The 55081-nt window shown below is 61.6% G+C and carries 59 protein-coding genes and 3 pseudogenes; 37 read left to right on the forward strand and 25 right to left on the reverse strand.

The window, feature by feature from the left end:
• Positions 1 to 83: 83 nt before the first annotated feature.
• The 4 genes from SB751_RS19815 to SB751_RS19830 form a co-directional block, all read right to left on the reverse strand.
• On the reverse strand, positions 84 to 902 hold the full coding sequence (locus tag SB751_RS19815) for a hypothetical protein (protein ID WP_410748311.1): 819 nt from the start codon (positions 900 to 902) through the stop codon (positions 84 to 86).
• Positions 903 to 1347: 445 nt separating this feature from the next.
• Positions 1348 to 1545, reverse strand: a complete 198-nt coding sequence (locus SB751_RS19820; RefSeq protein ID WP_410748312.1) for a YqaE/Pmp3 family membrane protein — start codon at positions 1543 to 1545, stop codon at positions 1348 to 1350.
• Between the two features lie 214 nt (positions 1546 to 1759).
• Positions 1760 to 2935: a FlhC family transcriptional regulator gene (locus SB751_RS19825; RefSeq protein WP_410748313.1), complete on the reverse strand. Its 1176-nt coding sequence runs from the start codon at positions 2933 to 2935 to the stop codon at positions 1760 to 1762.
• A 14-nt stretch (positions 2936 to 2949) separates the two neighbouring features.
• A complete protein-coding gene (locus SB751_RS19830) occupies positions 2950 to 4170 on the reverse strand; it encodes a hypothetical protein (protein ID WP_410748314.1) in 1221 nt (406 codons plus the stop codon).
• A gap of 611 nt (positions 4171 to 4781) precedes the next feature.
• Here SB751_RS19830 and SB751_RS19835 point away from each other — a divergent pair.
• The 6 genes and pseudogenes from SB751_RS19835 to SB751_RS19860 all read left to right on the forward strand — a co-directional run bounded on the left by SB751_RS19835 (position 4782) and on the right by SB751_RS19860 (position 8330).
• The gene (locus SB751_RS19835; protein ID WP_410748315.1) at positions 4782 to 5087 is read left to right on the forward strand and encodes a hypothetical protein; all 306 of its coding nucleotides are present in this window, start codon (positions 4782 to 4784) and stop codon (positions 5085 to 5087) included.
• A gap of 101 nt (positions 5088 to 5188) precedes the next feature.
• A complete protein-coding gene (locus tag SB751_RS19840) occupies positions 5189 to 5617 on the forward strand; it encodes a hypothetical protein (protein WP_410748316.1) in 429 nt (142 codons plus the stop codon).
• Between the two features lie 6 nt (positions 5618 to 5623).
• Positions 5624 to 6406, forward strand: a complete 783-nt coding sequence (locus SB751_RS19845; RefSeq protein ID WP_410748317.1) for a hypothetical protein — start codon at positions 5624 to 5626, stop codon at positions 6404 to 6406.
• A gap of 11 nt (positions 6407 to 6417) precedes the next feature.
• Positions 6418 to 7008 carry a single-stranded DNA-binding protein gene (locus tag SB751_RS19850; RefSeq protein WP_410748318.1) on the forward strand — a complete coding sequence of 197 codons (591 nt, stop codon included), beginning with the start codon at positions 6418 to 6420 and terminating at the stop codon, positions 7006 to 7008.
• Between the two features lie 248 nt (positions 7009 to 7256).
• Positions 7257 to 7475, forward strand: a pseudogene (locus SB751_RS19855) (primase-helicase zinc-binding domain-containing protein); the annotation flags it as partial.
• A gap of 162 nt (positions 7476 to 7637) precedes the next feature.
• Positions 7638 to 8330 carry a DNA primase gene (locus SB751_RS19860; RefSeq protein WP_410748503.1) on the forward strand — a complete coding sequence of 231 codons (693 nt, stop codon included), beginning with the start codon at positions 7638 to 7640 and terminating at the stop codon, positions 8328 to 8330.
• A 560-nt stretch (positions 8331 to 8890) separates the two neighbouring features.
• On the opposite strand, the gene SB751_RS19865 is transcribed toward SB751_RS19860, so the two are convergent.
• Positions 8891 to 9292 carry a hypothetical protein gene (locus SB751_RS19865; RefSeq protein WP_410748319.1) on the reverse strand — a complete coding sequence of 134 codons (402 nt, stop codon included), beginning with the start codon at positions 9290 to 9292 and terminating at the stop codon, positions 8891 to 8893.
• Positions 9293 to 9305: 13 nt separating this feature from the next.
• Entirely contained in the window at positions 9306 to 10337 is a 1032-nt protein-coding gene (locus SB751_RS19870; RefSeq protein ID WP_410748320.1) for a PRTRC system protein D, read from the reverse strand.
• A 1060-nt stretch (positions 10338 to 11397) separates the two neighbouring features.
• Here SB751_RS19870 and SB751_RS19875 point away from each other — a divergent pair.
• The 4 genes from SB751_RS19875 to SB751_RS19890 all read left to right on the forward strand — a co-directional run bounded on the left by SB751_RS19875 (position 11398) and on the right by SB751_RS19890 (position 14327).
• Entirely contained in the window at positions 11398 to 12558 is a 1161-nt protein-coding gene (locus SB751_RS19875; RefSeq protein ID WP_410748504.1) for an integrase domain-containing protein, read from the forward strand.
• On the forward strand, positions 12539 to 13225 hold the full coding sequence (locus SB751_RS19880) for a hypothetical protein (RefSeq protein WP_410748321.1): 687 nt from the start codon (positions 12539 to 12541) through the stop codon (positions 13223 to 13225). The genes SB751_RS19875 and SB751_RS19880 overlap by 20 nt, the downstream gene beginning before the upstream one ends.
• Positions 13226 to 13355: 130 nt before the next feature.
• The gene (locus SB751_RS19885; protein WP_410748322.1) at positions 13356 to 13937 is read left to right on the forward strand and encodes a hypothetical protein; all 582 of its coding nucleotides are present in this window, start codon (positions 13356 to 13358) and stop codon (positions 13935 to 13937) included.
• An 81-nt stretch (positions 13938 to 14018) separates the two neighbouring features.
• A complete protein-coding gene (locus SB751_RS19890) occupies positions 14019 to 14327 on the forward strand; it encodes an HU family DNA-binding protein (protein WP_410748323.1) in 309 nt (102 codons plus the stop codon).
• Between the two features lie 387 nt (positions 14328 to 14714).
• On the opposite strand, the gene SB751_RS19895 is transcribed toward SB751_RS19890, so the two are convergent.
• The 10 genes from SB751_RS19895 to SB751_RS19940 all read right to left on the reverse strand — a co-directional run bounded on the left by SB751_RS19895 (position 14715) and on the right by SB751_RS19940 (position 22546).
• Entirely contained in the window at positions 14715 to 15611 is an 897-nt protein-coding gene (locus SB751_RS19895) for a DNA/RNA non-specific endonuclease (protein ID WP_410748505.1), read from the reverse strand.
• Between the two features lie 53 nt (positions 15612 to 15664).
• Positions 15665 to 16255 carry a hypothetical protein gene (locus SB751_RS19900; RefSeq protein ID WP_410748324.1) on the reverse strand — a complete coding sequence of 197 codons (591 nt, stop codon included), beginning with the start codon at positions 16253 to 16255 and terminating at the stop codon, positions 15665 to 15667.
• A 94-nt stretch (positions 16256 to 16349) separates the two neighbouring features.
• Positions 16350 to 16595: a hypothetical protein gene (locus SB751_RS19905; RefSeq protein WP_410748325.1), complete on the reverse strand. Its 246-nt coding sequence runs from the start codon at positions 16593 to 16595 to the stop codon at positions 16350 to 16352.
• Between the two features lie 2 nt (positions 16596 to 16597).
• Entirely contained in the window at positions 16598 to 17839 is a 1242-nt protein-coding gene (locus tag SB751_RS19910; RefSeq protein ID WP_410748326.1) for a DNA methyltransferase, read from the reverse strand.
• The gene (locus SB751_RS19915) at positions 17839 to 18960 is read right to left on the reverse strand and encodes a phage Gp37/Gp68 family protein (RefSeq protein WP_410748327.1); all 1122 of its coding nucleotides are present in this window, start codon (positions 18958 to 18960) and stop codon (positions 17839 to 17841) included. The genes SB751_RS19910 and SB751_RS19915 overlap by 1 nt, the downstream gene beginning before the upstream one ends.
• Complete coding sequence (locus SB751_RS19920) at positions 18957 to 19274, reverse strand: hypothetical protein (protein WP_410748328.1); 318 nt, start codon at positions 19272 to 19274, stop codon at positions 18957 to 18959. Before SB751_RS19920 ends, SB751_RS19915 begins: the two co-directional genes overlap by 4 nt.
• 62 nt (positions 19275 to 19336) lie before the next feature.
• Positions 19337 to 19705: a hypothetical protein gene (locus tag SB751_RS19925; RefSeq protein ID WP_410748329.1), complete on the reverse strand. Its 369-nt coding sequence runs from the start codon at positions 19703 to 19705 to the stop codon at positions 19337 to 19339.
• Positions 19702 to 20907 carry a DUF1173 family protein gene (locus tag SB751_RS19930; RefSeq protein ID WP_410748330.1) on the reverse strand — a complete coding sequence of 402 codons (1206 nt, stop codon included), beginning with the start codon at positions 20905 to 20907 and terminating at the stop codon, positions 19702 to 19704. Before SB751_RS19930 ends, SB751_RS19925 begins: the two co-directional genes overlap by 4 nt.
• 11 nt (positions 20908 to 20918) lie before the next feature.
• Positions 20919 to 22100: a 3'-5' exonuclease gene (locus SB751_RS19935; RefSeq protein ID WP_410748331.1), complete on the reverse strand. Its 1182-nt coding sequence runs from the start codon at positions 22098 to 22100 to the stop codon at positions 20919 to 20921.
• Positions 22097 to 22546, reverse strand: a complete 450-nt coding sequence (locus SB751_RS19940) for a hypothetical protein (RefSeq protein WP_410748332.1) — start codon at positions 22544 to 22546, stop codon at positions 22097 to 22099. Before SB751_RS19940 ends, SB751_RS19935 begins: the two co-directional genes overlap by 4 nt.
• Positions 22547 to 22707: 161 nt before the next feature.
• Between SB751_RS19940 and SB751_RS19945 the strand changes: the two genes are divergently transcribed.
• From SB751_RS19945 to SB751_RS19980, 8 genes are all read left to right on the forward strand, one after another.
• Positions 22708 to 23232 (forward strand): hypothetical protein, encoded by a 525-nt coding sequence (locus SB751_RS19945; protein ID WP_410748333.1) that lies wholly within the window; start codon positions 22708 to 22710, stop codon positions 23230 to 23232.
• A 168-nt stretch (positions 23233 to 23400) separates the two neighbouring features.
• Positions 23401 to 23604 carry a hypothetical protein gene (locus SB751_RS19950; RefSeq protein ID WP_410748334.1) on the forward strand — a complete coding sequence of 68 codons (204 nt, stop codon included), beginning with the start codon at positions 23401 to 23403 and terminating at the stop codon, positions 23602 to 23604.
• 92 nt (positions 23605 to 23696) lie between these two features.
• A complete protein-coding gene (locus tag SB751_RS19955; protein ID WP_410748335.1) occupies positions 23697 to 24182 on the forward strand; it encodes a hypothetical protein in 486 nt (161 codons plus the stop codon).
• A gap of 12 nt (positions 24183 to 24194) precedes the next feature.
• Complete coding sequence (locus SB751_RS19960; RefSeq protein WP_410748336.1) at positions 24195 to 24386, forward strand: hypothetical protein; 192 nt, start codon at positions 24195 to 24197, stop codon at positions 24384 to 24386.
• Between the two features lie 137 nt (positions 24387 to 24523).
• Positions 24524 to 25315, forward strand: a complete 792-nt coding sequence (locus SB751_RS19965) for a hypothetical protein (protein WP_410748337.1) — start codon at positions 24524 to 24526, stop codon at positions 25313 to 25315.
• 1 nt (position 25316) lies between these two features.
• Positions 25317 to 26075 (forward strand): hypothetical protein, encoded by a 759-nt coding sequence (locus tag SB751_RS19970; protein ID WP_410748338.1) that lies wholly within the window; start codon positions 25317 to 25319, stop codon positions 26073 to 26075.
• A 61-nt stretch (positions 26076 to 26136) separates the two neighbouring features.
• Entirely contained in the window at positions 26137 to 29235 is a 3099-nt protein-coding gene (locus tag SB751_RS19975) for an SNF2-related protein (protein ID WP_410748339.1), read from the forward strand.
• Positions 29232 to 29483, forward strand: a complete 252-nt coding sequence (locus tag SB751_RS19980; RefSeq protein WP_410748340.1) for a hypothetical protein — start codon at positions 29232 to 29234, stop codon at positions 29481 to 29483. The genes SB751_RS19975 and SB751_RS19980 overlap by 4 nt, the downstream gene beginning before the upstream one ends.
• A 140-nt stretch (positions 29484 to 29623) precedes the next feature.
• On the opposite strand, the pseudogene SB751_RS19985 reads toward SB751_RS19980, so the two are convergent.
• Positions 29624 to 29858 (reverse strand): annotated as a pseudogene (locus SB751_RS19985) (transposase); the annotation flags it as partial.
• A gap of 274 nt (positions 29859 to 30132) precedes the next feature.
• On the opposite strand from SB751_RS19985, the gene SB751_RS19990 reads away from it, so the two are divergent.
• The gene (locus tag SB751_RS19990; protein WP_410748341.1) at positions 30133 to 30699 is read left to right on the forward strand and encodes a TetR/AcrR family transcriptional regulator; all 567 of its coding nucleotides are present in this window, start codon (positions 30133 to 30135) and stop codon (positions 30697 to 30699) included.
• A 12-nt stretch (positions 30700 to 30711) separates the two neighbouring features.
• On the opposite strand, the gene SB751_RS19995 is transcribed toward SB751_RS19990, so the two are convergent.
• A complete protein-coding gene (locus tag SB751_RS19995; protein ID WP_410748342.1) occupies positions 30712 to 31719 on the reverse strand; it encodes a LysR family transcriptional regulator in 1008 nt (335 codons plus the stop codon).
• 229 nt (positions 31720 to 31948) lie between these two features.
• Between SB751_RS19995 and SB751_RS20000 the strand changes: the two genes are divergently transcribed.
• From SB751_RS20000 to SB751_RS20015, 4 genes are read left to right on the forward strand one after another with little or no spacing between them, the layout of a single operon-like run.
• Positions 31949 to 32755 (forward strand): alpha/beta hydrolase, encoded by an 807-nt coding sequence (locus SB751_RS20000; protein WP_410748343.1) that lies wholly within the window; start codon positions 31949 to 31951, stop codon positions 32753 to 32755.
• Positions 32756 to 32759: 4 nt separating this feature from the next.
• Positions 32760 to 33980 (forward strand): efflux RND transporter periplasmic adaptor subunit, encoded by a 1221-nt coding sequence (locus SB751_RS20005; RefSeq protein WP_410748344.1) that lies wholly within the window; start codon positions 32760 to 32762, stop codon positions 33978 to 33980.
• A 4-nt stretch (positions 33981 to 33984) separates the two neighbouring features.
• Complete coding sequence (locus tag SB751_RS20010) at positions 33985 to 37149, forward strand: efflux RND transporter permease subunit (protein ID WP_410748345.1); 3165 nt, start codon at positions 33985 to 33987, stop codon at positions 37147 to 37149.
• A gap of 4 nt (positions 37150 to 37153) precedes the next feature.
• On the forward strand, positions 37154 to 38536 hold the full coding sequence (locus tag SB751_RS20015) for an efflux transporter outer membrane subunit (protein ID WP_410748346.1): 1383 nt from the start codon (positions 37154 to 37156) through the stop codon (positions 38534 to 38536).
• Between the two features lie 5 nt (positions 38537 to 38541).
• Here the strand turns inward: SB751_RS20015 and SB751_RS20020 are convergent, their stop codons facing one another.
• Positions 38542 to 39144, reverse strand: a complete 603-nt coding sequence (locus SB751_RS20020) for a TetR/AcrR family transcriptional regulator (protein ID WP_410748347.1) — start codon at positions 39142 to 39144, stop codon at positions 38542 to 38544.
• A gap of 313 nt (positions 39145 to 39457) precedes the next feature.
• Here SB751_RS20020 and SB751_RS20025 point away from each other — a divergent pair, with 313 nt between their 5' ends.
• Complete coding sequence (locus SB751_RS20025) at positions 39458 to 39949, forward strand: hypothetical protein (RefSeq protein WP_410748348.1); 492 nt, start codon at positions 39458 to 39460, stop codon at positions 39947 to 39949.
• Between the two features lie 16 nt (positions 39950 to 39965).
• Here the strand turns inward: SB751_RS20025 and SB751_RS20030 are convergent, their stop codons facing one another.
• The gene (locus SB751_RS20030) at positions 39966 to 40610 is read right to left on the reverse strand and encodes a glutathione S-transferase (RefSeq protein WP_410748349.1); all 645 of its coding nucleotides are present in this window, start codon (positions 40608 to 40610) and stop codon (positions 39966 to 39968) included.
• Between the two features lie 116 nt (positions 40611 to 40726).
• On the opposite strand from SB751_RS20030, the gene SB751_RS20035 reads away from it, so the two are divergent.
• The gene (locus SB751_RS20035; RefSeq protein ID WP_410748350.1) at positions 40727 to 41293 is read left to right on the forward strand and encodes a TetR/AcrR family transcriptional regulator; all 567 of its coding nucleotides are present in this window, start codon (positions 40727 to 40729) and stop codon (positions 41291 to 41293) included.
• Positions 41294 to 41499: 206 nt separating this feature from the next.
• Here SB751_RS20035 and SB751_RS20040 read toward each other — a convergent pair whose 3' ends face one another.
• Entirely contained in the window at positions 41500 to 42375 is an 876-nt protein-coding gene (locus SB751_RS20040; protein ID WP_410748351.1) for a LysR family transcriptional regulator, read from the reverse strand.
• Positions 42376 to 42545: 170 nt separating this feature from the next.
• Between SB751_RS20040 and SB751_RS20045 the strand changes: the two genes are divergently transcribed.
• Together SB751_RS20045 and SB751_RS20050 are read left to right on the forward strand one after the other, a co-directional pair.
• Positions 42546 to 43736 carry an MFS transporter gene (locus tag SB751_RS20045; protein ID WP_410748352.1) on the forward strand — a complete coding sequence of 397 codons (1191 nt, stop codon included), beginning with the start codon at positions 42546 to 42548 and terminating at the stop codon, positions 43734 to 43736.
• On the forward strand, positions 43733 to 44731 hold the full coding sequence (locus tag SB751_RS20050) for a quinone oxidoreductase family protein (protein ID WP_410748353.1): 999 nt from the start codon (positions 43733 to 43735) through the stop codon (positions 44729 to 44731). The genes SB751_RS20045 and SB751_RS20050 overlap by 4 nt, the downstream gene beginning before the upstream one ends.
• A gap of 274 nt (positions 44732 to 45005) precedes the next feature.
• On the opposite strand, the gene SB751_RS20055 is transcribed toward SB751_RS20050, so the two are convergent.
• From SB751_RS20055 to SB751_RS20070, 4 genes are read right to left on the reverse strand one after another with little or no spacing between them, the layout of a single operon-like run.
• Entirely contained in the window at positions 45006 to 45623 is a 618-nt protein-coding gene (locus SB751_RS20055) for a glutathione S-transferase family protein (protein WP_410748354.1), read from the reverse strand.
• 2 nt (positions 45624 to 45625) lie between these two features.
• Complete coding sequence (locus tag SB751_RS20060) at positions 45626 to 46672, reverse strand: aldo/keto reductase (protein WP_410748355.1); 1047 nt, start codon at positions 46670 to 46672, stop codon at positions 45626 to 45628.
• 2 nt (positions 46673 to 46674) lie between these two features.
• On the reverse strand, positions 46675 to 47223 hold the full coding sequence (locus SB751_RS20065; RefSeq protein ID WP_410748356.1) for a nuclear transport factor 2 family protein: 549 nt from the start codon (positions 47221 to 47223) through the stop codon (positions 46675 to 46677).
• A 50-nt stretch (positions 47224 to 47273) separates the two neighbouring features.
• Positions 47274 to 47702, reverse strand: coding sequence for a MarR family winged helix-turn-helix transcriptional regulator (locus SB751_RS20070; RefSeq protein WP_410748357.1), 429 nt, complete (start codon positions 47700 to 47702; stop codon positions 47274 to 47276).
• A gap of 137 nt (positions 47703 to 47839) precedes the next feature.
• Here SB751_RS20070 and SB751_RS20075 point away from each other — a divergent pair.
• The 10 genes and pseudogenes from SB751_RS20075 to SB751_RS20120 form a co-directional block, all read left to right on the forward strand.
• Positions 47840 to 48328 (forward strand): annotated as a pseudogene (locus SB751_RS20075) (transposase); the annotation flags it as partial.
• A 78-nt stretch (positions 48329 to 48406) separates the two neighbouring features.
• Positions 48407 to 48637, forward strand: coding sequence for a M30 family zinc metallopeptidase (locus SB751_RS20080; protein ID WP_410748506.1), 231 nt, complete (start codon positions 48407 to 48409; stop codon positions 48635 to 48637).
• A gap of 49 nt (positions 48638 to 48686) precedes the next feature.
• Positions 48687 to 48995: a hypothetical protein gene (locus SB751_RS20085; RefSeq protein ID WP_410748358.1), complete on the forward strand. Its 309-nt coding sequence runs from the start codon at positions 48687 to 48689 to the stop codon at positions 48993 to 48995.
• A 189-nt stretch (positions 48996 to 49184) separates the two neighbouring features.
• The gene (locus SB751_RS20090) at positions 49185 to 50858 is read left to right on the forward strand and encodes a PRTRC system ParB family protein (RefSeq protein ID WP_410748359.1); all 1674 of its coding nucleotides are present in this window, start codon (positions 49185 to 49187) and stop codon (positions 50856 to 50858) included.
• 68 nt (positions 50859 to 50926) lie between these two features.
• On the forward strand, positions 50927 to 51379 hold the full coding sequence (locus SB751_RS20095) for a PRTRC system protein E (protein WP_410748360.1): 453 nt from the start codon (positions 50927 to 50929) through the stop codon (positions 51377 to 51379).
• A gap of 11 nt (positions 51380 to 51390) precedes the next feature.
• Positions 51391 to 51615, forward strand: a complete 225-nt coding sequence (locus tag SB751_RS20100; RefSeq protein ID WP_410748361.1) for a PRTRC system protein C — start codon at positions 51391 to 51393, stop codon at positions 51613 to 51615.
• A 90-nt stretch (positions 51616 to 51705) separates the two neighbouring features.
• A complete protein-coding gene (locus SB751_RS20105; protein ID WP_410748362.1) occupies positions 51706 to 52839 on the forward strand; it encodes a PRTRC system protein F in 1134 nt (377 codons plus the stop codon).
• Positions 52840 to 52849: 10 nt separating this feature from the next.
• Positions 52850 to 53569, forward strand: a complete 720-nt coding sequence (locus tag SB751_RS20110) for a PRTRC system protein B (RefSeq protein ID WP_410748363.1) — start codon at positions 52850 to 52852, stop codon at positions 53567 to 53569.
• 2 nt (positions 53570 to 53571) lie between these two features.
• Positions 53572 to 54213 carry a PRTRC system protein A gene (locus SB751_RS20115; protein WP_410748364.1) on the forward strand — a complete coding sequence of 214 codons (642 nt, stop codon included), beginning with the start codon at positions 53572 to 53574 and terminating at the stop codon, positions 54211 to 54213.
• The gene (locus tag SB751_RS20120; protein ID WP_410748365.1) at positions 54210 to 55013 is read left to right on the forward strand and encodes a PRTRC system ThiF family protein; all 804 of its coding nucleotides are present in this window, start codon (positions 54210 to 54212) and stop codon (positions 55011 to 55013) included. Before SB751_RS20115 ends, SB751_RS20120 begins: the two co-directional genes overlap by 4 nt.
• Positions 55014 to 55081: the final 68 nt, after the last annotated feature.

The following is a 55081-nucleotide window of genomic DNA, read 5'->3' on the forward strand; positions in this document are numbered from 1 at the left end:
ATGCTTTGCGAGAGCACCACCCGCTGCCGATCCTGCTCAAGGTTGCCGATCTGGCGCGCAGCACGTTCTACTACCAGGCTTACTTACTGGCATTTCAGCACGACGACGCCTGTGACATCGCCGCTCGAAGGTGTAGGCATTGCGTAGCCTACAGCGAGCAGGGGTTGGGACTGAGATGTACCGAACGTCTGCACATGGTGCAACACGCCGTTGGATTGCGTCAGACCATTCACGACCGTGCCCACAATGTTTGCCGTTGCATGGGCGTCGGAGCCAATCGAAACATCCAGGCTAACATTTTGCAGGAACGGACCATTCAGGTCGATCAGCGCCGTTGCCGAATTTACCTTGCCAGCCGCGAAATTGCCGGATATTGCGGTCGGGTTAGTAGCGGCTATCAGAGTGCAGGACAAGGTCTTGCCCATGCCGAGAACTTGTGCCAGTTTGAGAGGCTTGCCCACAGCATAGTGGTCACCCTGATTCCCGCTTACCGAGCCGATTGAAGATGAGCCATCGGTCCAGCGACCGATAGCAAAGTCACCGTTCCCAGCTACTTCTACAACCTTGCCCCCGGCCAAGGTGATTAGGCTATTGCCGTCAATGCCGAGCTGCGTGTACGCGCCCTCTGCCGTGGCCTTCTGAAACTGTGCGGGGAAGGCGGCGTGGGAAATCGACTGAAACGCAGGACGCGTCGAGGTCTCGGTATGCGGCACAAACACGACTGCGAGCGGATCACCAGCTACGGCGCTCGTCGAACCTGAAACAGTGATCGCCGGTGCCGGCGGATTGACTGGCTGTTGGGGAGCAGCCGGAGCGCTGTCGCCGCCGCCGCCACCGCAGGCGGTCAGTGCCAGCAGGGCAGCTGCAGAGATCATGGAGAGTGCGATTTTGGTCTTTTGCATTTTCGTTCTTCCTTTCGGATTCGAGCGTCCAGTTGGAGCGCTTACATTCAGCTTATCGAATGCAGCGCGAAGTCAAGTCTCGGGGGAGTAGTAGAGCGTCGTGCCGCATGTCCGGCAGAAATGCGCACGCGTGTACGTGTGTTGCCGAAGAGTTTGTGTACTCAGCTGATCCGATTCGCACTTGCAGCAAAGGATTCTTCCTCGTTGCACACACTCAGGATGGTTTGCGCGATACCGGTCAAATGTTTCGCGATCGTACTTTGTGAGCCTGCGCCACCGAGGCCAGCATGCCGCGAGAACGCTGCCTAGAATCAGTACTGGAATGACGCTCATGAGAGCTGTGCCTCCGCCCTGCAGAACGGTCCAGGCAACGCACAATAGAAGGAAGGCACCCGTGCATGCGCAGCAGGCAGCGATCCAGCGTCGTAGTGCTCGGCGCATCGATTTACTTACCTCGCGAGTTCAACGCTGCTTGGATTTTTCGATCGGTCTTGTACTGGCTCAGCGCGTAGGTCGACCAGATAGCTGCCGGAATCCATCCGATCACCGTGATCTGAAGGAGCAGGCAAATGACTCCGGCGAAGGGCCGGCCGATCGTAAAGAATTGGAGCCAGGGCAGCAGGATGGCGAGGAGCAGGCGCATGGTAATGTGTCAAACACGACAAAGTCGGAGAGCATACAAGAAGCCGGACCGCCAGTACAACGGCGGTCCCCTCGTTGTTCTATACCCCCAAAAAGTGGGGATTACGGCGACCGGTAGAGAGTGGTCGCCCAGCGAAAGCCGATATAGCAGGGGAGCCCGTGCAAGATGGCCAGCTCGAAGAATTTCTTGATGACGAAGAGCATTTGGGCCTCCATTACTGTTTCCGGCGACGACCGAGCTGGACATTCCCCAACGCGCCGCTGCAGCCGGGGCATGAAAAGTTATTACTAAGTTCGATCTTCGGTGCGGTGTTGGCGATCAGGTAAGGCGTGCGGCAGCTGCGGCAGGGCGCCAGATCCAACTGCGCGTCTGTCGACATGGACCGGCAGATGTGGCAAGCCCGGTCAGCGGAGATGCGGGAGTCCGGTCCGAAGAACTTTTCGAACAAGTCATAGGCCGCGATGAACGCCTCCGGCACGTTCGCGCCGAAGGCCAGTCCGATGCGATAGAGCGTGACCATCATCGTTGCCTGCATACGATGCAACGGCTGCTCGAAGTACCAGACCGTAGAGGTCGGTAGCTGCCCGGTCGGCGAGGACGCGCCGTGGATCGCCTGGAATAGCTGGCGGGTCTTCGTGGAGTTGATGCCAAGAAGGGATGTCACGGTCGATGCACGGCAGTACTGACGGATCATCATTTCGCTATAGACCTTCTTCTTGAGCGGGTCGAGGCGAAGATTCGACCAGCTCTGCTTGGCCTCGATGCGGTCCGCGCGCATGGGCACGGTGGCCAGGAAGTGGTGCCCGATCACATCCGGCGACACACGGGCGGTCTCGAAGTCGATCCAGAATCGCTTGCTGTCGAGACGCCACCGGAACATCGGAAAATCGACTTTCGAGATGGCCATGTCAAGGACGTGCTGCGGCAGCGACCGCAGATAGAGGGCCAGTTCCTTGCTGATCCCAAGAAGCGGCGCGGCCAGAATGCTGACGTGCAAGAGCTCCACCATCAACCAGATGTAGTGGCGATTGTTGTAGAACAGCCGAAGCTTGTCGTCGTTGCTCCACGCCGGCAGCTGCGCACGCAGCTTGTCGACGGCCACCGTGGTGGTGGTTCCCTCGGTCAGACACTTCCAATCGTGCACATCCATGAGAGTCGGGATGACCACTAGAAAGGGCGTGCCCATCAGGTCGCGCTGTGTGGCCACGGCCTTGCGCATCTTGTCGATGTGGGCCCGGTCGATATGGAGTACCGCGTCAAGCTCCGGATGCGCGCCGAGCGCTTCGGCTAGGTGATCGGTAAGGTGGTAGTTGGCCGATCGAATGCGATCACAGGTCATGCGGGTGAGTTGGAGACGCTCGAACTCAGCGGTCAGGGATTGTTGTTGCATGGTCGTATTTGGTATCAGCGAGATTGGAGGGCGGCGCGGATGTCGCCATGCAGGCGGGCGACGATGCTGTCAAGGATGGTGAGCGTGGACTTGAACTGGTCGATGCTGCCATCCAGTTGGACTGCCATCTGCGTCGTCGCAAACGTCGCTACAGTCTTCTCGAATTGCTCCACCAACGTTGCCAGTGCCTCGCCGGCCTTCGTGCGGCGGTCGAGGATAGCGGTCCGGTCTTCGATTTCCTGTTCGATGCTTGCGCGGCGATCTTCGATGCCGGCGAGTTCGGACCTGGCTGCATTCAGTTCACCGTTTTTTGCGGCGAGGGCTTCTTCCAACGTTGCGAATCCGGGAGGTACCACGTGCACTTCCACCGTCTCTGTGCGCGCATTGGCCCGGGCATTCGAGAGACGCTCCTGTAACTCGCGACTTTCGCGCTCAAGGTCCTGGATGCGCATCTGTTGCATGCTTTGCGCATGGTTGTGGCGCGTCAGCTCTTCCCGAACATGGCTCAGTGCGTCTCGGTCGGAGTCACGCTCTGCGGTCAGCTTGGACACTTCTTCGGTCAGGCGACGGATCTCGATGTCCTTGTCGGCATTGTCTTGGACCGTCGTGGCCAGCTCCGAGGTTGCCATGTCCAACCGGGCTGTTACGTCGATGACCTGCTCGTGCTTCTTGCGCAACTGCGCGACATAGTCCCGGATGTTCTGCCGGCGGTACGCAGGATCGTTCTCCTTGTACTCGATGACGGCATCGATCTCTTCGTTCGTGTAATCGCTGCTGCGCAGGATCATCAACTCGCCAATATTCAGCTTGGTAAGGGCGCCGTTATGGCTCAGAAAGCGCCGATAGAGACCCAGGTACAGCTTCGCCTGGTTCGGATGCAATCCGAGATGCTCCTCGGCCATCAGGTTGAATATTTCCCAACCCCTCATGCGAGCCCCGCGCGTGTCACCGAACTCGTTGATTGCCGCTTCCATGGACAGGTCGTTGACGTGCTGGAGATCGGCGCCCATGTCGAGCAACAACCGCTCGATCTTTTCGCGCGTGCGCTGGATGTTGCGGATGTTCTCGCAGAGGCGGCTGAACTGGTCGTCGCTGAGCCGGGTGCCGATGGTGGCGCGCAGGCGCGCTTCCATGTGGGACATCTCAGGCGAAAGCGGGAAGTCGACGATGTCGGCTTTGGGTGCCGCCGCTTTCGGCACCAATGCGTCGGATGGCTTCTTTTTCTTTTCGGGCATGTTTCGCTCTCTCAAACAAAGGACACGACAACCAGCGTATCGAGCGCAACGCGTTGTCAAGTCTCAGGCAGGAGATTACGAAACGCACGACGGTTGCAGCGGGCAGAAAGCTACGTTTTTTGGGGTAGCTTTTACCGGGCGCTGCGAAAAGCTGATTGCTTGTGTGCGTGTTATCGGGGCGAAGAAGTACGACATTTAGGTATTTACCCCTACGTTACGGGGTCCATTTTCAGAAACTGAAAGACAGAATTAAACAGCGCTTATATCACTCAAGATATTCCATACTGTGAAATGGCACGAGCATGCTCACGGCATTTACGCGGAAAGACGCATGTTTTTGGTGAGCTTTCCGCCCCCGCGAGCCTTAGTGCGACAGTTACTATCTGAGCATCCCCGCGTCTAGACGCATCGATTCTGCGAAGTGAGGCCCTCCCGTAGCGGCTTTGCTCTCGGCCCATTCCCTTTCTTCTGGCCAGCGTGTTTGCGCCATGCGTCGAGCATGCCGCAAGCGCGTTCTCGCGCGCCCTTCACGAGTTTCCTTGCTCTTTGAGCATCGAAAAATCGCCTGGCATCCGCCGGGAAATCCCTTGCAATGTTTCTGGAGAGAAACCGTGGAATCCCTTGCTAACCTCATTAAGCGTCCGTTCCAGCTCGTCATGCTCTGCATGGTGTTCTATCTCGCGAGCAAGTCCTTCGTTGTGGGCGTGTTCGTGACGATTGTCGGCGCTTCATTTCTGTATCAGAAGCTCGTCTCGTTCAATCGAAGCGTGCCTGCAGCTCCTAAGGTCTCGATGCCGGACTACCCGTCCAAATCGACGCCCATGGCGCCTCAACCGGAAGAGCAACCCGAGCAGCAGTACGAACGCTCAGCCGTTGTGACGCCAATTCGCCGGACGGGAACGGACAATCGTTCCTGATCCATCGCCGCCGCCCGACTTTCGGGCGGCTCCTTCCATCTGTCGCGGGTACCCGTTACCCGCCGACAGGTGGGTCTTCGGGTGCCCGTCCGGAGACCATCATGGAAACAAACACAGCAGGATGGCAGCTGGACTTCTTCGGTGAAGCGGCCGCCATCGTTGTGCCCCCGCCTAAAGTTGACCCTTTGCCCGACCCGTCCCTATGGAGCGAGGTCATCCGGGAAAAGATGGTCGATGCCCTCATCAGCCTGGCTTGTGACAGCCGCCGCGGCGACAACATGCCGGAATCGCTGATCGACTGCGCTGAGTTGCTGCGTGCCCGGATCCGGAACAAATCGCTCGAGCTGGAGGAGTACTCCATGACGCTCGGCTGGATTTTCGGATACTGGGACGGCGCGCTCCCCTATAGCTACGTGTGTGCGGTGTGTGGCGTGAGCCCTGAGGTACTGCAAGACGTCGTTCTAAACAATGCTCGCCTGAAGGCCGACCTCGACGAGGTACGGCGTCAGTGTTGCGGCTCTCTTCTCTGAAATCCCATGTCACTGTTCAACCTGTTCAAGCAGGCCGCCGCCGCATTGTCGGGCGAGCGTGCCGACATTCAGCGCAATCCTGAGGCACACGCTGACGCGATCCCTGTGGGCACTGGCGCTGACAACGAGTTCCACATGCAGATCGACGGCATCCCCAATTTGTTCCGGGACGAAGGTGACCGCGTGGTGCACTTCGTGGCCGAGTTCGATTACCGCATCCAACACACCGCCTTCGGCCACAAGCTGTTGCCCGAAGTCGTGCCGCGCTGGAGCATGGTGCGTACGTATGACCAGCCTGGAGTGACCCCCCAAGGGGTTGCCGAAGAGGTTGTGCGCAACGGAAGGCAAGAAGCCGCCGGTGACGAGCGCAAAAGCGCGAAGTCCGACAGAGCGGCGCAGGCAGCTGCGGAGGCGGGAAGCATAGCTTCTGAACCGCAAGCCAAGCCGCGCGCCGCTGAGGCGTCCTCGTCCAACTACACCGTGGGCAAGCTACTTGAGTGGGGGGAAATGGAGTTCCCCAATCGCAAGCCAGGCGGCAAGCCGACCTACACCTCCTTCGCCGTGAAGCTGGAAACCAGCGCGGGCGAGAAAATCTTGCAGGGCGAGGGCCTCAAGGACGTTCTGGCAAACACTCGGTGTGTGCTTGGCGAGCGTGTGGGTATCCGCCGCCTTCACAAAGAAAAGGTGCCTGCTTTCGACCAGAAGACCGGCCGTCCCATCATCGATCGAGAGACCCGTCAGCAGAAACTCTGGGACCGCTGGGTCTGGTCTATCAATCGCATTCACTAGAAGGAAACATCATGGCATCTGTCAACAAAGTCATCCTCGTGGGCAACCTCGGGGCAGACCCTGAAGTTCGTTATATGCCCAGCGGCGACGCTGTGGCCAACATTCGGATCGCAACGACCGATCGTTACAAGGACAAGCAGAGCGGCGATTTCAAGGAGGCCACCGAGTGGCATCGCATTGCGTTCTTCGGCAAGCTCGCCGAGATCGTCGGCCAGTACCTGAAAAAGGGCTCTTCGGTCTATATCGAGGGTCGCATCCGCACGCGCAAGTGGCAGGACCAGTCGGGGCAGGAGAAGTACAGCGCCGAAATCGTTGCCGACCAGATGCAGATGCTTGGCGGCCGTGGCGGCCGGTCTGGCGCAGATGAGAATGGCAGCGACGATGGTGGTTACGGCACCGGCACGCAACGCCCTAGCCGCGGACCATCGCAGCAACGTCAGGAGCGCCAAGTCGGGAACGGCGACGGTGCACGCGCCGCGCAGCAGTCGCCCACGAGTTATCCGGGTGGCGGTGCTCCCCGCGATGGCGGCTTCGATCAGTTCGATGAGGACATTCCATTCGCGCCTGCGCTGGCGTTGGATGGCATTCCCTTCCGTCGCTAAGGCGAGGTGAGGCGAAGTCGGCCGACAAGCTGCGATCGACGCTCACCCGAATTCTGATATCTCACTGCTGCCGGTTCTCCGGCAGCAGCCTTCCTTCCGACCTGCAGCGCGCAGCGCCACTCCCTTCCATTCCAGTACCAGCGCCATGCTGAAAAGACCTTCTGGCTTCGCGCCGGGATGTCTTTTGAGCAAGCGTTCCTGCGCCTGTCTCAGGCATCGACCAACCACTCCCCGCAAGGAGTCATCCCATGAAGAATCTAAGTGAGATTGTTAAGAGCTGGGGGCCCGACCAATGGGACGCGCTCGTCGCTCAATACTTGCCAGCCGGCGTCCTCACGGATGCCTTCTGGCGAGGTCGTCCCGGTCCATGCCCCATGTGTGGCGGCAATGACCGATTTACCTACACCCGCAACCACGGTCGCGGAGACTGGGTGTGCCGGAAGTGCAATGACGGCAGCCCGGCTGGCGGAGATGGCCTCGAGCTCATCCGCCGCTACACCGGCATGTCGTACTCCGAGCTGAAGTGCCGGCTCAACGGCAAATGCAGCGACCCACTACCACCTGTTGCGGCACGGCCTCGCCCACCCAGGCAGGAAAGGGCCACCGCCGGCGAGTTGATGAAGCGCGTCATGAAGCAAATCAACACGTCGGCTCCGGTTCAGCCCGGTGATTTGGTGATGCAATATCTGGCGGCGCGGGTGCCGGGCCTCAGGGCGCCCATCCCGCAGTCGTTGCGCATCGCGGATCAGCATTACTGGCACGAGGGCGATGTGGTCGGGAAGTTTCCGACGATGGTCGCAGTGTACCGGCTACCGGACGGCAGGGTGGCAACAGTCCATCGGACATCGTTGCAACGCGCGAAACCAGAGAAGGCGATGGTGGTATCCAAGGACGGGGAGATTCTGCCAAACAAGCGGAATTATCCTGGCGCTCTCCCGCTAGATGGGGGTGCGGTCCGACTGATGTCGCCGCGCGATGGTGAGGTCGGCGTGGCGGAAGGCATTGAAAGCGCCTATGCCGCCTACATGCTGTTCCGCGTGCCGACCTGGTCTTGCTTGAATCGTGTGCTTCTGAGCAAGTTCGTCGTGCCGCAGGGGCTGGGCATTCGTACGGTCCACATCTTCGCCGACTTCGACAAGGTGGACGCGAAGACCGGCAAATCCCCTGGAATGGCCGATGCGCTTGCGCTGCAAAAGCGATTGCGCATCGAAGGCTACAACGCTTTGCTGCACCGACCGAAGGTTCGGGGCACCGATTTTTGTGACGAATGGCGTACGGCGTTCCAGCTGCGCCAGATGTCATCTGAGGCGATCGCCGCCTGATATTGCTGTTGCCGCATTCGCGGCGTCTTTCAACTACTGCCCGGTGGGTCCGTCCCACTGGGCGGAATCCCCTTTAGGCAGGTCTCCCAGGAGAAATGCAATGCCACAAAAGGGTTTCACTATGATCGTCAACAGGCTGCACATCCACGCGATGCGCAGCACGCCGACCCGAGACGTCGAAGCAGGTCAGTCGGACGCCCAGTTCTACGATATCTACCGCAGAGACACGTCCTGTGACATGGTGCTCGTGGAACGCAGCCGGTCACTCGACTCCGCTTTCGACTTTTGCCTGCCAACCGTGCACTAGCCACGCATCCCATTAACGACAAGGCCCAGCTCTCACGCTGGGCCTTTTTTGTTTTCCGCAGGCCGAACCTCAGGTGCGCTTGCGGAATGCCTTGCTAACCTCGATGGCGGCCTGCACCAGGCAGAAGCCGATGGCGACACAGAGAATGAAGCGCTTAACGTCTTCGGGGGTGGAGAGGTAATCGAACATGGTTGGCTCCTCGGTTATTGACGATTTCATTTTGCCTCAAAGGCAGCTATGTCAAGAGCGTCGGTCAAACGAACTGTGCCGTGGCAGCGTTCAGCGCGTCAAGATCCAGAAACTCGAACGCCGTTGCCTGAGAGGGCTGCACCACCGGCGCGTTGAGTTGTCGCGTCGGGACTGGGACGGGCTCGACAGGGGTACTTGGCGGGACCGTTGTGGATGCTTGCGCCCGGTCAGCCGGCTCGGTAGGGGCGACCGCCGCCGCCAGCGCGGCGTGCGCCGTCGCCGGCGACGGTGACGGCAGTAAGACAGCATCTTCCCTTGCCGCGCCATTCAAGGCTAATAGGCCCGCTGTCGCTAGTCGCTTCAAGATGAATGCACGATCCCGCGCGCTGGAGATACCGCGCAGGTAGCGCAGCAATTCCGGCGTGGAATCGGCTGACAGCGTTAGCTTGATCTCCAGCTTGTCCATTTTGCGCTCCCCGTTATGCAGCGGCCTTGCTAGCCTGTCGTGCCGCCCCGATCGTATAGAAGCCGCGCACGTTCGCAAAGCATGGCGAGTCCATCATGTGGATGGCGTTCAAGGGGAAGGCGGCGCGGATTGTCGGCGCGTAGAGCGCTGCGCCGCCACCGGTCAGGATGATGGCGCGGATGTCGTCCGTGCGGCCGACCCTGGACTGCAGTTCCTTGATGGACTGATGCGTGACGGCCATCGCCTCGGGAAGATAGCTGTTGAGGTCGAGATCCTGTTGGTAGAACAGTAGGGAGCCGGTCGTACGCAGCGCATGATCGACTCGTTCAATAGCGTCGAAGGGTTGACCCTGCTCCGCAGAGATCTTGTTGGCAATCTGCTGATAGACGCGCGCCGTGCCTCCCGGCACGCCACCGCTACGGGTGTCGTCCATCGTGTAGCCTCGCGCCACGATCCAGTCGGTAGTGAAGTAGCCGACATCGATCACTAGGTACGAGTTGTCGGGATCGTACTGCTTTCCGGTTTGTTGCATGTAGGTGAGCAGTGTGCCAAGGGGCTGCGGCAGAGGCAGCACCGATTTGACTTCAATGGCCCCCCAACCGAAATCGTGTTGCCCGACGAAACGGTCCCGCAGATAACCGGCGTATTTCTGGGTGTTGTGTACCGGCAAGCCGAGGACGAGGCGGTCAATCTCGCTCGCGCCTGAGTAGAAGAGGGCGCCTGCGAGGAGCGCCGCATAGTTCGGGGTGGTGACATAGTCCTCAGCCAGCGCGCGGCCGGTGTTGTAGGCGCCAGTCAGGGAGACGCCCGGCCCGACTTCATACCGTGCGCCGTCCACCAGGACGTTCACCACCTTGCGGGCCTGGAACGGGGTACCGGCGTCCGGCGTAAGGCTCGTCATCGCCGCCTGCGGGGCGAGTGACGGAAACATGGTCGTCTTGACCTCCGAGCCCACAGCGAAAGCCGTCTTGGTATTCCCATAGCCGACGTCGACTGCAAGGGTCGCCGCCTTAACCACTTTCGATTCGCCGAATTGCTGTTGCACAGTGTCGCTCCCAGATGTTGTTGCGATGGTTGATGTTTGGATGCAGGGGGGCAAGCCGATGGCTCCAGAACTGGACGCACCTGACAGATTCGGTGACTTGCGTCCGGTATCTGACCGAACGGGCCGGTTCGGCGAGACAGAACTCGGTGAGCAACTGACAGATTCTCATCGTGAGGTCCTCAAACTGCCTCCCTATGCCTTCAACTCTACCGGCGGGAAATCGAAGTCAAGTCCGTGAAACCTCGCAATATTGACCGCGTTTCTGTTGTCTCCTTTGGGATCGATCGGCTATCCTGTGGGCTCTGACCGCGTCCCCGACGCATCGACCTCGCCGCCATTTGCGCGGCAACTATGACCTCCGATTCTTCTTTGCGAAGGGTTAGCGCAGGTCACTGTGCACGCCGGACATTGAGCCGGCTATTTTTTCAATTGAATCAAGCAGACAGTGGCCGACATTGAGGAAGGCTGCACACCGCGATAACACTCGATTTGCACGCCATAGCGTGCGGTGGTGAACATTGAGACGAATTCTGAGGCGCACAGTCGCACACTATTCGCATCACGGAAGACACGTCCTTACAGCGAGAGCGCTGGGTATGGTTCAGGCGGCCCGACACACTGCGGCCAAGGTGAACTGACTTCGGGACGGGGGATTGGAAGCGATCGGGCCATCGGCTATCGCGAATCCCTCCACATGACGACCGGTAGGCGCAGCCGGAAACCAAAATGCGCAAAAACGATTTGCCCTGCAGGCTGGCACCCGTGGAACTTCCGCGGGTCGCAGAACGCGTCACGCACGCGGCAGGCGGGGTATCCGTGGGGACGGGGGTGGCGCGAGCCACTTCGACAGCTTTACGGGCGGCCGGAGCACAGCTCTTCCCTGTGTCTGGTCGATCGAGGTTATCGCACTAAAGAACAGGAAGTCGGGACCCTCATTGACCATCGGGGTAAGGATGGCGACCGCGTGCCGGACGGGGCTGGTGAGCGGGAAACGTCATGAACCGGAAGGAGTTTCCGAGGAGTGACTCGGCGATGGATGGACTTCGACGAATTTCGCGCAATGGGATACAGGATCGACTACCGAGAGAAAATCAAGCGTTATGCTTTCCCGCGGCAGCTCGAGGATGAGTTGCTGAACCTTTTCGAAAAGAACGTTGATCGAATCCTCAGTCGATCTAGACGGACGCTCAAGAAGCTGAGTACGAAGACGCAGGAATGGAGACTCACCTACATCTGCGCGATGTTTCACGAACTGCGTTCCAAGGGCGGATTCCAGATTCAGTCACCTTGGTCTTTGCGTCACAAGCACATCGCGTGGCTGATTCAAAGCAGCGCGGAGCGAGGGCAGGCAGTTGGAACGATTGAGAACAAGATCACATACCTCCGTGCGCTAGCGGAGTGGATGGGAAAGCCCAACCTGGTCTTGACACTGGAGGAGTACGTTGACCGGAAGGCTGCAGGCTTGCAACGACACTATGTCGCCCGAGAGGACCGGGCCTGGTCTGCTAAGGGTATCGATATCGCCGCGGTGATTGCAGCGATTGAGAAGGAAGAGCCCATAGCCGCCGCGCAATTGCGGTTGATGTGGCGGTTCGGATTGCGGGTTGAGGAGGCGTTGAAGCTTCGACCGGCTATTGCATTGGGAAACGGTGCACTCCGAGTCGACGAAGGATCGAAGGGCGGCCGAAAGCGGCTGGTTCCGATTACGCATCCCGTGGAACAGTACGCCGCACTTGAGGCGGCCGCGCGGCTCGCGAACTCTAGAACCGGGTCGACTATTCCGGACGCACACAGCTACGACTCGTGGTGTGACCGACTTTACAACCTGCTGGCAAAACATGGCATTGCTCGCGCCGGCGAACTTGGGGTGACCGCACACGGACTCCGCCATGAGTATATGCAGGGACTATATACCCACGTCACAGGTGCGCCCGCACCAATTAAGCCGGACGCTCGTCGCATTGACCTCGAGGTTCATCGCGAGGGACAACGCAGGGTGGCTGAAGCGGCCGGCCATAGCCGTGTGACGAAGGCGAACGCATATCTGAGTACTTACTCGACACAGGAAGCGCTGCGTAGGTCATCGGTCAGTCCCGCAGATGCGGCGGCGATGCTCGTCAGGAGCGCTGGAAATAAGACGAATGCTGCGTTGGCCTTGGGTATTAGTAGGAGGTCGCTCTACCGATTGTTGGAGCGATGCGATGCAGGTGATCAATCTTAGGACCGCAGGAAGGGTAACGATGCTAGAAGATAGGGTGTACAGCGAGCGGCAAATTGCACAGATCCTTGAGTTCGGTGTCTCGCCGCAGGCGATTGAAGAGTGGCCTCGGATAGCAATTCCCGAAGCCTTGGAGGCGGTAGCTCGGGCGAATCTCATGAATGACCCAAATGATCCGCATCTTCGCGAAGCGCTGGAGGAAGCTATTCGTCCGAGAAGAGGATTTCGTACGGAATGGGGCTGTATTGTTATCGATCACGGGCTGGACGAGGACGGTCTTGACGAGCGGTTGCTGCTCAACATTGCTGGGTACCTCGCCAATGACCCGTACCTACAACTGCCGCACCTGTGCTCAGAGTCAGCTGCAGTCGGCGCATATCTGAGTGATGTCGCCAATCCGGTACTCGCAGTCTCGGCCGAGAAGTATCTGTGCAGCCGTCTCGATTGGGGGGAGAACGACTCGACGAACCAGCTTTTCGAGGCCTTTGCGTTCGTCCAGCCGACGAGTACCGTTGAGTTTCGTGAGGTTGGCGTGCTCTTTGGTCAATGGCTCGAAGCCGCAGGCGTCGCGGGTATTCTGACTCGCTGCAGCGAACCGGACTACCTGGCCAAGGTGGCGGGGGAAGGGGACGTCTTCGTCAGCAGCCGGCCGAGAGCCGATTCGAACTGAAATCGCTTTGGCCACAGTGGCTCGCAGTCGATAATCCACTCCTGAAACTGCGAGCATGCTCACCCTATTTCCCCGGTAACACGACAGTTTTGCAGCGTGTTTCTCGGTCGGCCAATGGCTTAGACGCCCCATGTATGTAGATAAACGCTATTCTGACGACGCGCTTCGCCGCATCCTAGCCAACGGCGTAGCGGCAAACGCGACCGCCGAATGGCCGTGGCTCCCCATATCCTCCCCGGAGTGGCCGGCGGCGCGCCGGCGTGGCGTTCGCACGAAATGGGGAGGAATTCTGCTCTATACCTTTGACGAGACTGAAGTTCCCGAGGTCGGAATTGAAGGCTATATCGCAGACAACCCATTCTTCGACTTCGGCGAGATCTGGGGAAACGGGGTCGCAGTGGGTGCCCATCTGAGTGACCTGGTTTCGATGCACTTCGCGCGGTTGACCAGGTCGAGCCTGAGCAAGGCGGGGTGGCAGCTAGAGGATCACGATAGCGAGGCCGGAACGATTTTCCGCATTTCGTCTGCCATGCCGCCGGAAAATGGCGACATGTTGGGGAAAGCACTGGGGGTCTCGCTTCAGAAAGCCGACGTTGCGCATCTCAGTCTTGCATGCCAGGCGCGGGCCTACTTGGACGGATTGAAGGACTTTGCCGAACTGCCTGCTCGGCCGATTGCGGGTAAGGTCGGGTCCAAACCGGAAAGGTCGTGATTTTGGCGGGTCTTTCAAGGCGGGTGATGTAGTCGGGGCGTGTTTGAATACTTGGCACATCCAACAGGAGATCCAACCCTCATGACCAAATCCGAAATGATCGACGCCGTTGCCCGTGGCGTCGAAGGACTGACTAAGACGAAAGCCGAGCAAGTCCTCAATGCCACCCTCGATGCCATCGTGGAAGCCGTGGGCCGCGGCGAAACCCTGAGCCTGATCGGCTTCGGCACCTTCAGCAAGGGCGAGCGCGGTGAGCGGATAGCCCGCAATCCTCGCACCGGCGAAGAAATCCGGGTCGAGGCAGCCAAGACCGTGAAGTTCAAGGCCGGTCAGCGATTCAAGGACGCGGTCAACGGTGGCGTCGATGGCCCACTGCGAACTCCAGCATGAAGACGCTTCGCAACGGGATGTTGAGCTCCGGCTCAATCATGGCCAGCCAGCGCCAATCAGGAGCGGGCGAGGGTTTTAGGGGCCAGCGAGATATCGCATGCGCTGTCGCCCGATGAACGCCGCGGGCTCGCCGGTTTTCCCGAGCCTTACGCCTATCTCGTAGAGAACTGTCGTCGCCGGACGGGCGTGGGTGGCCGAAGCGGGCCGGTGTTCCCCGATCCATGTCCGAGTTGTGAATTTCGCCCACGAAAATCGTTGTACTTTGGCCTCGGAACGTGGCTCTGGGCACGAAGCTGACCGGAAATCGGCCAGCATGAAAGCGAAAGGCGCGTCTTTTGACGCGCCTTTCGTACTTTTTGAAAGGAACATGTTCCTTCTCGCGGGATGCTACCGCGCGTAGGCCAGCACGAGCGTCGCCAGCGCTCCGGCGTGCTGAACCAGCCCACCGAGGGTTTCGATGGCAGCCGCATTCCTGGCATTCTCGTCCCCAATCAGCCAGGCGAATGCGACACGGCGAGCAGCCTTATCCCCCGGATGTGGGGCGGGGGCTGGCAGATCCAACGCGACGCCTCGTTTTGCCGACGCCAGGGCGGGGAACGGGTCGATGCCGGTGAAGTGTGACAGTTCGCCTATGCTGATGACGCAGTAGGCTTGCGTCGCATCGTTGCGCACGACGTATGCGGCGGCGCCGACGCCCGGCACATAGATTGCCTTCCACAGATAGTCCGGGATGCGAACGCGACCGTGCAGCGTTCGGGCGGCATTAATGAATGCTGGGCCGGTCACGACGTGGATGGCGCCATACTGACGCGCGAGCTTGCGCGTCGATGTCTCGATATGGCTCCAGGTCCTCCGGTTCGACGTGCTGTTCTGAGGCACGACGTTGGCCAGGCTGAAGCTTTCGGCCTGGGACGCCTTGTCCGCGAAGTCACCGCTCGGGGCAAGGTGGCCACGGTCGTATCCAGATCGTACGAAGTCTCGCAGCTGCGCACGCTCCCCAGCTGGCAAGCGGTCTTCTTCATAGAAATCACTGTCGCGCGGCAAAGTGCGGGCCGCATCCGCCGCGGCGGCGGTCAGGCGTTCGGCGGACCATAGAGCCGTGCGGGTCTGGGGCGAGTAGAGGACTGCGTACGCGCGGTAGCAGAGCAGCTTGGCGTTGGCGGCAGGACGGCTGATCGTGGGCTTGCCTGCCTCGAGGATGTTTCCGCATTGCGCGAGGTCCTTGGCGGAGGCGGCTGCCGCAGTGGCGGCGAGAAGGAGGGCGACTGCAAGGTGGCGGATCATTGCTGGGAGGGCGTCATTGAACACCCCACCAGCTTGCCCGTTCTGGGCCAAAGTCAAGGCTGCCAGTGATCGGGGAGGCCATCGATAGCTTTGCCGATGAACTCGTGCAAATCCAGGAGTGGCCATTCCTTGTCGGCGAGGGATTCTTCGGCAATCTCCGCACACAGCGCCGGCACATGGTCGAAGCGGATCATGGGCGCGCCATCGATATAGATAATCTTCGCGCGCTTCAATAGTTTCTGGTATCTCGCTGCCTGCGAGATCACGGTCTCGGGGGGATCTACGTGCTTGAACTCGTACCCTGGCTGGGCAAGCGCCGCGGCCATGGCGGCGAACTTGGGTCCGGCCGTCTCCCAGTCGGAGGTCGTTGCCGCGAGAAGATTCAGGAAGTAGGGGATGTCCGAGGCGGTCAGCGCGCGCCGCGACATCATTGAAACGGCTTCCTGGTCGGCTGGCCGGTGCTCTACGCGGTTATTCCAGATCGCGCTGAGGGTCGTGAACGCGGTGTCCTTGTCCGCAGAGTCCATGCGGACAGGCGGGGTGGAAATGCCGCATTCTTCACAAACGATGACTGCCTGAAGCCGGCCGGCGATGTAGGTCGGGGCGCCGTCGCAGTGGGCGCATTGGAGGAGGCCGCTGGGCATGGGGAAAATCAGGGTCAGGAAATGCCGGCATTATGCCTGCCCGGAACCTGCGCCCAGCGTTGAGGCGCGATGGACCGTTCGAACAGCGACCGCGCTAGGTGGCGTCCATGGCCAGATAGCCGGCCGTCGTATTCAGGAGTTCCCGGCGCGCGGCGTCCTCGAATCCCTGGAGGATCTCGGCATGGTCGCGCAGTGCGGCGCCGATCCGCCAGAACTCGTTGAGCCAGTGACCGGACGGACCCATGGGGCCTCCCAGCTGGCCGGTGGCGATGGCCCCTCGGATGGCAAGGACGGTTTCGGGTTCGGGGTATTCGCGTTCGTTGTCGTCGTACTGCGTCATGGTCATTTCGGTTGGGTGGCCCATTGCAGAGCCGGGTGCATCTGAAAGCCGTGGGATTGGCGGAACAGTTCGGCAGCACCCCGCACGTATTGCAGGATCCATTCCGTTGCAATCCAGCGCCGGCCCAACCGCTCGGCGGCCAGGCCGGTGCGGATCGTCCCACCGAACGGATCGACCACCAGATCCCCCGGCCGGGACAGGAACCGAGTGAAAAAGTCGGGGATGTCGGTCGGCTGCACGGCGCCGTGGGTCGGTAAGCCGAGAGCCTGGGCGGCACGGCGATAGGCGCGGGTGTCCGCACAGCTGTGGCCACGCTCGATGACGTTGCGGGGCAGCCGGCCGGCCGTCTGGTTGCCGAAGGCGCTTTTTCGGATACGGTAGGCGCCGTCTCCGTACACGGCGTTACGAGTCTCGCCGCCGGCGGCCATCAGCTGCTGGTGCCGTTCGGTGTGGGCTTGCAGGATCTGGCGGTTGTCAGCCCGCACGCAGGCGGGGTCGTTGGTGAACCAGAGCACCGGCTCATAAGCCGATGTGAGCTGGACGCGGTCCACGCAGGCCCATCGGGTAGGGCCGGGCGGCTTGCTGTAGTTGACCCAGGGAACGCGGCCCATGAGCGACAGGCCGAGCCGGTCATGCAGTGCCAGCGTCAGGCGCTCTATGTATAGGGAGCGGGCGGGGCTGCGCGGCTCGAAGATGTCGTTCGACACATTGAGGACGATGCTGCCGCCCGGGACAAGCCCTGCAACGATGGGTTCGAGAGCCTCGCACAGGAAATCGACATATTGCGCCTCGGTCGGGTTGCCGTAGGCTCGCGCCTGGCGCAGAGGGTAGGGCGGCGAGGTGACGCACAGCGCGATCGGCTCACCGAGCCCCCGAAACACGTCCTCGTGGCGGGCCCACACGGCCATTCCGAGCGAGGTGCTGAAGGCGACCAGCCGAACACCGTCAGCGGCGCGATCCAGCTCTTTGGTGACTGGCTGCGTCAGCTTCCAGAACCCGGCGCGGTCAGCAACCCGCTCCACGATGCCCATGGACTTCAATGTCTGCTGGTGCCAGCGCACGGCTCGCTTGAACGGGCTGTGCAGGGCACCCGCCGCGCCGACCGGAATTTTGGCGGAAGCTTTGTCGACGCCGATGCCGGCCGCAGTCGCAACTGCGTCGTATAGATGCGCGGTGGCGATGCCTTCAGGTGGCGCCTCGGCGAACGCCGCCGCGACGTGGCCAAACAGGCTCAGTTGATCCATCACATCGCCCCCCGTGCCAGTGCGCGTCCGCAGGCAGCTCCGACGTCGAGCGACGTCACAGGGAAAGCATCATGGACCGCGCCGTCCAGCAGCCGGCCGGAGGCCTTCTTCCCAACTCCGTGCATCACCGTCACTGGGAAGCCGCCTTCGTCGCGTGCGCGCAGGAAGTCTTCTCCGCGCTCGAGCTGCTGGCCATGCCCGTCGAGGCAAATCCCGCCCGCAATCCAGGTCTGGGCCTTGTTCACCCATTGCTGGAAGCTCGCGAATTCCCGGAAGACTGCCTGGCCCGTCGAGCCGTCTACAACCTCCGTGTGCCATTGCCCCCATTGCTTGAAGAGAAAGGGCACGCCGGCGGCGGCGCACTGATCGCGTAGAGCGCGCGGCCATGCGGGATGCATCGGGCGGGCGCCCGCGCCGCTCTCTCCTCCTACGATGATCCAGTCGAGGGAACTTGGCGCGTAGTCGCTGCCGGAGGTGTGCAGGAGGTCGCCGGTCAAAGTCGAGAAGACGTCGACATGGCCGAGCAGCGGCTCCATCGAGAGAAAGCGCGTCTTGGCCGGCGTGCGCAGCAGCTTGGGGATATCGCGGTCCGCTTCGGCCTGATTCACGATCGTCGCACCCAGCCAGATATCGGCGGGCGCATTGCCGGCGATCCAAGTGGCCAGCCAAGGTACGAGCGGATTGTCCGCACAGTCGTCGCGCAGCATCAGCGTGTTAAACGCCTCGCCCAATCGCTTCGAGGCGTTGCCGATGCGCTTGGTGAGCACGAGCTTGTCGAGGTTTGGCGTCTGACGCCAGACGTCAAGCATGTCGATGAACCACGCGATCGGCACCTCGTTGTCGAAGACGTCGGCGAGGCTCGCGCAGAAGACGCGCTGCCGGCGGCCGTGGACAGCGGCGAAGGCAGCGTGCGCCGCATTCCACCGGAACATCTTGCGCCAGTTGGCGGGGGAGGTGCGGCGTCGCGGCGCGCCTGGTCCCCAGTTCGGGGCAATGCCTCCGCCGAACCGCTCGTTGCGGGCTTCAGCATAGCAATGGTCGCAGCCCGGTCCGACCTTCTGGCAACCTTCCCAGGGGTTCCAACTGTGGTCAGTCCATTCGATATTCGTGTTTTCGCTCATGCCTGTGCATCCTCGAACATGTCGATAGTCAGGGGGTCGCGCTCCGGCGCAACGGCCGTAGACGGTTGGGCGGCCTTGCATTTGATGCAGGTAGGCGGCACGGCGCCATACGGTAGCCATCCGCCTCTGCGTTTCATGCGCGTGGCCGTATGGCGCGGCTTGTGTCCGCACAGGGCCAGGCCTTCGGCTAGATCCACCAAATGCACCAGATAGCCGCCCTTGGCTCGCGCGGCAATGAACCGGCGGCCGGTATCAGCCCAGATGGGCGGCTCGGCTCCAGATGGTATGTTTTCTCGTACGGTATGTTTTTCCATATGGTGTGGCTGCGTATGGAGGCGCGGATGGTCGGTACAACGCGCCGGGTTACCTAATCAGCCTATCGAGGCGGTAACGAAGTCAAGCCTTGCGGCGTAATGCCGTAGCGTTCGGCCGCAGCGCGGAGCTGCTCGGCGTCGATGCGATCTGCGGTGAGTGCCGTCAAGACCTCGCGCGCGAATCCATGGAAAGCCTGCAGTTCGTTACCGATGATTTCCCCTACGAAGAGGTACAGCCCGTCTGGCATCCTGCGCACGAGCGTTGTTTGCCGCGACATGCGCAGCAGCAACGATTCGGCAACATCGTGGCCAATCTGCAGATGCCGCTGCAGCAACGCTACGGACGCTGCGCGAAAGCGCTGGACCAGATCCAGTGCGCGGGCATATTCCCGGTCAGCCAGCGCTACCGACGCAATATCAGGCGCCGTCATTTTTTTCGGTTCGAGGTTGGCAGCTGGACGCTGGCGAGCGGGCCAGCCTTGGCGTCCCACTCGAGGAACGGGATGCCGGAGGCGCGGTATTGCGCTCGCTTCTCGGCAATGCGGGAGTCATAGTCGGCATCGCCGGTCATGCCGAGGACCTCGATGACCACCTCCGGCGCAACATCGGTCAAGATGAAGTCCGGGTGGGTGGCAGCCCGGCCGATATGGCGCAGCGGCTTGCGGAACGCGCGCTGCTGCCCGACCAAGTGATCGGCCATGGTCACCTCGTAAGACGAGTCGCATGGCAGGAACTGCCGGTTGGCCAGCATGGCAGCGACATCGACCACCGTCAGGTAGCCGCCCTTGGACCGTTCGACCAGCAGGACCGCAACACAACGTTGGTCGTCCTTGCCAATGGCGGATAGCGCGCCGCCGAAAGAAGCCTGCAGGCGTGCGTAGATGTCCGCCGGCATAAAGAAGCGCTGCGTGCTCTGGCGCAAGACAATCTTGCCGCCGTACTGCGTCGGGCCATGGGAGACGATCTCCCCGATCACGATGCCACGCTTGGTGGGTGCCAGGCGCGCCTGCCACGCCTCGAATTCGGCCAGGATCTCGGTTTTGCGGTCCTGGTCCCAGCGCTGCATGACATGCAGCAGCCCGTCGGCCGGCTTCCCGTTGATGCGGCAATCGGCCAGTTCCGCCGTCAACTGCGACCAGCAGGCGTTCCAGCCCCGCGAGCCCGTTCCCGGCCAGACATTCAACCCGGCCTGCTCCCATGCGTACTCCAGGAACGCGAGCAATCCAGCCGAGCGCCGCTGCGGCTTCGTGCTGAGGCCCGTGGTGGCGCGCCGGACGGACGTGGCGGGTGTGTGCGCGCTGACTGAAAGCGAGGCGTCAAGGCGGATGTCATGGTGTCCTTCCTTCATCCGGAAGGGGTCCAGGTTGTCGCCTGCGCCGGACTTGGCCAGCGCTTGCCGGTTGAACGGGCACCCCTCGGCATGAAGGTGAGCCTGTTCCGGCCACCGCGCGAGCAGAAAGATGTCCCGATGGCGGCGAATGACCAGTTTGGGACGGGGGCGACGGCTGCCGCAGCCGCACTCCGCAAAGCCCTGAACGGTCTTCGCGCGCTCGAGTTGACGCGCGTAGCGGCCCGGTTCCTCCAGCACATCTTCGAGCGGGAATTCGTTTCCGCCGATCCGCACGGTAATCATCCTTTTCCCTCCTAGACGCCGGCTTCCCGGAACATGGTGTACAGGTCGCGGCGGATCTCGCTCACGTCGAGCAGATGCTTGGCGCGCGTCATGGCGACGTAGAGCAGCCGCATTTCTTCAGGGGTCATGGTCATCTTGCCGTCGTCGCCGTTCTTGAACTTGAAGTCGCCGGCGAGCCGCACCCGGCCCCATTCCAGTCCTTTGGCGCGGTGGACCGTGGATACGATGTAGTCGGCTTCGTCCTCGGGGCACACCCGTGTCAGGATCAGCCGCAGGTAGTCCACGCCCTCGCTGTCGATCAGTTTGACCAACGGTTTCAGATCACGACCGGCGAAGGAGTCGGCGTATTCCTGCACCTCATCCCAAGTCTCAAAGAGCGCCAGCGTGGCCGGGTAGCCGATGCGCTGGCCGCGCATGAGTTGCTCCGCGCCATCCGCAAAGGCCCGCAGTTCGTCGACGTTCGCTCGCACAGCAACTCGATCGCCGCGGCCGATGCCCTCGGCCAGATGTGTCAGGACAGTGGCGTTTTTGCGGCAAAGGATGGCGTCAAAGCGGTCCTGACCGGGCGTCGACTCATGCAGGATGCGCGATGTGACGTTGTCCTGGCCTCGCACCGGCGTGTCCTCGTCCATGAGCTGCAGCACGCGGCTGGCAAGCTGTGCGATGGCCGGGCCGAACCGGAACGATTCGGTCAGGGCGCATTCCGGGGCGCGGATATGATCCATGGCGTTGACGGCGCCACGCCACTCGTAGATCTGCTGGTAGGGGTCTGCCTGTGCGGAGCGGCAGAAGCGTGCTGCGCCGTCCATCACCATGCGGGCGACCTTGCTGGGACTCAGTTCCAGTTCCTTGCCGATGGTGGTGGGCAAGCGCAGCTTGCCGAAGCCATAACGCAAGGCGAGCTGATGAGGCGGCTCGACCGGATTCTTGAGCTTGCGAGTGATATCCGGGCTGGTGCCGCTGTAGGCAAGGGAATGGACGGTGCGGCAGCGGGTGTTCTGCGGGAACTTGCGGGCCGCTTCGTTGGCGATTTCCCGGTTAAAGGCCAAGTACAAGCCGCGAGCCCGGCCCCGGGATTCGGCGGCCATGCGTAGCGTGGACGTCTTGCCGGCACCGGCGTAGGCCTTGACCTTGACAGCGCCACCGGCGCGCACTGCCTCGACAACCTGTTCCTGCTCGGCGGTTGGAGTCATGCGATTTCCAGGGCTGTCTGTTCAGGAAGTGTCGCGAGGACACGCCGCCGGAGTGCTAGCGCGTTCGCCCGGGATGCCTCCACTCGCCGCTCGGCCACCCCGCTGACGTTGTCCACGATGTAGGCGAAGTAGAGGGCGGTAGTGGGGCCAGTCCATGTCAGCCACTTGGCACGAATTTCCCCCCGCTGGGCAGCCGGGAGCGAGAAGTAGATGGCGCGTTTCTCGCGCCAGACGCGGGCGTGCAGTCCACGCATCGTTACGTCGAAGCGGTCCGCGCGCCGCTGGCGCCGCGCCAATTCGTCCTCCGCAGAGTGCTGCTCGGCGGCCACGTGCTCCGCAAAGAGGGGGTACCGATCGCGTTCACGCTGCTGTTTCCGCGCGAAGGCGGCCTGGCGGCGGGCGTTGAAATTGATGGGGTCGTGGCGTCCGAATGGGGTGAATCGCATGGCGGCTAGGTATGGAATGGTCTAAGACCAAGATACCGGCCCTATGTCGAAGTCAAGCCGGCCGGGGGGCGAACTTCGCCGTCAACCATTTTCCCGGCTGGAAATCCGGCGTAGGTGCCGAAAGCGATAGAATTTCAGGCGTCTTTTACCGAAAAGCCCCCATGTCATCCCACAACCCGCCGCCCCGCGAGATCTCCCTGGGCAACCGCCCCAAAAACGAACCGGAGTTCGTTTCGCCGGGTGAGCCTCAATACGGCGAGATCGCCCGCCTGGACGCCTTCACGTTCAAGCGCTATCTGGACAGGGTGTTCTGGCACCCGCGGCCGGAGGTGCTGCGCTTTGAGGTTCGGGCTATCCCCACTTCCGTGGGGAGCGTCTATGACGTGGTCGCCATCGTAGGCCAGGGTGAGGGCGAGATCTGGTTCTCTGAGGCTGCCGTGCCGATGCGATGGGACTATGTGGCCATCTCGGAAACGACTGACGGCCTCGGCCGTCTGCAGCGCGAGCAGCTCAAAGCTGACGGGAAGCTGCCCCGGGACTACAGGCCTTTCGTAGGGGGCGAGCCGATGCCGGACTATTCTCACCTTGAGAACCCGGAAGAGGTCGCACAGCGCCGGTGGGATGTCGTCAACAGGATCCGTGAGGCGAACCGACAGGCGCGGGTCGCCAACCGAAAGCCGTTTTAAGGTCCACCGCCGGGCGTCTTGTCCACGCCGCAGAGGCGCGGTAAGATTCGCCCGTTTCTCCGCGCTTCTGCGCATCGACACCGCCGGCTTACCGGCCATCTTTTTTCCTTCACCCATTGGGGCTTTGTCCCTAATGGGCCATGGCTCCGTCCTTCCTCTGGAGCCATCATGTCCCTCATTGAAAGTCGTGAAACGGCCGCCGCCATCGTTGCGCTGGTCGTAATCCTGTTCGCGGCGCTGTTCTTCATCGTCACCACGCAGAGCCTCGCGCTGTTGTCTTTTCAGCTCTCCACGCTGGTGATTGCCATCCTGGCCATCGCCGCCCTGTGGGCGCTGTCGACGTTCTCGCATCTGTCTGGCCAGCCGGCCTGACCATCGCCGCGCTTGCCTCTGGGCTCGCGCGGCCCTCCACCCATCCGGGAAATGTCCCGGTGGGGCGTTTCCCGTCCTATAAAGGAAACGCCATGACCCACCCCAAAACACTCGATTTCGAGCTCGGACCAGTGCCGGCCGAGGAAGCGTGCGCGCAGGTTGGCCACGACGACTACAGCGAGCGTTCGCGCCGCGAATGCGCCGTGTATATCCGGCAGTTGCAGCGCGTCTTCGGCAATCCGGATCCCGCAGCCCTGCGCTTTGTTCGCCGCGGCTTTCCCCATGAGCTGGGCCGCTATCACGAAGTGGTAGCGGTCATGACAGCGGAAGGCGCCGATCTGTTCGACGAGTCGCTGGTACCCAGTGAATGGGACCACATCGCGCGCGCCGAGCTGACCTGGCTGCGCCTGCATCACAAGTGGCGGGAAACGGTGAGAGCGCGTCCCGCAGCGATTGAACTTGTGCCGGACATCTTCCATCGTACGGAGATTCCCGACTTTCCGGACCACCCTGCCGCAATGTGGTGGGCGATGGGCTTCATGCCCCTGCCGGCTGGCCTTGCTATCTCGATCCACTAAGGGAGGCGTGCCATGACCAATACCGTCGCGAAGCCGACCATCGTGGTGCATCTGGATGGTGGCCTGGTTTCGTATGTAGAGAGTGACGTCCACGTCAACGTGATCATCGCCAATCATGACCTTGATGGCGTAGACGAAAGCGAAGTCAAGACCTTGCCGGATGGCAGCAGAGCGACCGTGTGCCGAGAGGTATCGGCGACGTGAGTCGCCAGTCCGCTTTGTACTGGATGGCACTCACCCCTTAACCCATTAGCAGCGCATTTCAACGCACGCTGTCTAGTTTTCATTCCCTCGGGAGACCATCCCGAAGTGCGGTCTCCCATATTCATTGAGAGACCGACATGTACAACCAAATCATCGAAAAGTTCATCGCGGCCCAGCATGCGGCCCGCCAGGCGTACCAGGACGCCGCCAATTTCGAGCGTGAAGCTCTGGCCGGCACGGGCACCGCTGAGCCGTTCTTTGCCGTCAACGTCCGTTCCGAATACCGTGAGGAAGAGGAACTGAAGAAATTCTGTTTCGCGCTGGCCAGCAACGTCGTCAGCCGCGCGCGTCGTCAGTTTGCGCCGGTGGGTGCGCGACTCGACATCGACAACGACGCCGAGTACGACCGCGCGGGCCTGGATATCGGCAAGGCGTTGAAGAAGGGCGAGATCCCCGATTTGGACAAGCTCTGGGCGTCGCTCACCGCGCATTACAACGGTGATGGTGGTGCCGCCACGGCATACCGCCAGGCAGCAACCCGCATCGTGCGCACCCTCGGCCTGCACCGCAACCCGGAAGTGAAGCGCTCGTCCGCGGGTGTTGTCCTCAAGAAAGCCATCTATACCGAGACCGCCTGGAACTCGAGCCGCCGAAAGGTGTGCTACCACAGCACGCAAATGACCGCGGATTGCCTGTCGGGCTTGGCGACGTTTGCGGGCAAGGCCGGCAATGTTGCGCTGGCCAAGCGGCTGGAGAGCATCGATCTCTACCGGCTCGAGTACTCGTCGCGCGAGAAGCTGACCATGCCGGGCTTGGACATCACCTTGTTCAACGACAAGTGGGAATTCAAGTTCGCGCACGATATGGCGGAGGCGCTGATGCTGTTTGTCGGCGAGTACGGTCAGGAGGCCATGCAGGAGCGGCACTGAGATGTACAACGCGCTTGTTGAAGCTTTTTGCGCTGCGCAGAACGCCTCCCTCGTGGCCTTCGAGCGAGTCCGTTCGCTTGCCGCCACGGTTAGTGCGGATCCCGCCATAGTCCCTGTGTCCGTCGACCAAGCCGGCGAGTTTCGTCGGTTTCTTCGGCGAGTCGTTGCCAGCCTGATCGACCGGGCGAGCACGGAGTTCGGCATCGAGGGCGCCCCTGTATGCATCGACGAGACGCGGATCCCGGTGAACGGACACCCGAACATCTGGGAAGCCATTCGCGCCGGCGACACCCCCGATCTCGACCGCTACTGGCGAGTGCTGACCGAACGCTACCAGGCCGGCGGCCGCTCGTTGGCGTACCGGCAGGTTGCCCAGACGCTCGCCACGACCCTGCAGCTCGATCAACCGAAGGCCGTTCGCCGGCATGCGAAGGTGGTGCGCCTGCGGCTGAACGCTCCATCGGTCCCTGTCGATGCGGGACGTCCTTCACGGCGCATTGCTCCCGAGGCGCACGCGGAGGTTCGCGCGAGCCTGTTGGCCATCGCGGCCTACGCGAGGGCTGCCGGCGAACCCGCATTGGCGGGATGCCTGCGCCAGTTCGATCATGGAGAAGTCTTCGTTGCGCAGCAGCGCAGGACTTTCCCCGGGCTGGACGTTCTTCAATTCAACGAGTACTGGGAGTTGCGGTTCACCGCGCCTGTCGGCGAGCGCCTTTTGGCATTCGTCGCCCAGCACTTGCAAGAGCCTGCTGCTGCTTAAGCAGTTCGGCACCCCCTCAATTGCCCCGTCGTTGACGGGGCATTTTTCTTTTCAGATCCCTATGACTCATTGGTACGAGCCCTTGCGGGCCATCGTCAGCCTCGGTTCCCAAGCTGACAAGATCGCCCACATGGGCGAATTGCACGCCGCCCGTCAGCGGCACCTCTCACAGTTTTTCACGCCCGACGCCATCGCCCGCCTGATGTGGGGCGTCGTTGATGGCTGGCGCCCTGGTCGCAAGCTCTCTGTGCTCGACAACTCCGTCGGCTCCGCACGGCTGTTGCAGTACGCGGATCCGGCGGTGCACTGCCTGTTCGGGGTGGACGTGCATGAGCCGGCCATCGCGGCAGTACAGCAGTGTGTGGAGGCCGCAGGATTCGAAGGTAGTTTTCGCATGGCTGGAATGGAGGAAATCCAGCCTCGGAACTTCGACGTGGCGGTCATCAACCCGCCATTTTCGATACACCTTGAATCGCCGCATCTGCAGCCCTTCGGATGCACCACGTGGGGCCGGTTCGGGCCGAACAGCAGCGCGCTCAGCCATGAATACGCGCTGGCGCAGGCTCTCGAAGCTGCACAGGTTGTGGTCGCGTTGCTGCCGACGAGTTTTGTCGACCGCTTCGTGAACGTCCTGGACCACCGGGACGCGCACAGCACCGCGGCGCAGCGTGTGGTCGGGATCTTTGATCTGCCGCCCTCCGCATTCCGTGAGGAAGGCGCAACTGTGAACACCTCCATCGCCGTGTTTGGCCGCTACCGGACGGGTCGCGTTGTGCGCCAGGCGCATGGCGATTTCACCGTTCCGCTGCCCCAGCTGGACCTAAACGTGGACGACCGCCATTTCCATCAGCCGCGCCTGAACCATCAGGCGTTAGACGATACCGGCCCTGCCATCACGAGGGGTGTTACCTCGCAGAAACGGGTACGCATTGCCCATGACGGGCGCCGTATTGTCTTCGGATTCGATTGCGGCTTCGTCGAAGCGATGGTGCTAAACCGCGTTCTGGACCGGAGAATCCTGCCGTTGGACGGCCAGCGTCTGCCGCGGGGCATGCGCTACGCCGGCGGCGGGCGGCTCGATCTCGAGGCCTACCTGGTGCAGGACGACCCGATGGCAGCGCTGGACAGTCTCTTGACGCTGGTTCGTGAGGCCGGCGGCGTGCCGGAATTGGCGCCGGGCTTCCTCGAGCACTTCCGGAAGCGACTGCGCCGCAGCGCGCGGCAGGCCACGCCTTTGCGACACACCGTCTGGACGACCGGCGTGAATGCCGCTGAGGCTATTAGCGGGGTGGCTGTCAAAAGCCATGTCGCAGATCCGCTGAAGTGGGGCAGTCCCGTGATCAAGGCGGGCGAGGCCGTAGGTTTCGCCAGACAGCCGGACGGCCGCTACGCTTATTGCGCCAGCGGCTCCCAGTTCGTGTTGACGCTGGACGAACTTATGAGTCGCTATGCCGTCAACCGGTCGGCCCAGACATGGGAAACCGTGCACGAAGGCCTCTCGGTGAAATGCCCGGAACAGGCGCTTGCGCTGCGCCGGCGCATGCAGGCGCTTGGCATCGATCGGTGGTTGAACTGGGAATTCCAACAGGATGACCTCGTGGAGCTGCTACAGAAGCCTTGCGGGGCGGTCGCCGCCTGGGAGCAGGGGTGCGGCAAGTCGCGATTAGCCGCAGCGCTGATCCTCCTAGCCGGCGTCAAGCACGGGTTAATCGTCGTGGAGGCCCGGCTGGTCCCGGAAATGCGTGCCGAGCTGGCGCAGATTCTGCCTGCGGCCGCGGTGCACGTCATCGACTCGGCGGAAAGCCTTGGGACGCTCGGGCAGATCAATCTCATTGCCTATGAGCGGCTGCGCATGCCGGTGTGCCGGTCTTCCCGGCGCGTCACGTACGCGCACCGACTTCGACGCCGGATCGGTCTGCTGGTGGCCGACGAAGGGGAGCGCCTATCGAATCCGAACAGCGATCAGAGCCGCGCGCTCTGGCAACTGTCGGCGCGGCGCCGCTACATCCTCACCGGGAACCCCATTGCGAACTATCCCCGAGATGTCTTCGGGCTGATCGCCTTCACCGGTGGGGACGGCACTGCAGCACAGCCGTACGGATATCGCAGGGGATACCTCGATAGCCTCTGGCTAAACACCGTGCAATACGCGCGACGCGGCGTGGACCGGTTCCGGGACGACTTTGTCGTGCTGGAATGGGTGACCTGGGAGTTCGCGGAAAGCTTGCAGGACGGGGCAAAGCGGGAGGTGCCGAAGATTGGCAATTTGCCGCTGTACCGCCAAATGTTGGCGCCGCACATCAAGCGGCGGCTGGTTTGCGAGCCTGACGTGGCCAGGTACATCCAGATCGATCCACCGGCAGTCGAGGTGGTCGAGACGGATTGGGACCCTGCGCACCTGTCCCTGTATCTGCGCACGGCAGACGAGTTCGCAGATTGGTATCGGGATATCCGTCGCACTGACGGGCGCTCGAACAACCTGATCGCCATCCTGGCGCGCATTCGCGCGGTGCACTTCGCCGCCAATTACCCGCAGCACGGGGTAGATGGCGTGGGTGCGCTGGGGCAGTTGACCAGCAAGCAGCGGGCCGTGATCGAGCGTCTGGAGGCTATCGCCGCAGAGGGTAAGCAGGCCATTTTGTTCGCCGAGAACCCCGGGGTGATCAACCTGATTGCCAGCCAACTCAAGGTCCGAGGCGTTGAGACAGTGCCGTTTCACGGCGGCATCCCCATCACGAAGCGCGTGGCCGACAAGGACAAGCGTTTTGTGAACGGATCGGCCACCGGACTGCTGTGCACGAAGGGGTCAGGCAGGGCAGGGTACAACCTGCCCAATGCCGACTATGTGCTTTTCTATGACCGCTCGTGGACGTGGCGAATCGAGTATCAGGCGATGCGACGCGCGCTGCGGTGGAACCGGAAAGGCCAGTTGAAGGTGGTTTATTTCCATTTGCCGGGCAGCATCGATGTCTACCAGGACCAGCTGGTGGCGCACAAGCGCGATGCCATGGAGGCCGGGTTGGACTGGGCCACTCCGGAACTGGAAGACGAAGCGTTCCTGCACATGGACACGCTTCTCGATGCCTTTGTCGAGGATCTGGCGTCGCTTCACGGCCGCAAGAACCGCGATCAACGCCAACTGCTCAAGGAGGCAGCATGAAAGCCAACGAGTGCAACGTCATGTTGGGAGAGGGGCTCGCCACGATCAAACGGCGCGGAACGCGTGGCAAAACCGTTGCTCGGATCCTCGGCACCGTAGAAGCGGACGGCGTCGAGGTCTTTTGTCTGGATCGTCTCGTTCACGGGATCTTTGAGACCGAGATGGACGGTTGGCATGTCAGCGGGGCGGTTACCACCTTGATGGCCAGGCCCATCGGACCTTCTCCGGTGAAAAGAGGGCTAAATTGACGAGCTTTCCGGGTCATCCGACCCAACATTCGACCATATGATGATTCCTGTAGCGCGACCCCGCTACAGGCTCTCTCAGATGGACCCGTTCCTACCAGCCCCCACTCTCGTGGGGGCTTTTTTTTGGTTCAACGAGGAATTTAGGGGGACAGGAAGAGGTACCTCGTCCCGATGCCGTATGCCCGGCGCTTGATAACCTTGATGGTGTTGTTGATGCCTTCAAATGCCGGCGTCGGGCGATGATGCCGTGCCAATAGGTTTGCAAGCGCTGCGCGAACAGTTCCAGGGACGGAATCTGGTGCCTTGCCTGGGAGCCCTAGTGCTCCCAGGCATTCTAGGCCCACGCCGGCGGCGGTGGAACCACAGACGTCTGACAGGGTACAGGCGCAAGAACGATCGGGCCGTTCCCGGGTCGTCGCAGTTCAGTCAGTATTCCCATTTTTCGGGCGGCAGGATTACGACCCGGCGCTTTCCGTCCCCTGGCACGGGCCGGAGCGGTCCGTCGCCTTTCCCGAAACGGACGCTAACCTGGCGCGTTGCTCCCGAAATGACCCATCCGCGCGGGATGAGGTCTGTCAAGGTTGTCGGCAGGATACTTACGCGCGACAATGTGCGCCATATCGTCAATCGCTGAATCACTGCGTGCAACATGGGACATTCGAAGGAGGCAAAGGCCTCCACGCGTCAGCGCATACTTGACGTCGCCGCACAGCGCTTTCGCGAACATGGCTTGTCCGGGATCGGGCTGGCAGAGATCACGCGCGAGGCGGGCATTACGCCAGGGGCGTTTTACCGGCATTTCTCGGCGCGCGAGGCGATGCTGGCTGAAGTCGTGCATGTTGCCGCGCGCAGTCTTGATGCGTGGGCGGCGGGATCGTCCGATGCGCCCAGTGCAGTGCGCAATTACCTCAATGCACCGCATCGGGACGCGCCTGGTGTCGGCTGCCCCTTGGTGGCGCTGGTGCACGACATTGCGCACGCGGACCCGGCCACACGCGATGCCTATACGATCGAGGTGAACCGCGTGCTGGATTTCCTGGAAGGACTTAACGAGGCGGAAGGGCATGCCGATGCCCGCGCAAGGGCGCTGCTTCAACTCTCCGCCTGCGTCGGGGCGATGGGGTTGTCCCGCGCCGTCAGCGATCCCGCGTACTCGCAAGACCTCCTCGATAACGTGGCGGAGGGTCTGGTTCAGTTCTCCACGCCGCAGCGCTAGGAAGCAGGCATCCTACAGAACGACTTCGTGCTCGCGCACGATCGCAGGGACCACTACCGGGCCGCGAGCGGATGCACCTGTGGGCGGCGTTGCACCAGGACATTCGCCTTCATCTGCCGCCAGCAGCGGGCAGCATTCGAACATCTGCGCCACCCAGTCGACAAACACCCGTACCTTTGGCGCCAGATGCCGGTTCTGTGGGTAGATCGCCGCAATTGGACTCGGCCGTGGCCGCCATTGCGGCAATAGCTCCACCAGCGCGCCGCTGCGCAGATGCTCCTGCACCATGAAGCGTGGTGCCTGCAGCATGCCGGCGCCGCTCAAGCCATACGCCACGTAGGCATCGGCATCATTGAAGCTCACGCGGCCGCGCGTCGCCACTTCCACCGGATTACCGTCCACGATGAAGTTCATGTCCAGCGTGCGCCCGGTGCGGTTGGAGAAATAGTGGATGGCGGTGTGGTGCGCCAGATCTGCCAGCGTGCGCGGCATGCCATGGAGGGCGATGTAGGTGGGGCTGGCCACCGTAGCCATGTGCATGTCGCCCAGGCCGCGCGCCACCAGACTGGAGTCCTGTAGCGGTCCCACGCGGATCGCGCAGTCCACGCCGTCCTGGATCAAGTCCACGAGCTTGTCGCCGTAGCCCACCACCAGTTCGATCTCGGGAAAACGCGCATGGAAGGTGTGAAGCCGGGGCACGACGATGGCGCGACCGATGGCAGCCGGCATCTCCACGCGCAGCCTGCCCATCGGCCCTTGGCCGGAGCGAGTCATAGCCACCTCGGTCTCGGCAATCTCCCCGAGAATGCGCATGCAACGCTCGTAATAGTCGGCGCCCTCTGGCGTCAACCTGAGCTGCCGCGTGGTGCGGTTGATTAGCCGCACGCGCAAGTGCGCTTCCAGCGCCTGAATTATCGTGGTGGCCGACGTGCGCGACAACCCCAGCGCCTCCGCCGCGCGCGAGAAGCTGTTCATCTCCACCACGCGCGTGAAGACTTCCATTGCCTGGACTTTATCCATCGTCTTGCCCCTGATTGGTGCGCCGGACCGGAACGCCTAGGTGCGTTACGGGCCCGATTGTTCGGTCACGCCAAATTGTGTTCTGGATTATGAACGTTTACCAGAAGTTCCCAATGTACCAGACTTCGTGCATCGCAGCATTTGCAAATCCAGGCAGCCCCTCATGGTCCCGAATGGCCAATCACCTCCTGTAACGACCCGCGTGGAAAGCGTGCGGATTGCGGGTCACGTGCAGCCGATTCCCTTGCGCATCTACGTGCCGGTCGGACTAGACGTCCGGCCTCCCGTGGTGCTCTACCTGCACGGCGGCGGTTTCGTGCAGGGCAGTGTGGCGTGCGCCGACGCGGCAGCGCGGGCCATTGCCGCCGCCACCCCCGCCGTGGTGATTGCGGTGGGCTATTCACTGTCACCCCGGTTTCCGTTTCCTGTACCGCTTGAGGACGGGTATCTGGCAGGGCTTTGGGCCTTGGCCAATGCGGGCACTTACGGCGGTGACGCGCGCCGCATGGGTATCGCAGGTCACGATGCCGGCGGCAACCTCGCGGCCGGCATCGCGGCCATGGCGCGTGACCGCAAGGACCTGACGCTGCTCGCGCAAGCGCTGATTGCCCCGCTACTCGACCCCAGCATGACCCGGCTGGCCGATGGCGGGAGGCTGGTTGGGGCCGATCTCTCGGTGAGCGACTGCGCCATGGCCTATCGCGCCTACTTGCCTGACGTTCTCCAGCACTTGCACCCCTACGTGGCGCCGCTGGAGTCGCGTCGCCTGCAACGGTTGCCGCCCACGCTGATCGTGAGCGCCGCGCACGACCTGTGCCACATCGAAGGCGAGACCTACGCTCGCGAACTGATTGCGGCGGGCGTGCCGACCGAGACCACCCGCTACGCCGAGGCGTCGCACCAGTCGATCGTGACCCATGCCGGCGCGCTGGCCGACGTGGCAGCGTTCTTCGCTCGCCGTCTCCACGCTGCCGAAGCCGGCCCGCGCCGCGCGCAACGAACATCCCATCCACAAAGACACGCTTCGCAGGAGTGAAGTCATGGAACAACGTAGATCCATTTTCCGCCGTCCACCGGTGCTGGCGGGCGTCGGTGCCGTCATGGTGGCAGCCGGGTTGGCAGCCAGTGTGGCGCTGATCGAAACAAGCGCCGCCGCACCGCCGGCCGCCGCTGCGCCCACGGAGGTGACCGTGAAGTCGCTGCAGCCGGAGGACGTGCGCGTCTGGGCCAGCTTCTCCGGGCGACTCAAGGCGGTGGACGAGGCGCTCGTCCGGCCGGAGGTGAGCGGGCGCATCGTGGAAGTGAAGGTTCGCGACGGTCAGTCCGTACGCGCCGGCGAGGTCATGTTCGTTATCGATCCGCGGCCGTACGAAGCCGCCGTGGCGCGCGCGAGTGCCGACCTCGCCTCGGCGCGTGCGCGGGCGGAGTTTGCCACCACAGAGTACGACCGCGCCAAGGGCCTGATCGCCGCCGAGGCGATTCCCAAGAGCGTGCACGACCAGCGCGGCAACGAGTACCGCATGGCCCAGGCGGCGGTGCTGGCCGCCAATGCCGCGTTGCGCCAGGCCAGCATCAATCTCGACTATGCCTACGTCAAGGCACCCATCGCTGGCCGTATCAGCCGTGCCGAATTGACGGTTGGGAACCTAGTGCAACCGGGGCCCAACGCTCCGGTGCTCACGCGTATCGTTTCCAATGATGGGATCTATGCGGACTTCGAGGTGGACGAGCAGAGCTATGTCCGCTCCATCCGCAATCACGCGGACACGCAAAGCAAGGAACAGCAGATCCCTGTCGACATGCGGCTCCAGGGCGATACCGAGCACGTCTATCAGGGAAAGATCTACACGTTCGACAACAGCATCGATGTGAACACCGGCACCATCCGCGCGCGAGCGCGCTTTGCCAACAAGGACGGCGCATTAGTGCCCGGCATGTTCGTCTCCATCAGCCTGGCCGGCAGCGGAGACACCCGTGCGCTACTGGTGCCGGACGTGGCGGTGGGGTCCGACCAAAGCAAGAAGTTCGTCTTCGTGGTGGGGCCGGAGAACAAGATCGTCTATCGCGAAGTGGTGCTCGGCGCGGGCGTCGATGGCCGGCATATCGTGCTGAGCGGGCTCATCGCGGGCGACCGCGTGGTGACCAAGGGCTTGCAGTTCGTCCGCCCCGATGTGGTGGTCGCCCCGAGGGAGGCCGCTCCCGAGGCGGTGAAGAGCGCATCGGCTGGCCCGGCGCGGGGCACGCCGCCCCTGGCGGAGTGACAGCATGAACCTCTCGAAATTCTTCGTTGATCGGCCCAACTTCGCGGCGGTCATTTCCATCATCATCTTCCTGGCCGGGCTGATCGCCATCCCCAAGTTGCCGATCTCCGAGTATCCGGAAGTGGTGCCGCCGTCTGTGGTGGTGCGCGCGCAGTTTCCTGGGGCCAATCCGAAAGTCATTGCCGAAACCGTGGCAACACCGCTCGAGGAGCAGATCAATGGCGTGGAGAACATGCTTTACATGTCGTCCCAGGCCGCCAGCGATGGCCAGATGACGCTTACCGTGACGTTCAAGCTCGGCACCGATCCGGACCTCGCCACGCAACTGGTGCAGAACCGCGTCAACGAGGCACTTCCGCGGCTGCCGGACGTGACCCGGCAACTTGGCGTCAGCACGGTAAAGAGTTCGCCCGACCTGACCATGCTGGTGCATTTGGTCTCGCCCGACAACAAGTACGACATGCTGTACCTGCGCAACTACGCACGGCTCAACGTGAAGGACGAGTTGGCCAAGATCAGCGGCATCGGCCAGATCAACATGTTCGGCTCGGGCAACTACGCCATGCGCGTCTGGCTCAACCCGCAAAAGGTGGCCGAGCGCAACATGAACCCCGATGAAGTCGTGGCAGCCATCCGCAAGCAGAATATCCAGGTGGCGGCAGGCGTCATTGGCGCCGCGCCGTACGCGGATAACGTCGAGATCCAGTTGCCGGTGAATGTGCAAGGACGCCTGACCGATGTCGATCAATTCGAGAACATCATTGTCAAACGCGACGGCGGGGTGGTCACCTACCTCAAGGATGTTGCGCGGATCGAGATTGGCGCCAGCGACTATGCCTTGCGCGCGCTCCTGGACAACAAGCAGGCGCTGGCGCTGGTGATTTTCCAGTCGCCGGGCGCCAATGCCATAGAGATCTCGAACAACGTGCGGGCATGCATGGAGGAACTGAGCAAGCGGTTCCCGAAGGGGCTGGAGTACCGCATCGCCTACGACCCCACCACATTCGTGCGTGACTCGATCTCCGCCGTTACGCATACGCTGATCGAGGCCATCGTGCTGGTCGTTCTGGTGGTCATCCTGTTCCTGCAGACCTGGCGTGCGGCGATCATCCCGCTGCTGGCAGTGCCCGTGTCCGTGGTCGGCACGTTCGCGGCGATGCATGCGTTCGGGTTCTCGATCAACGCGCTGTCGCTGTTCGGGCTGGTGCTGGCCATCGGTATCGTAGTGGACGACGCCATCGTGGTGGTTGAGAACGTAGAGCGCAATATCGCCACGGGGCTTTCGCCGCGTGATGCGACCATCAAGGCCATGAAGGAAGTGACCGGCCCGATTATCGCTATCGCGCTGGTGCTATGTGCCGTATTCGTGCCGATTGCCTTCATCAGCGGCTTGACAGGGCAGTTCTATCGCCAGTTTGCGCTGACCATCGCGTTTTCCACGGTGATCTCGGCCTTTAACTCGCTGACGCTGTCGCCGGCACTGGCGGCGCTATTGCTGCGTGCGCACGATGCGCCGCAGGATCGCTTGACGCGGATGATGGACCGGCTGCTCGGTGGCTTCTTCGCCAGATTCAACCGCTTCTTCCACCGCAGTTCCGAGGCGTACAGCGGCGGCGTCAAGCGCGCGCTGCATCGCAAGCGCGGTTCGATCGCCATTTATGTGGTGCTGCTAGGGGCCACGGCACTGGGTTTCAGCAAGGTGCCGTCGGGCTTCGTGCCGATACAGGACAAGGGGTATCTCGTGAACCTGGTCCAGCTCCCGGACGGTGCCACCCTGGAGCGAACCGAGTCGGTCGTGCGGCAGATGACCGACATCGCCGCCAGGGAGGCGGCCTTCCGCAACGCGGTGCAATTCCCCGGGCTGTCGCTGAATGGCTTCATCAACAGTTCTTCTTCGGCAGCCGTATTCATGGGCGAGAAGACGTTCGATGAGATGCGCGAGATTGGCTCTTCCGGGCCAGCCATGGCGGCCGCGCTGCAGAAGCAGTACGGCGCCATCAAGGACGCGTTCATCGCTGTGTTTCCGCCGCCGCCCGTGCAAGGGCTGGGCAATACGGGCGGCTTCAAGCTCCAGATCGAGGATCGCGGCGATGCCGGTTACCTGGCGCTGAGCAAGACCGTCAACGCCGTGCTGGAGAAAGCGCGCAAGGCGCCCGAGCTGGCGGGCGTGTACTCCACGTACAACGTCACCACGCCGCAGTTGTTTGCCGATGTCGACCGCATCAAGGCGTCGCAGCTGGGCATTGACGTGGATGACATCTTCAAGACCATGCAAATCTACCTCGGCTCGCTGTATGTGAACGACTTCAACAAGTTCGGCCGGACCTACCAAGTGATAGCGCAGGGCGATGCAGGCTTCCGTTCGTCGCGTGATGACATTCTTCGGCTCAAGGTGCGCAATGGCGAGGGCAAGATGGTGCCGTTAGGCGCGGTGGTCACGTTGAGCGACACCAGCGGGCCGGAGAGCGCGGCGCGCTACAACGGCTATCGTTCGGCCGATATCAATGGCGGTCCCGCTTCCGGTTACTCCACGGGGCAGGCGCAGGCTGCGATCACCAGGATCCTGGACGATACGCTGACCGGCGAGATGACGTTCGAATGGACAGAACTTGCCTACCAACAGATCCTGGCCGGCAACACGGCGCTGATCGTGTTCCCGATCTGCATCCTGCTGGTGTTCCTGGTGCTGACCGCGCAGTACGAAAGCGTGTTCCTGCCGCTGGCTATCATCATGATCGTACCGATGTGCCTGTTCTCGGCCATCATGGGCGTTTGGTTGACCAAGGGCGACAACAACCTGTTCACGCAGATCGGCTTCTTCGTGCTGATAGGGCTCGCGTGCAAGAATGCCATCCTGATCGGCGAGTTTGCGCGGGAGTTGGAGATCGAGGGAAAGTCCACGTTTGCGGCGGCGGTGGAGGCGGCTCACCTGCGGCTGCGGCCCATCCTGATGACGTCCATCGCGTTTATCGCCGGTGTGCTGCCGCTGGTGCTGTCGCACGGTGCCGGTGCCGAGATGCGCCATGCCATGGGAGTGGCGGTGTTCTTCGGCATGATCGGCGTGACGTTCTTCGGCTTGTTCCTGACCCCGATTTTCTATGTGATGGCGCGCGCATTGGAGAAGCGCGTCACCAAGACCGAAAAGGTGCATCACCATGTTGAAGCTTAAGCTGATGACGGTGCTGGCGGCCGCGGCGCTGGCGGCCTGCACTGCCCCCGTGGGGCCGCAGTCGTCGGGCATTGATCCTGCGCCGCGGTGGACGAAGCTGGGAGGCGTAAATCCTGCGGCAAATGCCTACTTGGTGGCCGACGCCGCTGCTGGCGTGGACCAGGCGTGGTGGTCGCGTTTCCGCGATCCGACACTCGATGCACTGGTGAGCGAGGCATTAGCCAGCAATAAGGCGCTGGCGATTGCCAAGGCCAGGGTGGAGGAAGCCCGCGCGGGTCGCCTGCTGGCGCAATCGACGCTGGCGCCGCAGGTCAACGCGACGGCAAGTTCGGAACGCGGCAACCGGGGTTTTGTCACCAATGACCAGGCCGTGACGATCAATCAAGTGGCCATCTCGGCGGCGTGGGAGGTAGACCTGTTCGGCCGCAACCAGGCACGCACGGCGCAGGCGGCTGCAGTGCTGCAGTCCGCTGAAGCAAGCCAGCAAGCGGTGCGCGTGGGGTTGTTGGCCGAGGTGGCGCGCACCTATTTCGAACTGCGCAACTTCGCACAGCAGATCGGCATCACGGAGCGCAACCTGGACAGCCAGCGCCGTACACTGCAGTTGATCGAGGCGCAAAAGCAGGGCGCGCTGGCGAGCAACTTCGACGTACAGCGCGCCGCCGCACAAGTATCCGCAACGGAATCGACGCTGCCTGTGCTGCGTACCGGATACGACGGTGCGATGAACCGGTTGTCGAGCCTGCTGGGTCGCACGCCGGGTTCGTTGTCGGAGGTGCTTGCGGGAGAGCCGGCGTGGCAGCCGCTCGATCCGGGCATTGTTGTCTCGGCCCCAGCAACCGTGCTGGCCACGCGGCCTGATGTACGCGTGGCGGAGCGCCAGTTCGCCGCGAGCATCTCGGCGCGCAAGGCGGCGGTGGCGGAACTGTTTCCCAACATCTCGCTGACGGCGTTTTTCGGGGCGCAGAGCGCATCGCCGTTTTCGTCGACGCCGTGGGGGATTGGGGCCGGACTGGTCCAACCGGTGCTCAACTTCGGACGCATCCGCTCGCAGATCAACGCGGCCGATGCACGGCAGACGCAGGCATACCTGGGTTACCAGCAGACGGTGCTCGATGCGCTGGAGGATATGGAGAACGCGCTGTCAGGGTATCTGAACGAGAACGTCAAGAATGTGTCGTTAACGGCAGGTGTTGCGCAGAACCGAAAGGCGGCAGAACTGGCGCGCCTGCAGTACCGATATGGGTATGTCGGACTGCTCGACGTACTGGTGGCGGAGCGGGACCTGCTCGAGGCGGAGTCACGGCAGGCTGGCTCGGATGCGGACCTGCGCAAGGCGCTGGTGCGGATCTTTGCGGCGGCTGGCGGTGGCTGGGAAGTGCAGTAGATGGCTTAGCGCTCCTCTCCTGCCGGGAGAGGAGCAGAGGAGCGGTCTGGCGTGGCTATCAACGCCATCAACTGATCCGCCACGGTATTCAGCAATTCCCGAGACAGCTCTGCGTCGGACACCGCGCGAGACAAGGTCAGCGCCCCCACGCACGCGCTATATATCAGAATCGCCTTCGCCTGCCTGTCGCTTCCGTCCTCGGGCAACAGCGATGCAATCAGTTCCACCAACTGTCGCAGCCGAGTGGTGTACAACGCGCGCGATTCCACGCCGCTGACGCCCGCATCGTTCAGGAAGGCCGCAATGCCGCAGCTGTCTTCGAGCCTGTCCCGATGTGATTCCCCGAGATAGGCCCGCAAGGATCGCCGAAGATCTGCACGCAGGCGTCGGCTCCACTGGTCTGTGTCGCGGAAAGCCTCGGCCATCGCCTCGCAGACAAGCGCCTCACGTGTGGAAAAGTGCTTGTAGAAGCCACCCACAGTCAGCCCGGCTTCCTGCATGATGTCCGCTACGCCGATGCCGCGAAGTCCATGCATGCGGAAACGCCGCGCCGCGATGGTCACGATGCGTGCGTGAGTGGTTTTTCTGGAGGCTTGTGAATGGCCCATGGAGATGACCGAATGTCGTCAGTAAATGAAAGCATAGCCGATCGCTACCTTACGCTCGAATGGCCATCTCAATACCGGCCCACCCGCTACGAAGATGGCGGTCTTCGAGGCGCGGCCCTGGAGTGAGTGATAGACGTTTCATTCGGTGGGACGGCCCATGCTCAAGTCCGCCGGCTTGGCCGCCTCCCATTATTTGGTGGGGCCAAATTTTGTTGTCGATCCAGCTTGATTAAGTTCGTTCATCGTCAGTCGTTGTTTGATGGAGTATGCCGAGGCAATATTGCCAGATCGGCGCGCATCAAGGACAACACGCATGCAACTTTCCCTCACAGGTATCGCCAAAATTGCTGATGCATCCACCCTCGCGACGGCGTCGGCGCCCGTGCCGAAAGCCGCTACCGACGACAGCACGGCGGCACCCATCAACAGCGCCGTTGCCACGGACCGCATCACGATGTCTCATGGCAGCCGCCAGCTGTCGAAGACTGCTGACAAGGATTCGGACGCAGTGACACAGGCCATCCAGGACAGCAAGTTTCCGGACGAAGTCAAAAAGCTGATGATCAAGATCCGCGAACTGCAGACGCAATTGCGCGATAAAGCCGCCGAGCTGCAAAAAGTGGTGGGTGACAAGACTCTCTCGTCGCGCCAGCGCGAGATGAAGACCGCGGCTATCCGCGACGCTGTATCGACCATCACATCGGCGATCCGTGCGGCCACGGCCACACTGAACGACACCCTCACGGTCATGCGCGCCTCGAGCGACGACCGGAGGGCGATCGCCACACTCCTCTCAGGCGCGTGAGTGGAGTGTGGCGCGTTCAGGCCGGATGGCTGACCGATGGCCGCGCATCCATCTTAGCTCGCCATGCCATCAGATGGCCGCATTCGGCAGGCACCGGGATCTCGGCGAAACCCGCGAACAGCAGCCCCGCCCACACAGTGATATCGGCCATCGAGAACGCGTCACCCGCCACATACGCTTGCTCGGACAGTACTGCGTTGAAGTAGCGCATGCCGGCTTCGGCCTTCTCGCGTTGGCGGTTGCCCCATTCCACACGCCCGCTCCAGTCCGGACTTTTGTAGGGCTGCAACGCGGCGCCGAGCCCCGGCGTCGCGTGATGGAAATAGATGCCTACTGCATCGATCAGTTCAGACTCGGCGCGCTTTTGCATCATATGGATGACGCCCTTCTCCCGTGGTGTGCGGCCTGTCAGCACTGGGTTGCCATCGAGATGGTCGAGGTATTCCGTGATGGCTGTGCATTCTGAAATGTACGTGCCATCGTCCAGTTGGAGCACCGGCACGGTGCCCGTGGGATTGATGGCCAGGAAGGCTGGCTGCTTATGCTCGGCCGCAGGAAGGTCGACCTTTACGAAAGTCACGCGGTCGGCCAGCGATTTTTCAGCGAGGACGATGCGGACGCGCAACGGATTGGGAAAGCCTGGGATGTCGAAGATCTTCATCGGATTGCCTGCAAGGGAAAGGTTGTGACATACTTACCTATTGATAAGTAGACAAATCCTAAAGGCTCACTTGCACGCCGTCAAGCTTACTTAGCGCTAAGTTAGTACAATGCGGCATGGCTACCACAGACACCAAGCGACGAATCCTGGAAATCGCCCGCGGAATGGTCCAGGCACAGGGCTATAACGCGCTCAGTTTTCGCGACATTGCCTCCGAGCTGGGCATCAAAGGGCCGGCCGTCCACCACCACTACCCGACCAAGGGCGACTTGGGCGCAGCGCTGGCGCGCGAGTACACGGATTCAGGCATCGAGATGCTGGAACAACTGATAGAGCGGTCCAAAGAACCGAGAAGGTTGCTTGACGCATATGTGGCGATCTTTCGCGCCGCCTTGCTGAACGGCAACCGTATGTGCCTCTGTGGAATCATGGCTGCGGAACAGGATGCCTTGCCCGGGGCCGTACGCGCGGAGGTGGACCGATTTACTGATGTCAATATCGCGTGGCTCATGCGTGTGCTGGAGATAACGGAACCGCTCGGCGACATGCGGGAGCGCCGCCAACGCGCGTTGGCCATGTTCGCCGCTATCGAGGGCGCCCAACTGGTGGCGCGCGGGCGCCGGGACATCGGTCTGTTCGATACCGCTATAGCAGGCTTTCGCCGGTCCGGCCTCATTCCCTAGCTGCACTGAGAGCACCGTCGAGGCCGTGAGGGTTGGCCGTAAGGAGCCGCCGTGTATCGGTTCTCGTTGCCAATTGGCATGATTCAGTACGGCGTTAGCGGGGGCCGCCATCGCTCTCGTTCGCGGCATGACACCACTTCTCGCAACTGTCGAAGAAGCCGTGACCAGGCTTCATAGTCGACCTACGCAGACATCGGCGACAACCGCTATTCGGCGTGCCGCTCGCCGTTTCCAAAGTGGTTGGCCACACTCTTCGCGATGAAATCCAGCACGATACGTACGGCGGGCACCCGTCGCAGGTCTGCGTGGACGACGAGATGAATGTCACGCCACAGCTTTCCTCCGTCCGCAGGCAGCGCGATCACGCTTTTGTCCGCTCTAACCAAAAAATCAGGCAGCGCGGCGATTCCTAGCTTTTCGTGCACGGCGGCAAGCTGGGTCGTCAAATCGTTGCTTCTGAAAGCGACGTGGCGGCCGTCGGCAAAACCAAGCAGCCACACTTGCTCCGGAACATGGTCAAGTGTGGCGTGATATGCAATGAACTGCCATTCACTCGGTGGGCGGTTGATGTAATCATGCGCCGCATATAGTCCGTACGCCATGCTACCGATACGACGGGAAACATAGCTTGGCTCTGTAGGTTGAGACAGGCGCACGACAATATCAGACTCTTGTCGACTGAGCGAAAGCAACGGCTGATTGCCTAGCAGGGTCAGTTGAATCTCGGGATGTCGTGAAGCAAATTGGACAACGTGAGGCGCTAGGAAAATGCTCGCGAAAGCGGGCGGTGCGCTTACGGTGATCCTCGCCAGCGCCCCGGTCTTACGGCTTCGCACGGCCCTTTCCAGTGCATGAGCTTGGGCCAGCATACCTTCCGCAACGCGTGCAACGTCGCGACCCGATTCAGTCAGCCGCCAGGGTCTCGCAAAACGGTCCACCAAGGCTTCTCCCAGTGCATGCTCCAGGGCTGCGACGCGCCGCGCAACAGTTGCATGATCAACGTGCAGCTTACGCGCGGCACCTGCCAGCGTGCCAGCCTCCGCTAGAGCGATGAAGTGTCTCATGTCATTCCAGTCGAACATCGGTGCAAATTCTCACAAGGGATGTGCATGCTCGCTGGGTACCGAGCGTCGAATACAAATGCTATTTTTCATGACAGTCATCATCCTATCACCGGCGAACGCCCACCTCGTCCCGCGGTTATCGCTGCGTTCTTCGACAGCGCTAGCCCCGCGGCTTATCAGGAGCCAGATTGCTCAAGATCCTACCTCTATGCCTCGGTACATTTGCGCTTGGCATCGACGCGTACATCATGACGGGTCTGCTGCCCGGCATATCCGCTTCTTTTGAGGTTCCTGCTTCCGTCTCGGGGCAAACCGTGACAATCTTCACAGCGTGTTATGCGGTTTCAGCACCCATATTCGGCGCTCTAGCGGCTGGCAGGTCCGTTCGTCGCGTGCTCGGCGCATCTCTAGTCCTTTTCACCTTGGCGAACACACTCAGCGCGGTCGCCACCAGTTTTGCGCTTCTACTGCTGTCCCGTGCAGCGGCAGGAGTTGGCGCTGGCCTATACAGCGCCACCGCCTTCAGTACAGCTTCCAGCATGGTTCCTCCGGAGCGGCGCGCGCGTGCTCTTGGTCTAGTTGTGGGCGGACTCGCGCTAGGGACAGCCGTAGGTGTACCCGGCGGTCTTGTTGTTGCCGGAAAGCTAGGCTGGAGAAGTGCGATGTGGCTCATCGTGGCACTGGGCACAATCGCGCTCGCGAGTGTCACCACGCGCTTGCCTGAAATCGCCGCCACTACACCGCCATCCTTGCGACAGCGCGTTGCAGTAATGACCGATCCGCGTGTTGCAGCGACTATTGCCGTGTCGCTCGTCACATCTGCAGCGTCGATCGGGCTTTACACCTTCGTAGCAACGCTATTGCAAGCGATGAGCGGTATCACAGACGCATTGCCTTATCTGTGGGCGTGGAGCCTTGGCGGCGTCGTCGGAATCTACTTCTGTAGCGTCCTGATCGACGCTACCGGTCGCCCGGAATGGGTTATGTCCGCCGTACACATTCTGATGTTTGCCGTGTTCGTGACGTTGGAATCCGCGCTGCCGCATCCGGCTCTCGCGCTGGTTCTCTTCGGTGTGTGGGGTGCGGCCGCATGGTCTTCTCAAGGACCCCAGCAGTATCGATTGCTGTCTCTCCATGGAGATAAAGCAAGCGTCGTCGTTGCGTTGCAGAGCTCCGCTCACTACTTGGGAAGCGCCGCGGGCGCGGCGCTTTGTGGCAGCGCCCTCATCGATGGAGTCAGAGTGAACCATTTGCCCTTGATCGCCGCTGGACTGATCTTAGTCGCCCTTTCAGGCCAAATCGGCATCGCGGCGCGGGCGACTTCAGAGTTGCACCGAGCCACGCGGAACGTGGTCCCAATCAAAAGAGATGCGTCATGAAAGCCATAGAGTACCGAAAGTTCGGCGGCCCCGAAGTTCTGGAATATGTAGATTTGCCTGAGCCGCAGCCGGGTAGGGGCGAAGTGCTAATCGAAACCACCGCGATCGGCGTGAACTTTCCTGACATCCGAGAGCGGATGGGTGTCTATAACCGCGCCGAAACGCATGTCGGCGGCGTGACGTTGCCTCAAGTTGGCGGGCTCCAGATAGTCGGTCACGTAGTACGTACCGGTACAGAAGTACACGCCGCTCTGATAGGGCGTAAGGTAATGGCATTGATGCCAAAGGGGGCATACGCTCAATTCGCCCTGGCCCGGGCGGACATGCTTGTCGAACTGGACGATGATGCAGACGACATCGGGATGGCGAGCCTGCCCTGTCAGGGCGTTACCGCGTTTCTCGCGCTTCAGGTATGTACAGTGCTGCAACCCGGCGAAACTTTGCTGGTCCATGGCGCGGCAGGCGGGGTCGGGAGCCTGGCCGTGCAGATCGCAAAGACGCTAGGCGCGGGCCTGGTCATTGGCACAGGGAGTTCCAACGCACGCCGCGCCTTCATACGCAATCTCGGCGCCGACCACGCCATTGCGTACGACACGCCGCAATGGCCCGAAGCTGTGCTAGCTTTGACGGCCGGCGCAGGTGCCGACGTGATCCTTGAAACAATCGGCGGGACGGTCTTCGACCAAAACTTCGGATGCCTCGCGAAGTTTGGACGCTGTGTCGTAATTGGTTCGACGCGCGGTCCTGGGGAACCGTTCGCACCGCGCAGGCTGATGGCGAAAGCGCAGACTCTAACAGGCCTCTATTTACCCACCTTCTTTGAGCATACCGATCTAATTCAGCGCGGACTACTCTTTCTTAGAGATGCTGTCCAGCAGGGGAAAATTAAGCCGACCATTGGCGGCGTGTTCCCACTCAGCCGTACGGCTGAGGCGCACGCCTGCCTGGAGCGCCGTGAGGTGCAAGGCGTTATTGTGCTGGATCCAAGAAGCTAGCTGCCCCTTGCGAAACACGAAGCGACGGTTAAGGCGGAACCCGGTTTGCGCGGATGCCCGCCGCCGTATGCCTTGCCGTTGCGATGAACGCGGCGTCGCTTGTACGCGGTCGTCATTCAGCTTCATAGCCGAGAACTGGTGGCCTCGACGGCACGGGACTTGAAAGTTCGTGAAGGGCTCCGCATACGGATGTCCGGCGCCGTCAAGGAAGCCTTGTGTCTTCGCCCGGCACCATGCATGATGAGGATATTGACAGCATGCCTCCGGCTAGTAGTCAACCAAAGGCCGTTATGCCGCGCGTCACGCCAGGCCGCGACATAACGTTGTCGAACCAGCGGCGAAGTCGCGGATATAGCACCCAGTCGATAGAGTGTGACAGAGCGGCCGCTATACTAACCGCAGCTATGTCTGCGAGCGTGAATGACTGTCCCGCCATGAATGCGCCGTGTTCCAGAAACATTTCACTTGCAACAAGCACATCGACGCTTCGCTGTTCCAACAATCTTTGGCCCACCTCGCATCCTTCGTTTTTCAAGAAGAACGATGCATGGCTGGGCGCGATGACGTCCGTCACGAAATGGAAGAATCGCTCCAATGCAACGAGCGCGAATGGATTTCCTTCATGCGGTAGCAACCTGTCCCCGGACTGTCGCGCAAGGTAAAGAAGAATTGCGTTGGACTGCGAAAGAATCAGGGGCGGCGCCCCAAACGAACATACTTTCAGCACAGGGACTTTTCCGAGCGGATTCAGCGAAAGGAATGCTTGCGTTCGCTGGTCTCCCCGGCGAAGGTCAAGTGGAACGATACGGTGCTCGATGCCGATCTCCGCCATCGCAATCGCTGCGCGAAGACAGTTTCCCGTCTTCGCGCCGTACAGCGTTATATCGGACATTCTCAGCCAACCGACCTTTCTGGGGTCACAACGCGCTTGTACTGGCCTCCGGCCGCAGCTTCACGGGATGCTGTGGTATCAATCATCGTATGCGGAAATATCGGAGACAATGCGCTAACACTATTCAGAAGTTCGACGTGATGCGGCGCGAGCGTGAGCTCCGAAGCATCGAGGTATGCTGTCAGCTGTTTGCTCGTCCGCGGGCCGATTATCGGCAGCGAACCCTTATGTAATACCCACGCTACTGCCACCGCCGAGGGAGAAACGCCGACCTCCGCAGCAACCGCAAGGACGGCATCGACGATGGCGGTACGTTGGCCCGTGTTCTCCTGCTGGAATACTGCTCCGCCGAGAGCTTCAAGGCGGCCCGTCTCCCCCTGGCGATACTTGCCTGAAAGTAATCCACCTCCGAGCGGCGACCATGCCACCATCCCCATTCCCAGCGCATTTCCTGCCGGCATTAGTTCGTGCTCACTGGTCCGTTCGACAAGGCTGTGTTCGAACTGCAGGCCAGCGATTCGCGCCCAGCCGCGCAACTCCGCGATTGTTGACGCTCGCGCGGCGCGCCACGCAGGGAAATCAGACAGTCCGACATACAGGACTTTGCCGCTGCGTACAAGGTCGTCTAGGCCTCGCATGATCTCGTCCATTGGCGTGATGCCATCGGAAAAATGCACCCAGTAGAGGTCTATCCGATCGGTCTTGAGACGCTTGAGACTCGCCTCAACCGATAAACGCATGGCGAGTCGGCTATTGCCCGTTGCGAGGACGCCCGCGTTAGGGGCGGCCGCCTGGGTGTACTTGGTGGCGATCACGAACTCATTTCGGCGGGCCGAGAGAAGTTCACCGAGAAATTCCTCCGACTCGCCGAACTGATACACGTCGGCGCAGTCTAGGAAGTTCCCGCCGGCGTATGCGTAACGGTCAACGATGTCGCGCGCGGCATCGAGATTTGCTCCGTATCCCCAACGAGTGCCGAAATTTGCTGTACCGAGGACCAACTCAGATACTCGCAGACCAGTATGCTGACCAAAGAGACGATAGTGCATGGTTACACCTTCTGAAGTACCGGCAGATACGGCGCGGCCGCAGCTGCCGACGTGTCCGCAGGCGTGAGCATACGATTTGTGGTGGACCCACCGATATATCGCTCATAGATTTTCCATCCTGCCGCCGTCTTGCGCAGCCGGTCGCGCATAGGGGAATAGAGCCAGATCGCCGGCAGCCCGGTATCACTGTGCATCACCTGCCCGGCACCCAATTTCAACGAGTCTTCGGGCGAGGCATGGCGGATAAGGAGGTTTTGATACCGAACGACCACGCCATCTTCGTCCTTATCCACAATATGGTTTGTGGCGTGACGCCCCACACCAGGTATCAAATACGGATAGTCACTCTCGAAGAAGCGCCGGATTTCGGCGTGTCCACTAATTGTTCCATGAAAGTGGTATGCCACGGCGTCGGGCAAAAATGCCCCAATCATGGCTTCGACGTCCCACGTTTCGAAGAACCAGTTGACACGATTGACAAAATCTACAGCACTGGCGCGGTCGTCCACGCTAACAGCACTCATTTGTGCGATGGAGGGAAAGGCTGTCATAGAATCCTTCTAGATGTGTAATTGCACACTAAACGAGTTAAAAATCTGCTTCAAAAGACGACACTCAACAGGCCCGCTCGTAGCGCAGTTGCCTGCTTTGGACCTACACCAGCTTCGAACTCCGCCTGCGCTGCTCGCCAGCATGGTTCGGCCTCCGATAGCTTTGCTTTCCCCGCCGCGGATAGCATGAACTTCAGTGCTGCTTTGGGCCCTTCGGCGACGCTTGTTAGCCACTGTTCGTCGCGCAGGGGTCCGAGTGCACGAACTAACGTGGTTCGCTCCATGACCATCAGATCGGCCAGATCGGCAATTACGATTCCGGGGTGCTCGTCAATGAGCGCTAGTATCGAAAACTGTGAAACAGAAATACCGACAGCCGACAAATGACTATCGTAGATGCGGGATGCATACCTCGCGGCGCGACGCACGGCAAGACAGTGACACAAGTCTGGACCATTGGGGGAGTTCATGTTGCGCATTGTGGTGTGCAATTGCACATATGTCAAAGGTTTCTGTGTGTGTCACATTCCCACCTTGTCCGGAACCGACGAAACTGCTTGGAGACGTGACGGCTTACGGTTTTTACCTCCACGCCTCGATTTCCATCGCCCGGCGATCTTCGTTGGGCGGGCACTATGACGAGCAAGCCAACGAGTACCGTGCCCAGGTGGGAACGCGCTGCGCAGCGATTGGCGCGCATTTGCGAACCCAAGCACTTATGTCGCGAAGGCCGAAACGGTCAACTATCGAGCCAGTCCGCACGACTGCGGCGAGTGCGCGATGAAGAATCAATGCTGCCCAAACCTCCCATTCCGGAAAATTTCGCGAAGCGTTAATGAGTCATGAGAACGGCCCTGACGTAGCGCGGAAGTTCGCGGTGACGCCGGAGTACAAGCGATCGCGCCGGGAGCGAAATAAGGTGGAAATGCTATTTGCTCACCTGAAGCGAATCCTGAAGCGAATCCTGAAGCTTGATCGCTTGCGGCTACGCGGGCTGGCTGCAGCGCAGGATGTGTTCTTGCTGGCGGCAACAGCGCAAAACCCGCGACGAATGGCAAGGCGGTTGATCCCATACGGTGAAGATCGGAATGCGATAGCGACCTAGGAGCGATGCGCCGGGTGGAAAGCCTCGAAGTTCGAGCGCGACCGTCAACACGAGTCTCTCCGCACGGTCACACCTCTCCTGGGCGATGCCGAAGTCGGGTTTTTCAACAGAATCGACAGGCAGGCGACGCCTGGATTCAAAAGCTGTCAACTGCAGACACTGGTGGCGGCCCGCACGCTGACCCAGCCGGTCCAGTCTACGCTCCAGCCGTATGCAAGCCTGCCTGTGGTGCGCAAGGCGGTGAATGGCGTCTACAGTGAAACGGTGAAAGTGCCGGCCGGCACGACTCTGTCGGTCGTGATTCAGTGAACAAGGAGGGGCGGGAAACTGCCCCTCCTTTCGTGGGGAGGGTAGAGACGTGACGAACCTGATCGTTCCATTTGCCGCGATTGCAGTGCTAGCCGGATGCGCCGCGGCGGCGCCGGCCGCCCGCGTGGTGTCAGTGACGGGCGAGATCCACATCAAGGGAAACGACCCATTTCCTGTCGTCCTCCTGCAGGCCGACAACCAGGTGACATGGGAGGTTTCCGGCATTTCCTTGGCAGATGCGCGGCAGTTAGCAGGTCAACGGGTTACAGCGCGCGGTACCGTGTTGCGCGCTCCGGTCCCAGGGACGTGGATGCCGGCCCTGCGCGTTGAGGGGCTGCCCACGGTCACAGGGCCTTGATGCGGTGACGGGTTTTCGTATATCCTCACGGCACATTCCGCGTCCCTGACGCATCGACCCCGCACCGCAAGGTGCCAGCTTCTGCAGTACCGGTGTAACGCCTCTGCGGCGTAGTCCACCGCTCTTCATCCCATCGGGAACCACGTTCCCGGTGCGGCAACGGGTTCCCCATTTCCGCGAGAACCCACAATGCAAAACCCTACCGTTGTTATTGGCAGCATCCGTCCTGGCCGCAATCCGCGCAAGTACTTCGATCCTGCCAAAATGGCTGAACTGACTGAATCCGTTCGCATGGACGGTGTCATCCAGCCCGTTCTGATCCGTCCCATCGAGGACGATGAGGATGGCCGCGCGTACGAACTTGTAGCCGGCGAACGCCGCTACCGTGCCGCTTTGGCCGCCCATGGCGATGGATATCAGATCCCGGTCAACATCCAGGTGATGACCGATGCCGAGGCCGATCGTAAGGCGCTGATTGAAAATATCCAGCGTGCCGACATGGCTCCTTCCGAGGAGGCCGTGCAAGCATCCCTGATTGTCGGTCAGTTGCAGGGCGACCGCGACGAAGCGGCCCGCCAGCTTGGCTGGTCGCGCTCGACGCTCGACAAACGCCTGGCGTTGATGAACTGCAGCGAATCCGTTCTGGATGCGCTCAACACCCGTACCATCCAGCTCGGGCACGCCGAACTGCTAGCCACGCTCGCCAAAGAGAAGCAGGACAAGCTCCTGCCGGTCATCATCAGCGAGAAGAAGCCCATTGCGGAACTGAAGAAGACGATCGAGGCGGCCGCGTGCAGTCTCGAGTCCGCCATCTTCGACAAGACCGAGTGCGCGGCATGCCCGCACAACTCTTCGTTGCAAACGGAGATGTTCGGCGAGGCCATCGCAACCGGCAACTGCACCAACCGTGCGTGCTACGAAGGGAAACTCACCAAAAAGCTCGAAGGCATCGCCTACGGGCTGAAGGACGAGTACCCGATCGTGCGCATCATCAAGCCGGGCGACAACCACACCCGGATCCAGTTGAAAGTCGAGGGTGCCACTGGCGTCGGCGAGGACCAGGCGAAAGCCTGCCACGCCTGCCAGAACTTCGGCGCCGCCGTCAGCGGCCTGCCCGATTCTATGGGCAAGGTCTACAGCGGCCAGTGCTTCGATACCGTATGCAACCAGCAAAAGGTTGCCGCGCGGATCAAGGCCGAGAAGGACGCCGCCAAGGCACCCGAAGCCAAACCAGCCGGAGGTGGCAAGGCAGCGCCTGCGAAGCAAGGTGACAAATCGTCCGCGGCGGCTGAGAAGCCCGTGACGGCTATCAGCGAGTCGGAGAAGGTGAAGGGCTACCGGACCGCGCTGTGGCGCAAGGCGCTGCGCAAGGAAGTCGCGCAGAACGCCGAACAGGCGAACTCGTATCTTCTTGCCGTTGCTCTGAACGGCCTGGCGCGCAACATTGCCGGGGATGTGATGGGCAAGTTCTTCGAGAAGCTGACCGAGCAAAAGTCCTCGTCCTCGCTGCAAGGTTGTCTGACGGCCGTGCATGTACTCGACGGTCAGAAGCGACAGCAGCTGACGATCGGCCTGACCGTCGCGGCAATCGATGGCATGGAGGTGAACAATCTCCGCGAGCTCTGCCGCTACCACAAGCTGGATCTGCGCGCCCACTGGAACCTCCAGCAAGCGCAGGACTTCCTGGAAATGCTCACGAAGTCGGAGATGAAGGTTCTCGCCGACGAGCTGGGCATCCGCAAGGCGCTCGGTGACAACTTCGCCAAGCTGTTCAACAAGCCCAAGCCGGACGTCATCGCTGGCCTGTTGGCGGTGAAGGACTTCGACTACAGCGGCAAGGTGCCGAAGGTCCTGCACTACTAGTCATTCACCCATCGGAGGGCGCCAACGGCGCCCTCCGTCCTTTCCCCTTTCCCCAAGAGATTTCACCTATGTTCACTGAACTTGCACCCTTGGTGCGCGCGACCGACAAGGTCGTCATCACCCTGTCCATGACTGGCGACGCCATGTCTGTCGTGGTCATGCCTGTCATTAAGAATGCTGCGGACGCAGCCCTGACCACCCCAGTGTCGCTCACGGCGACGCCGGCGGAGTTGGATGCGGAGTTCGCCGTGGCCATCACGGCCGTGACGGACTCGCACCGCTCGCTCGCGGAGCAGGCGGAGGCCACCAAGTCCATCCTGGATGCGGCGAAGACGACCCAATCGTCCAAGGCAACGAAGGCGCTGGCCAAGGCCGCGTCCCCCTCGAGCGCTGCCTCGTCCAGCGATTCGGAGGATGACGATGACGATGGTGATACCCCGGCGGCGGACACCAAGGCAGAGGCGAATGCCGAAGCCGGAGCGCCCGCCAACGCGGGAACCGACCTCGCGTCTCTGCTCTAAGGAGGATCGCCATGGCACTCGAAGTCACGAAGCTCAAGCGCGAGTTTTCCTACAACGGCATGACGCTGCCGGACGTGAGTCCGCAGTTCACGCCGGAGCAGGTGCGCGACGTCTACTCCGCCCAATACCCTGAGCTCAACACCGCTGCGGTGGACGGCCCGGAGGTAAAGGACGGTGTCGCCCGATTCACCTTCGTGCGCGCCGCTGGCGCCAAGGGCGCGCATGCGCAAGTCTGACCTGATGAAGGCGCTGGCCACAAACCAGTTCGCCGCAAACACGGAGCCGCCCGAAAGGGCGGTTTTTTTACATTCTGAGGAGACTCAACAATGCTGTTCGACCCTCGCTCGTTTGTTCCAGCGGTCGATGCAGGACAACGCAATTGGGCGCCTGCGCGACAGCATCCCATTGCCAGACGTCGACCTGCCCACGATTTTCTGACGCTTCCTTCAATCCCCGCGGGTGTGCCGCAAACGGCGATTCTGTCCTTTGGCGACGAAACTGATGTCAGGGATCTTGTCACGGCTCAGTTCCGCGTGGGGATTCTTGATGCGGAGCATGTGTCTAGTCCTGCTGGCGCCGGCGATGCGTTCGCCCAAGCGTTCCACGGCTGGCTTGCGCCGCGCGTGCCGACGACGAAGGTACTGAGCTTCGATCTCACCCTCATCGACCATGCAGCGGTAGAGAACGAGATCTCCGAGTTCGGCTTCGACATGCAGGAGGAGTCAGCGCTGTACCTCGGCATCCGGCTAGAAGAGGAAACGGTCTATACGCTGACGGAGGCACGCGCAGCGGCTTTGCGCAATCTTCACCCCTCGCTAGTGTTCATGACGTTCCATCTTATTCGGGCAGCCGCGATGAAGTCGCTGCACATTAGGACCCCGGACGATTTGCTCGATATGTTTGCCCGGTGGCATTGGGACTATGAACCGTTGACCGATGACGAAGAGGCGCGCGAGCACCTCAAAGAACGCTTCGGCGGGGACGAGTTGGATATCGATCGCTACTTGCCTTCGGTTGTGCGGGCAGAGCTCGCGCCGGATGAAACATTGCCAAAGTGGCAGTGGCTTCAGAAGGACCGAAAGCTCTCGTTGATTAGCCGGCGCAAGCTACGTGAGTTGGCGCGTCTCAGTGCAGACGACTGGCGTGGCAGTCTGTGCGGCGCGCTCGCGGACCTGGACGTGGCGCTCTCCCGCATGGGCGCTTCCACGTTGCTCCAAGGCGCGCAATGGGCCGAGCCGGCCTATTCCGCGGCGACTGTTGCTTATGAGCACTGCGACTATGTTGGCGAAGTACTCGACGACCATTTCGAGTGCGCCAACAACGGTGGCTATGCGACCTACTTTCAATGCTTCATTCCGCTTGCGACCACGCGAGCATCCATCCGGGCGCAGTACGCCATTCTTGAAGACACGCTCAAGCTGATCGCCTTACTGGATCGGGTGCTTGAGCATTTCAACTAAAGGAGGCCACATGGCCGACATCCTGACCGCGTCGCGGTCGCATGAAGTGGCCCTGCAGGGGGCCATTTTGCTTTATGGCACGCGGCCCGGGCAGTTTTCCTACGCCACCGCGCATCGTATTGACCCTGACACCGCTGGTCGTCCCGTAATTGGCGCTGGCGTGCCGCTGAACCGGATGGCATTGATTCACGCCGTCCGCGAGGTAGCTCATCACGCGCTCCCGAAGGGGGAGTTTCTCACCCCTAACGTGCTGTCGATCAGCCCGAGTGCGGTGACGTGGTGGTGTCCGCCGGCGATGCGTCGCGTGTTCATCTCCTGCAAGGAGCTGGGCAAGCGTAGCGCCGTGGTTCCTCACCCGGGCCTGGTGTTTCAGGCATCGCAGTCCGGTTTCGCCGTCTTCGCGCTGCAAGGCGACGAGCGGCCGGTGCCGGGTAGTGCCTTGTTCGAGCCGCCGTACTTCAACACGTGGGACCACGGGAAGATCTGCATTGGCTCGGCTCACGTTCCGAAGCAGATCGACGTTGCCTCGATCGATGGATGGGAAGCCGGCTTCTTCAATTCGGCCTTCACCCACCCCAATCACGGTGGAAAGCGCGTCGCGTATGAACACGGCGCCTTCGCCTTCTGGAAGGACATGCTCGACGGTCGGTTCACTGACTATCCGAAGGACGTCCTCGTCCCCATGCAATCCACGCTGGCTGATCTGATCGCCGGCAAACTGGAGAAGTAATCATGCATCTTGCAGACATTGCCCTGCAGCAGTCCTTTCCGTCGGTCATGGTGCCGCGTCACGGCCCCCTTGCCGCGATGGAGAGGCCCGGTGAGCGTCTGCTCATTGCGGCCAACGGCATCTTCCTGGAGATCGCGCGGCCTTGGCTTCGCGTGGTGCGACGGCTCGGCGGTTTCCAACATCGCACAGCTATTCCGTATGGTGAGGCGGAGGCAGCCACCGAACTGCACTGCGGGCGCGTACCGGCTCATCTGATCGGCGAGTTTGCCGCGATGGCGCGGGCCGCGCATCCGAAGGAAACCGGCGCCTGGATCGTCTGGAATGCCGCTAGCGCGGCGTTCCGGCTGATCCCGGTGAGTATCCTGGAGCACAGCGGCGGGCACCTGAAGTATGAGCGCCCCGTTCTGGCCGGTGACGACGTGCTGGTAGTTGACTGCCATTCGCACGGGTGCCATCCGGCCTTCTTCTCCGCAGCGGATGACGCGGACGATTGCCATGACGTGAAGTTCGCGTTTGTGATCGGCAACTGTGCGGCCATGATGCCCTCCATGGCGCTGCGGCTCTGTGCCAAGGGAATCTTCGAGACCGTCGAGAACGTGCCCAGCGAATGGTATGCGGCGGCGCGCGAGGAGGTGCTGGCATGACCTTCGAGCACCGTATCCCCGCTGGCATGATGAGCCGGGCCTGGAAGGTGGCGGTTGTCGGTGCCGGTGGTACCGGCAGCGCGTTGCTGCCAAATCTGGCGCGGCTGCACCATGCCATGCTCGAGCTGGGCCACCCCGGCGGCATTGACTGCACAGTCTACGATGACGACACGGTCAGCGAGACCAATGTCGGCCGCCAGGGCTTTTATCCCGTCGACGTGGGCCAGTACAAGGCCTCGTTGATCGTGAACCGGCTAAACAATCTGATGGGGACACGCTGGGAAGCGCAGACCCGAAAGGTTGGCAGCGATGATCGCTTCGTCTGCGACATGGTGATCGGCTGCGTTGACACGCGGCGCGCCCGCAAGGCGATCCTTGGGGCGATGAAGCGGGGCACCGGCGGCTACTATCTGGACTGCGGGAACGAGTCCGATAGTGGTCAGGTGATCCTGGGTCAGGTCCGTGGCAAGGCCGGGCAACGGTTGCCTCACGTGGGCGACTTGTATCCGGAGCTCATGGATCCGAAAGGCGACAAGGTTGACACCGCGCCGTCCTGCTCGATGGCTGATGCACTGCAGAAGCAGTCGTTGGTCATCAACCAGGCGATTGCGGTGCAAGCCTACAACCTGCTCTGGACGCTGTTCCGCACCGGCACCCTGACGTACTGCGGGAGTTTCGTGAATCTGGCAATCGGTCGGACCACGGCGCTGCCTGTCGACCCGGCGGCCTGGGCGCGATTTGGTTACGCGCCCGGCGCGTCGAAATCGCGCGGCAAGGCCCGCCCGCTCGCCTCTGTTTAGACAGCCACCCCCGAGCTTTCGGGGGTGTTTTTTTTCGCCCTTCGCCATTTGCTTCCCTACAAAATAGG

The sequence above is a fragment of the Cupriavidus sp. SIMBA_020 genome (genome assembly GCF_046535395.1).
GTDB classification, from domain to species: domain Bacteria; phylum Pseudomonadota; class Gammaproteobacteria; order Burkholderiales; family Burkholderiaceae; genus Cupriavidus; species Cupriavidus campinensis.

Coding starts and splice junctions, on each gene's coding strand:
- SB751_RS19880 (WP_410748321.1), top strand. CDS start 12,539: ATGCAGGTGATCAATCTTAGGACCGCAGGAAGGGTAACGATGCTAGAA.
- SB751_RS19895 (WP_410748505.1), bottom strand. CDS start 15,611: ATGATCCGCCACCTTGCAGTCGCCCTCCTTCTCGCCGCCACTGCGGCA.
- SB751_RS20110 (WP_410748363.1), top strand. CDS start 52,850: ATGGCCGACATCCTGACCGCGTCGCGGTCGCATGAAGTGGCCCTGCAG.
- SB751_RS20040 (WP_410748351.1), bottom strand. CDS start 42,375: ATGTTCGACTGGAATGACATGAGACACTTCATCGCTCTAGCGGAGGCT.
- SB751_RS20025 (WP_410748348.1), top strand. CDS start 39,458: ATGCAACTTTCCCTCACAGGTATCGCCAAAATTGCTGATGCATCCACC.
- SB751_RS19965 (WP_410748337.1), top strand. CDS start 24,524: ATGTACAACCAAATCATCGAAAAGTTCATCGCGGCCCAGCATGCGGCC.
- SB751_RS19930 (WP_410748330.1), bottom strand. CDS start 20,907: ATGATTACCGTGCGGATCGGCGGAAACGAATTCCCGCTCGAAGATGTG.
- SB751_RS19940 (WP_410748332.1), bottom strand. CDS start 22,546: ATGCGATTCACCCCATTCGGACGCCACGACCCCATCAATTTCAACGCC.
- SB751_RS19935 (WP_410748331.1), bottom strand. CDS start 22,100: ATGACTCCAACCGCCGAGCAGGAACAGGTTGTCGAGGCAGTGCGCGCC.
- SB751_RS20030 (WP_410748349.1), bottom strand. CDS start 40,610: ATGAAGATCTTCGACATCCCAGGCTTTCCCAATCCGTTGCGCGTCCGC.
- SB751_RS20070 (WP_410748357.1), bottom strand. CDS start 47,702: ATGCGCAACATGAACTCCCCCAATGGTCCAGACTTGTGTCACTGTCTT.
- SB751_RS20095 (WP_410748360.1), top strand. CDS start 50,927: ATGTTCACTGAACTTGCACCCTTGGTGCGCGCGACCGACAAGGTCGTC.
- SB751_RS19990 (WP_410748341.1), top strand. CDS start 30,133: ATGGGACATTCGAAGGAGGCAAAGGCCTCCACGCGTCAGCGCATACTT.
- SB751_RS19830 (WP_410748314.1), bottom strand. CDS start 4,170: ATGCCCGAAAAGAAAAAGAAGCCATCCGACGCATTGGTGCCGAAAGCG.
- SB751_RS19875 (WP_410748504.1), top strand. CDS start 11,398: ATGGGATACAGGATCGACTACCGAGAGAAAATCAAGCGTTATGCTTTC.
- SB751_RS19890 (WP_410748323.1), top strand. CDS start 14,019: ATGACCAAATCCGAAATGATCGACGCCGTTGCCCGTGGCGTCGAAGGA.
- SB751_RS20005 (WP_410748344.1), top strand. CDS start 32,760: ATGGAACAACGTAGATCCATTTTCCGCCGTCCACCGGTGCTGGCGGGC.
- SB751_RS20115 (WP_410748364.1), top strand. CDS start 53,572: ATGCATCTTGCAGACATTGCCCTGCAGCAGTCCTTTCCGTCGGTCATG.
- SB751_RS19905 (WP_410748325.1), bottom strand. CDS start 16,595: ATGACGCAGTACGACGACAACGAACGCGAATACCCCGAACCCGAAACC.
- SB751_RS19950 (WP_410748334.1), top strand. CDS start 23,401: ATGTCCCTCATTGAAAGTCGTGAAACGGCCGCCGCCATCGTTGCGCTG.
- SB751_RS19980 (WP_410748340.1), top strand. CDS start 29,232: ATGAAAGCCAACGAGTGCAACGTCATGTTGGGAGAGGGGCTCGCCACG.
- SB751_RS19995 (WP_410748342.1), bottom strand. CDS start 31,719: ATGGATAAAGTCCAGGCAATGGAAGTCTTCACGCGCGTGGTGGAGATG.
- SB751_RS19845 (WP_410748317.1), top strand. CDS start 5,624: ATGTCACTGTTCAACCTGTTCAAGCAGGCCGCCGCCGCATTGTCGGGC.
- SB751_RS19945 (WP_410748333.1), top strand. CDS start 22,708: ATGTCATCCCACAACCCGCCGCCCCGCGAGATCTCCCTGGGCAACCGC.
- SB751_RS19925 (WP_410748329.1), bottom strand. CDS start 19,705: ATGACGGCGCCTGATATTGCGTCGGTAGCGCTGGCTGACCGGGAATAT.
- SB751_RS19865 (WP_410748319.1), bottom strand. CDS start 9,292: ATGGACAAGCTGGAGATCAAGCTAACGCTGTCAGCCGATTCCACGCCG.
- SB751_RS19850 (WP_410748318.1), top strand. CDS start 6,418: ATGGCATCTGTCAACAAAGTCATCCTCGTGGGCAACCTCGGGGCAGAC.
- SB751_RS20065 (WP_410748356.1), bottom strand. CDS start 47,223: ATGACAGCCTTTCCCTCCATCGCACAAATGAGTGCTGTTAGCGTGGAC.
- SB751_RS20090 (WP_410748359.1), top strand. CDS start 49,185: ATGCAAAACCCTACCGTTGTTATTGGCAGCATCCGTCCTGGCCGCAAT.
- SB751_RS19975 (WP_410748339.1), top strand. CDS start 26,137: ATGACTCATTGGTACGAGCCCTTGCGGGCCATCGTCAGCCTCGGTTCC.
- SB751_RS19860 (WP_410748503.1), top strand. CDS start 7,638: ATGAAGCAAATCAACACGTCGGCTCCGGTTCAGCCCGGTGATTTGGTG.
- SB751_RS20100 (WP_410748361.1), top strand. CDS start 51,391: ATGGCACTCGAAGTCACGAAGCTCAAGCGCGAGTTTTCCTACAACGGC.
- SB751_RS19825 (WP_410748313.1), bottom strand. CDS start 2,935: ATGCAACAACAATCCCTGACCGCTGAGTTCGAGCGTCTCCAACTCACC.
- SB751_RS19970 (WP_410748338.1), top strand. CDS start 25,317: ATGTACAACGCGCTTGTTGAAGCTTTTTGCGCTGCGCAGAACGCCTCC.
- SB751_RS19920 (WP_410748328.1), bottom strand. CDS start 19,274: ATGGAAAAACATACCGTACGAGAAAACATACCATCTGGAGCCGAGCCG.
- SB751_RS20050 (WP_410748353.1), top strand. CDS start 43,733: ATGAAAGCCATAGAGTACCGAAAGTTCGGCGGCCCCGAAGTTCTGGAA.
- SB751_RS19815 (WP_410748311.1), bottom strand. CDS start 902: ATGCAAAAGACCAAAATCGCACTCTCCATGATCTCTGCAGCTGCCCTG.
- SB751_RS19910 (WP_410748326.1), bottom strand. CDS start 17,839: ATGGATCAACTGAGCCTGTTTGGCCACGTCGCGGCGGCGTTCGCCGAG.
- SB751_RS19960 (WP_410748336.1), top strand. CDS start 24,195: ATGACCAATACCGTCGCGAAGCCGACCATCGTGGTGCATCTGGATGGT.
- SB751_RS19955 (WP_410748335.1), top strand. CDS start 23,697: ATGACCCACCCCAAAACACTCGATTTCGAGCTCGGACCAGTGCCGGCC.
- SB751_RS20105 (WP_410748362.1), top strand. CDS start 51,706: ATGCTGTTCGACCCTCGCTCGTTTGTTCCAGCGGTCGATGCAGGACAA.
- SB751_RS19900 (WP_410748324.1), bottom strand. CDS start 16,255: ATGCCCAGCGGCCTCCTCCAATGCGCCCACTGCGACGGCGCCCCGACC.
- SB751_RS19820 (WP_410748312.1), bottom strand. CDS start 1,545: ATGCGCCTGCTCCTCGCCATCCTGCTGCCCTGGCTCCAATTCTTTACG.
- SB751_RS20015 (WP_410748346.1), top strand. CDS start 37,154: ATGACGGTGCTGGCGGCCGCGGCGCTGGCGGCCTGCACTGCCCCCGTG.
- SB751_RS19915 (WP_410748327.1), bottom strand. CDS start 18,960: ATGAGCGAAAACACGAATATCGAATGGACTGACCACAGTTGGAACCCC.
- SB751_RS19840 (WP_410748316.1), top strand. CDS start 5,189: ATGGAAACAAACACAGCAGGATGGCAGCTGGACTTCTTCGGTGAAGCG.
- SB751_RS20120 (WP_410748365.1), top strand. CDS start 54,210: ATGACCTTCGAGCACCGTATCCCCGCTGGCATGATGAGCCGGGCCTGG.
- SB751_RS20035 (WP_410748350.1), top strand. CDS start 40,727: ATGGCTACCACAGACACCAAGCGACGAATCCTGGAAATCGCCCGCGGA.
- SB751_RS19885 (WP_410748322.1), top strand. CDS start 13,356: ATGTATGTAGATAAACGCTATTCTGACGACGCGCTTCGCCGCATCCTA.
- SB751_RS20060 (WP_410748355.1), bottom strand. CDS start 46,672: ATGCACTATCGTCTCTTTGGTCAGCATACTGGTCTGCGAGTATCTGAG.
- SB751_RS20010 (WP_410748345.1), top strand. CDS start 33,985: ATGAACCTCTCGAAATTCTTCGTTGATCGGCCCAACTTCGCGGCGGTC.
- SB751_RS20055 (WP_410748354.1), bottom strand. CDS start 45,623: ATGTCCGATATAACGCTGTACGGCGCGAAGACGGGAAACTGTCTTCGC.
- SB751_RS20020 (WP_410748347.1), bottom strand. CDS start 39,144: ATGGGCCATTCACAAGCCTCCAGAAAAACCACTCACGCACGCATCGTG.